This window comes from Rhodococcus sp. 14C212 (genome assembly GCF_011058195.1).
GTDB classification, from domain to species: Bacteria; Actinomycetota; Actinomycetes; order Mycobacteriales; family Mycobacteriaceae; genus Rhodococcus; species Rhodococcus aetherivorans.
Map to the genome: position 1 here is coordinate 1 of NZ_JAALEH010000027.1, position 57201 is coordinate 57201.

General features: G+C 67.4%; 53 protein-coding genes and 3 pseudogenes (1 of these 56 only partly in view). 27 read left to right on the forward strand and 29 right to left on the reverse strand.

The window, feature by feature from the left end:
* Positions 1 to 822: 822 nt before the first annotated feature.
* The 6 genes from G6038_RS14120 to G6038_RS14145 form a co-directional block, all read right to left on the reverse strand.
* Entirely contained in the window at positions 823 to 1593 is a 771-nt protein-coding gene (locus G6038_RS14120) for a dienelactone hydrolase family protein (protein WP_165038489.1), read from the reverse strand.
* Between the two features lie 769 nt (positions 1594 to 2362).
* On the reverse strand, positions 2363 to 3514 hold the full coding sequence (locus G6038_RS14125) for a zinc-binding dehydrogenase (RefSeq protein ID WP_165038490.1): 1152 nt from the start codon (positions 3512 to 3514) through the stop codon (positions 2363 to 2365).
* Positions 3511 to 4341: an N-acyl homoserine lactonase family protein gene (locus G6038_RS14130; RefSeq protein WP_165038491.1), complete on the reverse strand. Its 831-nt coding sequence runs from the start codon at positions 4339 to 4341 to the stop codon at positions 3511 to 3513. Before G6038_RS14130 ends, G6038_RS14125 begins: the two co-directional genes overlap by 4 nt.
* A gap of 10 nt (positions 4342 to 4351) precedes the next feature.
* Positions 4352 to 5821 carry an aldehyde dehydrogenase family protein gene (locus G6038_RS14135; RefSeq protein ID WP_165038492.1) on the reverse strand — a complete coding sequence of 490 codons (1470 nt, stop codon included), beginning with the start codon at positions 5819 to 5821 and terminating at the stop codon, positions 4352 to 4354.
* 35 nt (positions 5822 to 5856) lie between these two features.
* A complete protein-coding gene (locus G6038_RS14140; protein WP_165038493.1) occupies positions 5857 to 7182 on the reverse strand; it encodes an MFS transporter in 1326 nt (441 codons plus the stop codon).
* A 260-nt stretch (positions 7183 to 7442) separates the two neighbouring features.
* Positions 7443 to 8225 (reverse strand): enoyl-CoA hydratase-related protein, encoded by a 783-nt coding sequence (locus G6038_RS14145; RefSeq protein WP_165038494.1) that lies wholly within the window; start codon positions 8223 to 8225, stop codon positions 7443 to 7445.
* 214 nt (positions 8226 to 8439) lie between these two features.
* Here G6038_RS14145 and G6038_RS14150 point away from each other — a divergent pair, with 214 nt between their 5' ends.
* Entirely contained in the window at positions 8440 to 9180 is a 741-nt protein-coding gene (locus G6038_RS14150; protein WP_165038495.1) for a GntR family transcriptional regulator, read from the forward strand.
* 12 nt (positions 9181 to 9192) lie between these two features.
* On the opposite strand, the gene G6038_RS14155 is transcribed toward G6038_RS14150, so the two are convergent.
* The 4 genes from G6038_RS14155 to G6038_RS14170 form a co-directional block, all read right to left on the reverse strand.
* Positions 9193 to 10245: an MBL fold metallo-hydrolase gene (locus tag G6038_RS14155; RefSeq protein ID WP_165038496.1), complete on the reverse strand. Its 1053-nt coding sequence runs from the start codon at positions 10243 to 10245 to the stop codon at positions 9193 to 9195.
* Positions 10242 to 11429, reverse strand: coding sequence for a CoA transferase (locus tag G6038_RS14160; protein ID WP_100055094.1), 1188 nt, complete (start codon positions 11427 to 11429; stop codon positions 10242 to 10244). Before G6038_RS14160 ends, G6038_RS14155 begins: the two co-directional genes overlap by 4 nt.
* Positions 11430 to 11605: 176 nt before the next feature.
* Positions 11606 to 12835, reverse strand: coding sequence for a CoA transferase (locus G6038_RS14165; RefSeq protein WP_165038497.1), 1230 nt, complete (start codon positions 12833 to 12835; stop codon positions 11606 to 11608).
* A 166-nt stretch (positions 12836 to 13001) separates the two neighbouring features.
* Positions 13002 to 14198 carry a MaoC family dehydratase N-terminal domain-containing protein gene (locus G6038_RS14170; protein WP_165038498.1) on the reverse strand — a complete coding sequence of 399 codons (1197 nt, stop codon included), beginning with the start codon at positions 14196 to 14198 and terminating at the stop codon, positions 13002 to 13004.
* Positions 14199 to 14353: 155 nt separating this feature from the next.
* Between G6038_RS14170 and G6038_RS14175 the strand changes: the two genes are divergently transcribed.
* Complete coding sequence (locus G6038_RS14175) at positions 14354 to 15802, forward strand: MFS transporter (RefSeq protein WP_165038499.1); 1449 nt, start codon at positions 14354 to 14356, stop codon at positions 15800 to 15802.
* A 211-nt stretch (positions 15803 to 16013) separates the two neighbouring features.
* Here G6038_RS14175 and dctP read toward each other — a convergent pair whose 3' ends face one another.
* From dctP to G6038_RS14190, 3 genes are read right to left on the reverse strand one after another with little or no spacing between them, the layout of a single operon-like run.
* Positions 16014 to 17117 carry a TRAP transporter substrate-binding protein DctP gene (dctP, locus tag G6038_RS14180; RefSeq protein WP_165038500.1) on the reverse strand — a complete coding sequence of 368 codons (1104 nt, stop codon included), beginning with the start codon at positions 17115 to 17117 and terminating at the stop codon, positions 16014 to 16016.
* A 39-nt stretch (positions 17118 to 17156) separates the two neighbouring features.
* Positions 17157 to 18449, reverse strand: coding sequence for a TRAP transporter large permease (locus G6038_RS14185; protein WP_165038501.1), 1293 nt, complete (start codon positions 18447 to 18449; stop codon positions 17157 to 17159).
* A complete protein-coding gene (locus G6038_RS14190; RefSeq protein WP_165038502.1) occupies positions 18439 to 18942 on the reverse strand; it encodes a TRAP transporter small permease subunit in 504 nt (167 codons plus the stop codon). The genes G6038_RS14185 and G6038_RS14190 overlap by 11 nt, the downstream gene beginning before the upstream one ends.
* 548 nt (positions 18943 to 19490) lie before the next feature.
* Here G6038_RS14190 and G6038_RS14195 point away from each other — a divergent pair.
* Positions 19491 to 20199, forward strand: a pseudogene (locus G6038_RS14195) (Na+/H+ antiporter NhaA); the annotation flags it as partial.
* Between the two features lie 88 nt (positions 20200 to 20287).
* Here the strand turns inward: G6038_RS14195 and G6038_RS14200 are convergent.
* On the reverse strand, positions 20288 to 21724 hold the full coding sequence (locus G6038_RS14200) for an aldehyde dehydrogenase family protein (protein ID WP_346772818.1): 1437 nt from the start codon (positions 21722 to 21724) through the stop codon (positions 20288 to 20290).
* A 154-nt stretch (positions 21725 to 21878) separates the two neighbouring features.
* Here G6038_RS14200 and G6038_RS14205 point away from each other — a divergent pair, with 154 nt between their 5' ends.
* The gene (locus G6038_RS14205; protein ID WP_100055066.1) at positions 21879 to 23009 is read left to right on the forward strand and encodes a zinc-binding dehydrogenase; all 1131 of its coding nucleotides are present in this window, start codon (positions 21879 to 21881) and stop codon (positions 23007 to 23009) included.
* A gap of 49 nt (positions 23010 to 23058) precedes the next feature.
* On the forward strand, positions 23059 to 24105 hold the full coding sequence (locus G6038_RS14210) for an AbrB family transcriptional regulator (protein ID WP_165038503.1): 1047 nt from the start codon (positions 23059 to 23061) through the stop codon (positions 24103 to 24105).
* Between the two features lie 74 nt (positions 24106 to 24179).
* Here the strand turns inward: G6038_RS14210 and G6038_RS14215 are convergent, their stop codons facing one another.
* Positions 24180 to 25046 carry an N-acyl homoserine lactonase family protein gene (locus tag G6038_RS14215; RefSeq protein ID WP_165038504.1) on the reverse strand — a complete coding sequence of 289 codons (867 nt, stop codon included), beginning with the start codon at positions 25044 to 25046 and terminating at the stop codon, positions 24180 to 24182.
* A gap of 516 nt (positions 25047 to 25562) precedes the next feature.
* On the opposite strand from G6038_RS14215, the gene G6038_RS31870 reads away from it, so the two are divergent.
* From G6038_RS31870 to G6038_RS14225, 3 genes and pseudogenes are all read left to right on the forward strand, one after another.
* Positions 25563 to 25688, forward strand: coding sequence for a hypothetical protein (locus G6038_RS31870; RefSeq protein WP_276613847.1), 126 nt, complete (start codon positions 25563 to 25565; stop codon positions 25686 to 25688).
* 111 nt (positions 25689 to 25799) lie between these two features.
* Positions 25800 to 26057 (forward strand): annotated as a pseudogene (locus tag G6038_RS14220) (acetyl-CoA C-acyltransferase); the annotation flags it as partial.
* 1430 nt (positions 26058 to 27487) lie between these two features.
* A complete protein-coding gene (locus tag G6038_RS14225) occupies positions 27488 to 27826 on the forward strand; it encodes an Lsr2 family protein (protein ID WP_165038505.1) in 339 nt (112 codons plus the stop codon).
* Positions 27827 to 28073: 247 nt separating this feature from the next.
* Here G6038_RS14225 and G6038_RS14230 read toward each other — a convergent pair whose 3' ends face one another.
* Positions 28074 to 29069, reverse strand: a complete 996-nt coding sequence (locus tag G6038_RS14230) for a LacI family DNA-binding transcriptional regulator (RefSeq protein WP_240918487.1) — start codon at positions 29067 to 29069, stop codon at positions 28074 to 28076.
* A 314-nt stretch (positions 29070 to 29383) separates the two neighbouring features.
* Here G6038_RS14230 and G6038_RS14235 point away from each other — a divergent pair, with 314 nt between their 5' ends.
* From G6038_RS14235 to G6038_RS14255, 5 genes are all read left to right on the forward strand, one after another.
* Positions 29384 to 29920, forward strand: coding sequence for a 2,4'-dihydroxyacetophenone dioxygenase family protein (locus G6038_RS14235; protein WP_165038507.1), 537 nt, complete (start codon positions 29384 to 29386; stop codon positions 29918 to 29920).
* Between the two features lie 134 nt (positions 29921 to 30054).
* The gene (locus G6038_RS14240; protein WP_165038508.1) at positions 30055 to 31059 is read left to right on the forward strand and encodes an alcohol dehydrogenase catalytic domain-containing protein; all 1005 of its coding nucleotides are present in this window, start codon (positions 30055 to 30057) and stop codon (positions 31057 to 31059) included.
* 38 nt (positions 31060 to 31097) lie between these two features.
* The gene (locus tag G6038_RS14245; protein WP_165038509.1) at positions 31098 to 32459 is read left to right on the forward strand and encodes an MFS transporter; all 1362 of its coding nucleotides are present in this window, start codon (positions 31098 to 31100) and stop codon (positions 32457 to 32459) included.
* Positions 32460 to 32548: 89 nt separating this feature from the next.
* Entirely contained in the window at positions 32549 to 33337 is a 789-nt protein-coding gene (locus G6038_RS14250) for an SDR family oxidoreductase (RefSeq protein ID WP_206024716.1), read from the forward strand.
* A gap of 27 nt (positions 33338 to 33364) precedes the next feature.
* Positions 33365 to 34204 carry a CoA ester lyase gene (locus tag G6038_RS14255; RefSeq protein WP_165038510.1) on the forward strand — a complete coding sequence of 280 codons (840 nt, stop codon included), beginning with the start codon at positions 33365 to 33367 and terminating at the stop codon, positions 34202 to 34204.
* A 78-nt stretch (positions 34205 to 34282) separates the two neighbouring features.
* On the opposite strand, the gene G6038_RS14260 is transcribed toward G6038_RS14255, so the two are convergent.
* Positions 34283 to 34447 (reverse strand): hypothetical protein, encoded by a 165-nt coding sequence (locus G6038_RS14260; protein ID WP_165038511.1) that lies wholly within the window; start codon positions 34445 to 34447, stop codon positions 34283 to 34285.
* A 264-nt stretch (positions 34448 to 34711) separates the two neighbouring features.
* Between G6038_RS14260 and G6038_RS14265 the strand changes: the two are divergent.
* A pseudogene (locus G6038_RS14265) lies at positions 34712 to 35055 on the forward strand (deaminase); the annotation flags it as partial.
* 274 nt (positions 35056 to 35329) lie between these two features.
* Here the strand turns inward: G6038_RS14265 and G6038_RS14270 are convergent.
* Positions 35330 to 35779, reverse strand: a complete 450-nt coding sequence (locus G6038_RS14270; RefSeq protein ID WP_165038512.1) for a MarR family transcriptional regulator — start codon at positions 35777 to 35779, stop codon at positions 35330 to 35332.
* Positions 35780 to 35894: 115 nt separating this feature from the next.
* Between G6038_RS14270 and couN the strand changes: the two genes are divergently transcribed.
* From couN to couM, 3 genes are read left to right on the forward strand one after another with little or no spacing between them, the layout of a single operon-like run.
* Positions 35895 to 36806 (forward strand): 4-hydroxyphenyl-beta-hydroxyacyl-CoA dehydrogenase, encoded by a 912-nt coding sequence (couN, locus tag G6038_RS14275; protein WP_165038513.1) that lies wholly within the window; start codon positions 35895 to 35897, stop codon positions 36804 to 36806.
* Positions 36803 to 37693, forward strand: coding sequence for a 4-hydroxyphenyl-beta-ketoacyl-CoA hydrolase (gene couO, locus G6038_RS14280; RefSeq protein ID WP_165038514.1), 891 nt, complete (start codon positions 36803 to 36805; stop codon positions 37691 to 37693). Before couN ends, couO begins: the two co-directional genes overlap by 4 nt.
* 29 nt (positions 37694 to 37722) lie before the next feature.
* Positions 37723 to 38202 (forward strand): p-hydroxycinnamoyl-CoA hydratase, encoded by a 480-nt coding sequence (gene couM, locus G6038_RS14285; protein WP_165038515.1) that lies wholly within the window; start codon positions 37723 to 37725, stop codon positions 38200 to 38202.
* An 82-nt stretch (positions 38203 to 38284) separates the two neighbouring features.
* On the opposite strand, the gene G6038_RS14290 is transcribed toward couM, so the two are convergent.
* Positions 38285 to 38842, reverse strand: a complete 558-nt coding sequence (locus G6038_RS14290) for a TetR/AcrR family transcriptional regulator (RefSeq protein WP_165038516.1) — start codon at positions 38840 to 38842, stop codon at positions 38285 to 38287.
* Positions 38843 to 38942: 100 nt separating this feature from the next.
* Between G6038_RS14290 and G6038_RS14295 the strand changes: the two genes are divergently transcribed.
* The gene (locus tag G6038_RS14295) at positions 38943 to 39329 is read left to right on the forward strand and encodes an SPW repeat protein (protein WP_165038517.1); all 387 of its coding nucleotides are present in this window, start codon (positions 38943 to 38945) and stop codon (positions 39327 to 39329) included.
* Between the two features lie 65 nt (positions 39330 to 39394).
* Here G6038_RS14295 and G6038_RS14300 read toward each other — a convergent pair whose 3' ends face one another.
* On the reverse strand, positions 39395 to 40426 hold the full coding sequence (locus G6038_RS14300; protein ID WP_165038518.1) for an aspartate-semialdehyde dehydrogenase: 1032 nt from the start codon (positions 40424 to 40426) through the stop codon (positions 39395 to 39397).
* A gap of 5 nt (positions 40427 to 40431) precedes the next feature.
* Entirely contained in the window at positions 40432 to 41697 is a 1266-nt protein-coding gene (locus G6038_RS14305) for an aspartate kinase (protein ID WP_165038519.1), read from the reverse strand.
* Positions 41698 to 41872: 175 nt separating this feature from the next.
* Between G6038_RS14305 and G6038_RS14310 the strand changes: the two genes are divergently transcribed.
* A complete protein-coding gene (locus G6038_RS14310) occupies positions 41873 to 43075 on the forward strand; it encodes a low temperature requirement protein A (RefSeq protein WP_165038520.1) in 1203 nt (400 codons plus the stop codon).
* A gap of 15 nt (positions 43076 to 43090) precedes the next feature.
* Here the strand turns inward: G6038_RS14310 and G6038_RS14315 are convergent, their stop codons facing one another.
* Positions 43091 to 44308 carry a DUF4185 domain-containing protein gene (locus G6038_RS14315; RefSeq protein WP_165038521.1) on the reverse strand — a complete coding sequence of 406 codons (1218 nt, stop codon included), beginning with the start codon at positions 44306 to 44308 and terminating at the stop codon, positions 43091 to 43093.
* A gap of 354 nt (positions 44309 to 44662) precedes the next feature.
* Here G6038_RS14315 and leuA point away from each other — a divergent pair, with 354 nt between their 5' ends.
* From leuA to G6038_RS14335, 4 genes are all read left to right on the forward strand, one after another.
* Positions 44663 to 46471 carry a 2-isopropylmalate synthase gene (leuA, locus tag G6038_RS14320; protein ID WP_165038522.1) on the forward strand — a complete coding sequence of 603 codons (1809 nt, stop codon included), beginning with the start codon at positions 44663 to 44665 and terminating at the stop codon, positions 46469 to 46471.
* Positions 46472 to 46625: 154 nt separating this feature from the next.
* The gene (locus G6038_RS14325) at positions 46626 to 47000 is read left to right on the forward strand and encodes an SHOCT domain-containing protein (RefSeq protein WP_165038523.1); all 375 of its coding nucleotides are present in this window, start codon (positions 46626 to 46628) and stop codon (positions 46998 to 47000) included.
* A 28-nt stretch (positions 47001 to 47028) separates the two neighbouring features.
* On the forward strand, positions 47029 to 47811 hold the full coding sequence (locus G6038_RS14330; RefSeq protein ID WP_165038524.1) for a crotonase/enoyl-CoA hydratase family protein: 783 nt from the start codon (positions 47029 to 47031) through the stop codon (positions 47809 to 47811).
* A gap of 306 nt (positions 47812 to 48117) precedes the next feature.
* Positions 48118 to 48408 carry a hypothetical protein gene (locus tag G6038_RS14335; protein WP_029547150.1) on the forward strand — a complete coding sequence of 97 codons (291 nt, stop codon included), beginning with the start codon at positions 48118 to 48120 and terminating at the stop codon, positions 48406 to 48408.
* 35 nt (positions 48409 to 48443) lie between these two features.
* Here the strand turns inward: G6038_RS14335 and G6038_RS32095 are convergent, their stop codons facing one another.
* The gene (locus G6038_RS32095) at positions 48444 to 49817 is read right to left on the reverse strand and encodes an NAD(P)-binding protein (protein ID WP_165038525.1); all 1374 of its coding nucleotides are present in this window, start codon (positions 49815 to 49817) and stop codon (positions 48444 to 48446) included.
* 155 nt (positions 49818 to 49972) lie between these two features.
* Between G6038_RS32095 and G6038_RS14345 the strand changes: the two genes are divergently transcribed.
* Positions 49973 to 51226, forward strand: coding sequence for a MurT ligase domain-containing protein (locus G6038_RS14345; protein WP_165038526.1), 1254 nt, complete (start codon positions 49973 to 49975; stop codon positions 51224 to 51226).
* Positions 51219 to 51926: a glutamine amidotransferase gene (locus tag G6038_RS14350; RefSeq protein ID WP_165038527.1), complete on the forward strand. Its 708-nt coding sequence runs from the start codon at positions 51219 to 51221 to the stop codon at positions 51924 to 51926. Before G6038_RS14345 ends, G6038_RS14350 begins: the two co-directional genes overlap by 8 nt.
* Positions 51927 to 52100: 174 nt before the next feature.
* On the opposite strand, the gene G6038_RS14355 is transcribed toward G6038_RS14350, so the two are convergent.
* The gene (locus G6038_RS14355) at positions 52101 to 52817 is read right to left on the reverse strand and encodes a GAF and ANTAR domain-containing protein (protein ID WP_165038528.1); all 717 of its coding nucleotides are present in this window, start codon (positions 52815 to 52817) and stop codon (positions 52101 to 52103) included.
* Between the two features lie 256 nt (positions 52818 to 53073).
* On the opposite strand from G6038_RS14355, the gene G6038_RS14360 reads away from it, so the two are divergent.
* Together G6038_RS14360 and G6038_RS14365 are read left to right on the forward strand one after the other, a co-directional pair.
* Positions 53074 to 53307, forward strand: a complete 234-nt coding sequence (locus G6038_RS14360) for a hypothetical protein (RefSeq protein ID WP_165038488.1) — start codon at positions 53074 to 53076, stop codon at positions 53305 to 53307.
* 216 nt (positions 53308 to 53523) lie between these two features.
* Positions 53524 to 53664, forward strand: coding sequence for a hypothetical protein (locus G6038_RS14365; protein WP_165038529.1), 141 nt, complete (start codon positions 53524 to 53526; stop codon positions 53662 to 53664).
* Positions 53665 to 53709: 45 nt separating this feature from the next.
* Here G6038_RS14365 and G6038_RS14370 read toward each other — a convergent pair whose 3' ends face one another.
* From G6038_RS14370 to G6038_RS14390, 5 genes are all read right to left on the reverse strand, one after another.
* Positions 53710 to 54123, reverse strand: coding sequence for a hypothetical protein (locus G6038_RS14370; RefSeq protein ID WP_240918488.1), 414 nt, complete (start codon positions 54121 to 54123; stop codon positions 53710 to 53712).
* 73 nt (positions 54124 to 54196) lie between these two features.
* Positions 54197 to 54736 carry a hypothetical protein gene (locus G6038_RS14375; protein WP_165038530.1) on the reverse strand — a complete coding sequence of 180 codons (540 nt, stop codon included), beginning with the start codon at positions 54734 to 54736 and terminating at the stop codon, positions 54197 to 54199.
* Positions 54736 to 55947, reverse strand: a complete 1212-nt coding sequence (locus tag G6038_RS14380) for an MlaD family protein (protein WP_165038531.1) — start codon at positions 55945 to 55947, stop codon at positions 54736 to 54738. The genes G6038_RS14375 and G6038_RS14380 overlap by 1 nt, the downstream gene beginning before the upstream one ends.
* Positions 55944 to 56996 carry an MCE family protein gene (locus G6038_RS14385; protein ID WP_165038532.1) on the reverse strand — a complete coding sequence of 351 codons (1053 nt, stop codon included), beginning with the start codon at positions 56994 to 56996 and terminating at the stop codon, positions 55944 to 55946. The genes G6038_RS14380 and G6038_RS14385 overlap by 4 nt, the downstream gene beginning before the upstream one ends.
* Positions 56993 to 57201, reverse strand: the 3' end of a protein-coding gene (locus tag G6038_RS14390) for an MCE family protein (protein ID WP_165038533.1). It continues 916 nt past the right edge of the window; 209 of the gene's 1125 nt are visible here — the last part of the coding sequence; the start codon falls outside the window, past its right edge; it ends in the stop codon at positions 56993 to 56995. Before G6038_RS14390 ends, G6038_RS14385 begins: the two co-directional genes overlap by 4 nt.

The following is a 57201-nucleotide window of genomic DNA, read 5'->3' on the forward strand; positions in this document are numbered from 1 at the left end:
CGTTGCTTGACTTTCCGGGCATCGGACTCCTCCCCGGAACCGGTCTTCTTCCCTGCCATTCGTCAATGATCAAGCAGCACGGCGCGAATCACGTGCAACGACACGCCCTATTACCGAAAGATCTTTATCATCAACCTCGTCGTTGTTGTCCGCGACTACCGCTGGAAGCGCAAGGACCGACTTCGACTCAGCACAGGCAGTGCCCGGTCGGTCTCGCTGCGCGTGAAAGCGCGACGCCGCCGACACCGCTTTCGAGTACGACGTGCACAACGAGGGCGCCGAACCGATTTTCGATGTCGTACTGTGGTCGTTCGCCCCGGACGGATCGCGGCAGACGTTCGCCGTGAACGGCGGTGTCGATCATCGGACCTGGCACGTCATTCCTGCCCACCAGTCGAAGAAGGCCGACGCCACGAGCGGCGCCACGAGCGTCGACGACCCCGCGATCAGTTCCCTTGTCTCCGCCTCTTGCGCGATTCGGGCGGTCAGCATTGGGGCCGCATCGGTCGGCGCGAACCGTTCCGGATCGAGGCACCCGCATCCCGACTACCGGGACCCACAGCGCCGCTCCTACCGACTCGGCGCAGCCACCCTGCGCCCGAACGGATAACCGCCCGAGAGCCCCCAACCCGGGCGACCCCGTCACAGCCGCTACCCGGTCGCCCGCAGGGGAACTCGGTCAACTCCGCGTCCGCCCAGGACGCGGCCGTACCCGATCCGCAGGTACGAGACCGGGCGGTGACGGGCAGATCAGGACGACGACGCTACTGTGACGATCACGCACCGCCCATCGAGTTCGATACCGCTCTACTCCCCGCGCGCTCAACCCGCAGTTGCCAGAAAATCCAGAACCCGCCGCCACGCATCATCACACTCGTTCACGAACTCCCCATGCCGGCGGTCGAAGAAGGAGTGTGGCGTACCGGGATACGTGACGAATTCGTGGTCGACGCCGTGGCGCGACAACGCCGCGTCGAAGCGGTCGATCATCTCAGGTGTGATACTCGGATCCGCTCCGCCGAACAGAGCAAGAATCGGCCCGGACATGTCGGCTGCTCGGTCCTCCGGCGACGGAAAAACTCCGAGACGAGTGCCGTCCAGCCCACCGTAGAACGCCACTGCACCGTCGATCGCCAACTGTGGAGTCGCCGTGCCGAGGTACGACTGCGACCCGCCAAAACAGAATCCGACAGTGACCACGCGGCGAGCACCCAGCGTCGACCTCAGATGGTCGACGGCCGCCGCGACATCCGTCTGGACCTGTTCGGGTGTGGTGCGCCCGATGTGACTCATGAAATCGAAGTCCTCGCCGCGCTCCCCCGTACCCGCGGTCCTACCGAAGTAGTCGATGGCGACAGCGTGGTGCCCGACCGAGGCGAACCGAACCGTCAATTGCCGGTAGTACTCGAACAGTCCTCGGACATCCGGCAGCACCACGACCGCGGTCTCGACCGCCGACTGTGCACGGGATACGAATGCGCGGAAGCGTCCGTCGCCTTCGCCCAGAATCAGATCGTAGGACTCGACATCAGAGATACCGGACGTAACGCCGTCGGGGATGGCCGGAGGAATCGCGGTAGGATCGAAACACATAAGACACTATTATATATAGATAGGAGCGAGGCGGCAGCATTGACCAGGCTCATCGAAAGTGGATCTGGCGCGCATTTCGCGGTTCTGTTGTGAGGCTTCGTCATACGGTGTGGATGACGCGTTTACGGAACAGCGAAGGAGCCAAGACGGTTCGCCGTCGCGGCTGACGGCGCTCATCCAGGCGGCGCGGTCACCTCCACGGCGATCGGTCATGACCTCGGCGGAGTCCCGGACCAAGCCTCCAGTGGCAGCCGGGGCGGGACTGCGTTCCCGAGCCCGTCTGGGGCGATTTCCATGGTAAGACGGGCGGCGTCGGTGCACCCGGCATTCAGACGTTCGTGATGAGAGGGTGTGAACTCGTCCGGCGAGACTGACACGGGATCGTGTCTTGCTCAGCAGATCCTCGACCTCGGTGGCCCGGGCGAACCGACGCACCACTCTGAGGTCGAGCGAGAGTGCGCCCGATCGCCGACAAGGACACTGTGTGCGCCCGCAAGTGCTGCCCCGCGGAATACCGTTCGCGGGTGCGCATCACGAGAGGCAGTTCGGATCCCACCTCAGGCTCGGGTGGTTGCAAGGCGGGGGTCTCGAGGTCGGTGTCGGCGGCGGGCGGGCATTCCGGATGAGCGCCATCAGCTTCGCGGTGACCTACAAGCACCAGGTAGTGCCCCACATTGCGCCCGTTGCCCTTGCACCACCAAGCGCCGCCACGCCCAGCAGCAGGAGTATTCGTGGAGCGAACGCTCCGACGTTCAAACGGATACCACTGTCATCCGTCGAGCCCTGCGATCCCGCTCCCATTGGGGAGGATTACCGGCTTTATCTCGGTCAGACCCTGCATCCCCCGGAGAGCATCGGTGACCTTTTCGAGTCCGAATCGATTGGACAGCATGCGATCGAAATCGAACTTGTCCTGGGTTGCACTCATGAACTGAAGCGCACGCCAGTATTCTGCCTCCGATGCCGAGAATGACCCGATGACATTGATATTGCCGCGGGTGATTGCGGTCGGCTCGAACTCCACGGTGTGGGGTCCGACCTGGCCGGCGACGAGAAATCGTCCACCTCGACGCGTCATTGCCAACCCCTCACCGAATGCGGTCCGGGCACCGGAGAACTCCATCACGACCTCTGCCCCGGCACCCTCGGTGAGCTCCTTGATCGCCTCTACCCGCGCCTCGGGGTCGGGGTGCCCCGAAACGGAGATGGTGTCCGTCGCTCCCCATGCTCGCGCCAGCTCCAGCCGATCGGCGGGATCTCCGATCACGATGACCCGGGTAGCGCCCAGATGCGAGGCCACCGCAGTCGCGAACAGGCCGAGCGGACCGGCGCCTTGGATCACCACGGTCTGCCAGGACTGCAGCGGACCGAGCTGATCGAATGCCTTGATCACCGTGCGGAGCGCGCAGCTCGACGCCGACGCCCATTCGGACTTCACATTTGCCGGGATCTTGATCTTGCGCGAGGTGGGATAGACGTAGCAGTAGTCTGCGAATCCCCCGACGAGGTAGGGGAACCTCTCGCAGTTGACTCCATAATTGCTGCGGTTTGGACACAGGTTCGGCTGGTTTGCGACGGTACAGTGATAGCAGCTGCCGCACCGTCCCTGGGTGAACACGATCCGGTCACCCGGCACAAGTGGGGCTCCGACAACGTCGGTGGTGCCATCCGGGCCCAGCGCCACCACGGTGCCGGCCATCTCGTGGCCCGGAATGATCGGCAGTTCCAGTGGCCGGATCGCAGACAGCGAGCCGTCCCACAGGTGAACGTCGCTGCCGCACACCGTTGCCGCGTCGATCCTGACCAATACTGCTCCGGCTTCGAGTTCGGGGACGGCGACCTCCCGCACCTCGAGTGGTTCGTTGAAGGCCGTCACCACTGCGGCCCGTGCGGTCCGGGGAACCTCGAGGTTCGTCGTCATCGCGCTGCCCCTTCCAGATTGTCGTGTTCCACCGGATGCGCGATCACGGCGGTGAGGTCGAAGCAGTCCTTCTCAACCTCGGCGAAGGTCTGGCTCACCCGGGGGTCGTGGCCGGGGATCACCACCGTTCCCTTGCGGCCGTTCAGGTTCCGAATCTGCTCGTAACCGGCGAACATGTCCTCGAGATTGTGGAACATGGCGAACGGACGGTCGGTCTCGTACTCCTCGGCGAAGTGGGCGGCGTCCGAAGCCAGCACCACCTTCCCCGAGGTCGCCGATATCTCGACGAGCATCTGCCCGGGGGTGTGCCCGCCGATCGTCCACGCCTCGATGCCCGGCAACACTTCAGTGCGGGTGTCGACGAAGTGGAATCGTCCGTCCCGAGCGAAGTTCTGGATCATCGTACGTTCCTCTTCCTCGACCACCCAGCAGGTCGGGAACCGGTTCGCGTAGGGCCCGGTTATCCAGTCGAACTCCGTACGAGCAAGGGTGAACTCGGCGTTCGGAAAGAGGCCGATGTTCCCGACGTGGTCGTAATGGGCGTGCGAGATCACGACGTGGTCGACCTCGCCCGCGGCGACACCCATCCGGGAGAGCAGCGCGAGGGGATTGGTACCGACGTACCGACCCTTCCGCGCGGCGCGGTCGGTGTCGTACCCGCAGTCGACAAGAACGGTCTTGTTGCCGCTCTTCAGCAGCCAGAAGGACCAGTCCACGTGCTGTTCGGAATCCGGCTGCCCGGACAGGTGGTGGCCGTAGAAGTACGAGGAACGCTTGCCGACGCTCCGGGCGTAGCGAAGCGCGTGAACCGAATACTGGTCGGACATGGCTACCTCCCTACTTGACCGGCCACTGGATGTGGACCGGCTCGAGGAACTCTCGGATTCCCGCCTCGCCGAACTCCCGCCCGATGCCGCTGTTCTTCCAGCCACCGTTCGGGGCGTCCGGCCGCTTCGGACCGCCGCCGTTGATCGACACCTGCCCGACGTCGAGCCGCGGCGCCAGCTCCATCGCCTCGTCGTGGGGTCCCCACACGGTGGCATGCAGTCCGAAGGTGGAGTCGTTGGCGATGGCCACCGCCTCGTCGATCGTGTCGTAGGTCTGCACGCTGGCGACCGGACCGAAGATCTCCTCCTGGTTGCAGCGGGCGTCGTTGCCGAGTCCGCCGATCAGGGTGGGCGGTACCCACCAGCCCGCGCCCTGCGGCTCGTGACCGCGGGCCAGCACCGTGCCCCCGTCGCTGAGCGCGTTGTCGATGTGGCCGAGCACGCTCGCGCGATGGCGTTCGCTGATGACCGGTCCGACCAGTGTCCGGGTGTCCCAGGGATCGCCCACCGGAACCGACTCGAAGTAGGCGCGGCTGGCCGCGAGGAAGGCGTCGAGTTGGGCTCGGTGCAGCAGGATTCGCGTCGGCGATGCGCATCCCTGCCCGGCGTTGCGCAGGTATCGGGAGTGGATCGGCTCGACGACGGACTCGGCGTCCGCGGAGGGCAGCACGATCGCAGCGGACTTGCCGCCGAGCTCGAGCACGACGTCCCGCAGACCTTCCGCTGCGGTCGCCATGACCGCCCTACCCGCCGGGACGGAGCCGGTGAAACTGACCTTGGCCACCTCGGGCCGCGAGATCAGGTGCTGCGCGGCGTCGACTCCACCCGCCAGGACGCTCACCGAGGACTCGGGCCAGCCGGCTTCCTGAACGTAGCGGCCGAAATTGAGGATGCCCAGTGGCGCGTTCGGCGACGACAGCAGAATGCTCGGGCACCCGGCTGCGTACGCGGCGCCGACCTTGATCGCGGCGAAGAGCAAGGGATAGTTGTAGGCGGCGATCCCGGCGATGACCCCCGCCGGGCGATAGATCACCTTCGAATCGCTGGCCGGAGGACCGGGGAACACCCCGAGGTGTTCGGTGCGATCGATCAGCGTGGCCTGCGCCATCCACCGCAGCACACTGATGGGGGTGTCCACGTGGAGGCCCTGGGCGGTGGAGACCGGGGTGCCGATTTCGTTCACCGATACTGCGAGGAGCTCGTCGGCGCGCGCTTCGAACACATCCGCCAGTCGGTCCAGCGCGGCCGAGCGCTCCTTGGCGTCACCCATCTCGTCGCGGTCCAGTCCGGCGCGGGCGATCGCCGCGGCACGGTCGATCTGGGCGGGACTCGCCTCCGCCACCTCGGCGACCACCTCCTCGGTGGCCGGGTTGTACACCGGGAAGTCGGGCCCCCGGCCGCGCTCGAAGGTGCCGCCGATTCTCAGGTCGAGTTCCTGGTCGACGCAGGTGGACCGGGCCGGGTGCAACGAGCTGCTCATCTGCCTTTTCCTTTTTGTTGTGTGACTCGCGGGGATCAAGCCGTCGCGGGCACGGATTCGGTGGCGGGTTCGGCCTCTCGCGTGGCCGCCAGCAGGTGCCGGGTGTTCTTCCAGAGGGCAACGGTAAGCACGAAGGAGATCGCGAACAACAGCGATGCTGCGAGGTACATCGTTTTGCCGCTGACCAAGGTGATCGCGTAGCCGGCCACGATCGGAGCGAGGATGGAGCCGAACCGGCTGATGCCGTACATGTAGCCGAGTCCCTTACCTCGTAGCTTCACCGGGTAGAGCTGCGGCGCAGCGGACACATAGGCGGTCATCGAGGCGAATGCCGCGAATCCGAGAACCGTGGCGGCGCCCATCGCGATGCCCCCTTCCATCGTCATCGCGAACACGAGCTGGGAGACGATCGCGATCCCGAGAAAGATCCAGCCGAGTTTGGGGGCAGCGACTCGAATGCCGATGATGCCGAAAGTGATTGCGCCGATCATCGCGCCGACGCTGATCAGGGTGCCGACCGTGGTTCCGACGTCGGCACTGCCGCTCTCGTTGGCGATCAACTGCGGGGTCCAGGATGCGACGAAGTAGTAGGCGGCGGTGAGGATCGCGTAGGCCGACCACAGCAACAGCGAACGCTTGCGGAACACGCTGTCGAGCAACGAGGCCTTCGTCTCGACACTCGTCTCCACCGGGTCGACCGGCGCCTTCGCGTCCGGATCGACATCCTCGAGACCCATGCGATCCGCGATCTTCGCGATGCGCCGCTTCGCATCGGGAGTCCCCTGCGCGACCAGGAAAGACAGCGACTCGGGCATCAGGGCGACGATGTACACCAGGATCACCGCGGTCAGGGCCGCGCCGGCCCAGAAGAACACCTGCCACGCCCCACCGAACGCGTTCACCAGCGACAGTCCAATGATCCCACCCCCGATCGTTCCGATCGAGAAGCCGATCGTGACCAGGCCAGCCGCGAGATTCCGCTTGTCCGCGGCCGCGTACTCCTGAGCGATCAAGATGCTCAGGGTCGCCAACACGCCGACCGCGACCCCGGTGAAGAAGCGAGTCACGAACATCACCTCGACGTTCGGTGCAAGCGCGGTTCCGATCATTGCGACCAGGTTGAGTGCCACGCCTGCGATCAGCAGGGTACGACGGCCGAGCCGGTCGGCCATCGGGGCGACCAAGATGGCGCCGACGGCCATTCCGATCAGCCCGGTGCTGATCAGCCAGCCCTTCACCGCGGACGACGCGAACCCGTCCGGTAGGTGCGGCAACGCGAATCCGACTACAGAGAGGTCATAGCCGTCTGCCAGGTTGCAGAGCAAGGCTCCGAAGATCACCAGGTACTGACGGAATGTCATGCGGCTGTTAGCCACTGCGGACGTGACGTCCATATTCTCGCCCTTCCAGCAGAGAGTCAAAAGTATCGATCGCCCAAGCCTGTGGACACCACCGGAGTGCGATTAGAATATATCCTCTATTGTTTTTCGCGGTGTGTCAAGGCTCACTCTCCTGTCTGGATCAGGTGCACATCACGTGCACCGACGCCGGCGACGTCATGCGGCACCCCCTGCTTCCACCGGGCCCGGAGCTCCGCAGAAGCATGGAGCACGACCGTCGACTACCGGCCGACAAAAACACCCTTGCGCTTCTCCCTGAAGGCCGCCATCGCCTCCACCGAATCCTCGGTGGATTGGATGATCGCCTGATGGGAAGAGATCAGATCCAAGGACGCCGCCAGGGGCAGCGTTTCGCCGTGAACGGTGGCGCGCTTGATCATTCGCATCGCCAGCGGCGGCTGCTCCGCCAGGCGGCAGGCGAGTTCGTCGAGCTTGGCGTCGAACTCACCGTCCGGGTAGACGTGGTTCACCAGACCGATCTCCAGCGCGGTCTCGGCATCGACGAAGTCCCCGGTCCACAGCAACTCCAGGGCCTTTGCCTTACCTACGAGCCGGGGAAGGAAGTGGCATCCACCGTCTCCGGGCAGCAGTCCGACCCTGATGTAGCCCTCCGACATCCGAGCACTCTCCGCCGCGACGCGGATGTCCGCCATCAACGCCATGTCCATTCCGGCGCCCACCGCGACACCCGACACGCCGGCGATGTACGGCTTGTCGAAGCGTTCGACCGCGCGCGCGACGATGTGCACTCGATCGGTCAGCATGGCCTTGTCGGAATACGGGGTGGCACGTTCGGTGGCGAAGTCCTCCAAATCGACTCCCGCGCAGAACGCACCGCCGGCACCGGAGACCGTCACCACACGAACGGCATCGTCGTGCTGTGCATTGTCGAGAATGGACGCCCAGTCCTCGAGCATTCCGAAGGTGAAGGCGTTCTTGCGGTGCGGCCGGTTCAGCAGGATGCGACCTACCCCGCCCTCGACGGTGAACTCGATGTCTGCCATTGGTTCAGCTCCTCCATGTGATTGGATAATCTAGAATATACTATTTATGAGTCCTCGAAAAGGGTGCGGCGGCAACAGACTCGGGCCTGAGCTGGCCCATGCGACCGATAGATTCGGTCAGCGCACGAGGGAACGAACCGTCCGGTTTCCGGACGTTCAGCGCCGGGTCGCGATAGTATAGTATTTAGCCCCACTCCCCGAGAGAGGTACAGCCGTGGCGACCGCAAAGACAGCCGGAGCAGCGAAGGACAACAGGCCGGAGACACTGGTCTCGTTCATCGAGCGCCGCATCGAGACGGCGATCGCCGAGGGCGAGTACGGCAGCGGGGCCCGCTTGTCCCCCTCCGCCCTGGCCAAGGAATTCGAGGTCTCCCACATCCCGGTGCGCGAAGCGCTCAGTTCGCTGGCGGCGAAGGGCTTCATCGACTACCGGCAGGCGCGCGGTTTCTTCACCCGCGACCTGAGCTTCGATGAACTCGACGACATCTACACCTGGCGCACGGTGCTCGAAACCGAGGCGCTCAGGCTGGCGATGCCCAAGATCACCGAGGACGACATCGCGGAAATGCGCGGCATCCTCGAGGAGGAGAGCCACAAGCTCAGCGCCGCGGATCGCCTCGAATACCTCGAGCTGAACCGCAGGTTCCACTTCGTCGCGTTCAACCGGGTCGGGTCTCCGGTGTTGCTGCACCTACTGGGCTATCTGTGGGACATCACCAAGCCGTACACCGCGGCGGAGTTGATCGAGAGCACCCAGGGGCACGAGGACCACCTTCGCCAACTCGAGCTGTTCGAGGCCCGCGACATCGACGGCATGATCGCGGCGATGGACGCGCACCGCGGTTACCGCCGCAACATGCAGCGCGACCGCGAGGCGCGCATGGATGAGCCCGCGCCCGCGAAGAAGGCGCGGGCGAGAAAGCCGGCTGCGCGGAAGTCGACCGCCGGCAAATAACACCCGCGCTGGTCACGCGGTCTCGCGGCGAGGCATTCCGTCCGCGGCGCGGGACCAGCGTTCGGGGACCTCCGCATCGACGGCGAGCCGGCCCTCGTTGCGGAGCCGGTACAGGTGGGCGTGGGTCTCGCCGATCGCCTGTCGGCGCCCGCGCGAGGCCAGCTGCTCGAACGGCCGAGCCCACTTCAATGCCTGGGTCACCTCCCATACCGTCTCCGCGCCCGAGGCAACGACCGCCTCGACCTCCCGGCCGCGTTCGTCCTGGTGATTCTGCAGGAACTGTAGCCGAGGCTCGAGCGTGTCGAAGGCCCATTCGTGACCGGGCAGCACCAACGCATCGGACGCGACCCGCAGGCGTTCGAGGGAGCGGGAGTAGTCCGCCAGTGGGTCGTCGCCGTAGCCCGGCCGCCGGGAGACGTTCGGGGTGACCCGGGGCAGCACGTGATCGCCGGTGAACACCAGGTTCCGTTCGGTGTCGTGGAAGCACAGGTGGCCGGGGGTGTGACCCGGGGTGTGCAGTGCCACCAATGAGCCACGGGTGGCGGGCACCTTGTCCCCGTCGCCCAACAGGATGTCGGGGCGAACCGACGCGAAGCCCGAGGTGAGTTCCGCTTCCTCTCTGTGGATCTCGTCGAGGACATGGGTCGGCACACCGCACCGGGTCAGCCAGACGGTCATGTCCTCGATGCGGGCTCGGATCGACGGCTCGTCCCGGACGACGTGCGGCAGCTCCCCCGGATGCATCGCGATCCAGGCGTCGGTGTGCTTCTGTACCCGGTCGGCCAGGCCGTAGTGGTCGGGGTGGACGTGGGTGACCAGCACACCGAGCAGGGAATCCAACCCCGCTCCGGCGCGCTTGAGGCCGAGCTGGAAGGCTTCCCAGGATTCGTCGGAGTTCCAGCCCAGGTCGACCGCGATCACGCCCCGGTCGACCGCAACGAGGTAGCCGAACGAGTAGGCCAGCGGGCTGGGGAAGGGCAGGGTGGTACCCCACACCCCGCGGGCGAAGGCGGTGCCGGTGACCCCTGCCTTGCGGGCCGGGTCCGCTGTTCCCGCCGCGCTCACAGCACACCGTCCTCGCGGAGCTTGCCGACCTCGTCTGCCGACATTCCCAGTCGAGAGGTGAGCACCTCGTCGGTGTGCTCACCGAGTCCGCCGGCGCGGGCGGGCTCGACGAGGGGCGAATCGGACAGCAGGATCGGGCTGCCGAGCGTGGTCCACTCTCCCCGCTCGTCGACCATCCGGCGGATGATGCCCCGCTCGCGCACGTGTGGATCCTCGAGCAACTCGGGTAGCGTAACGACTGGGGCGCACGGGATCTTGGCTGCCTGGAGAGCCTTGACCAGCTCGTCCTTGGGCCGTTGCTGCGTCCACCGCTCGATCAGAGTGTCGACCTCGACATCGTTGGCGCATCGACCCGCCATGTCGGCGAAGCGCTCGTCAGCGAGGTCCGGGTCGCCGATCAGCGCGCACAGTCGGTCCCAGTGTGCCTGTGTCGGTGCGAGCAGGGTGATCCAGCCGTCGCTCGCCCGGAAGGCGTTGTAGGGCACGACCGCCAGGCCCCCGTGCCGGTTGCCGGTCCGCTCCGGGATGGTGCCCTCGCTGTTGAGCCATCCCGCAATGTTCGAGGTCAGGGCTGGGATGATTGCGTCCTGGAGAGCCACTTCGACGTGCTGGCCACGTCCGGTGACGGTGCGTTGGTAGAGGGCGGCTGTCACGCCGGCTACCAGGTGCGTGCCGGCCATGATGTCGACGACCGACGGGCCGGTGCGGACCGGTGGGCCGTCGTCGAAGCCGGTCGTGCTCATGACAGCGGTACGAGCCTGGATGGTCAGGTCCATTGCCGGCTCGCCTGCATACGGACCGAAGGAGCCGAACCCGCTACCCGAGGCCATGATCAGGCGCGGATTGACCTGGCTCAATTGCTCGTAACCCAGGCCGAAGCGCTCCATCGCGCCCGGAGACAGGTTCTGCACCAGCACATCGGACTCGCGGACGAGCGAACGCAAGATCTCCTGACCGGCGGGATGCTTGAGGTCGAGTCGCACCGTGCATTTGCCCGCGTTCATGAACTGGAACTGCACGGACATGCCTTCGTCGTCGACCGTGGGTAGGCGACGATAGGGATCGCCCTCCGGGGCTTCGATCTTCACGACGTCGGCACCGAGCCGGGCCATCAGCATGGTGGCGTACGGTGCCATGTAGAACTGCCCGAGGCAGATCACCTTCACGCCCTCGAGAGCTGTCACGACGTACTCCTCCAACTAGTTCGATCAGGCGGGGATGCGCCTGTGGTTCGCGGGTTCGACAGTCTTGGAGACCGAGTCCGATTCAGTGGAACGAATGTCCTCGGGCGCGGCTGCCGGCAGCCGCGCCCGAGTGTTCTTCTATGGCCTCCACTCGGCGCCACCGAAGACGCTTGGAGCTACGAGGAGACGTCGACCCGGTCCACTCCCACCGCGCCGGTGGATAGCAGCCGGTCGATCTCTTCCTCGCCCTTGCCGAGCACGTCCTGCAGCACGTCCACCGAGTGTTCACCGATTCTCGGCGGAGTCTGCGATTCGGCGAGCGGCCAGGACGAGGAGCGTACCGGGAATCGTGCTGTGGGACAAGCAATTCCGTCTCGACCGACGTCCTGGACGATCTGGTTGTACTGTGCTTGCTCGCTCGCGACCGCCTCGTGCAGCTCCAGCACCGGGCTGGCCGGTACATCCGCGGCCTTGAGAGTGTCCAGCCACTGCTCGCGGGTGCGGGTGCGGAAGATGTCCTCGAGCATCGGAGCCAGCACGCTCCGGTTCTCCAGCCGCTTGGCGTTGGTTTCGAAGCGGGGATCTTCGGGCCATTCCGGACGATCGACAGCGAGGCACAGTCGCCGCCAGAAGCCCTGGGTGAAGGCACCGACCATGACGTACGCGCCGTCCGAGCACTCGAAAGCCTGGTAGGGCACGATCTGGGCGTGGGTTCGGCCGCAGCGCGGAACGGTCTCGCCGAGGCCGGCGACGGCGGGCAGGTAGTTCGACATCAGCGCGATGCTGCTGTCGAGCATGGCGACCTCGATGTGCTGACCCTCGGGATGTTGGTTCCGCACGTAGAGTGCGCTGAGGATGCCGACGGTCCCGAAGAGTCCGGTGCTGAAGTCGCTGATCGGGGCGCCGACCCGGACCGGGCCGCCGCCGACCTCGCCGGTGATGCCCATCAGACCGGAGACGGCCTGCATGATGATGTCGTTCGCCGGTCGGTCGCTGAGCGGGCCCTCGGGGCCGAAGGCCGACAACGAGCAGTAGACGACACCGGGCCGTCGGGCGGCGATCTGCTCGAATCCGAGTCCGAGACGGTCCATCACGCCCGGCCGGAAGTTCTGGACGACGATGTCGCACTTCTCGGCGAGTTGGAGCGCGACTTCCCGGCCCTGCGGGGTCCCGAGATCGAGGGCGATACCGCGCTTGTTCCGGTTGAGGGCGACGTAGTAGTCACTCTCGAGGGGGCCGAGCATCGGCTTGCCCATGTGGCGCGAGCCGTCTCCTCGTCCCGGCTTCTCCACCTTGATGACCTCGGCTCCGAGGTCGGCCAACATCACGGTGGCGAAGGGGCCGGCCGCCGCGTGGGTGAAGTCGAGAACGCGGATCCCCTTCATGGGGCGCTGAACTGTGGTCATGAGAGAGCTCCTCGATTCCGGAGGCACCGGAACTGGTGATGAATGGTCGCCCGCTGCGGGCACCGGCATCGGCGAGTGTGTCGACAGGCCGCGCCGCGAAGGGTCCGAGACGGCGCGGCCTGCCGTACTGGCTCAGGAACGGTTGTTTCCTGGCCAGCTGCCGGGGTTAAGCCCGGCCGTCTTCCTGGATGTCGATCGGGAACTGGATCGGGCCCGTTTCCTTGCTCGGCAGAGCGAAGATCACGGTGCCCGGCATGACGTCCTGTCCACGCTGGTTGATCGAGGTGAACTTGCCCTTGACGTAGCCGGTGCCGGTCTTGGCACCACGCCACTTGTCGACGATCTCACCCTTGATCCGGTACACGTCGCCGATGAACACCATGTTGCGGTACTGGAAGTCGAGGTCGGCCACCCAGCCCTCGTCGCCCGGGTAGAGGCTGGCCCAGTAGGTGGCGTAGCCGCCACGCTGCGAACCGTAATCGTACGGGGCCGGCATACCGATCTCGGCGGCCATGAAGTCGTCCCAGTGCACTCGCTCGATCGCCTGCGGGATACCCGTCTTCGGATCGGTGACCGCAACCTTGGGGGACTGGCGGCGGTAGTCGAGCCAATACTTGCCGGCGCGCACGTGCGGCGAACCGATGCCCTGCAGCCACGCCACCATCTCCGGCACGGTCAGCGGGCCCTTGACGACCGGATCGATGGCGTCACCGACCTGCACGTCCTCCCAGTAACGGGTCTCGGCACCCCGGGGCTTCTCGGCGTCGAGCTCGGCATCGATCTGCGCAATCTCTTCGGCGGTGTACGTAGCAAGTTCCAGGGTGGCGTTCTTGCCGGTCGACTTGGACTCGCCACGCTCCATGCGGAAGATCGGCATGGTCTGGATGGCGACCAGCTCGTCATGCTGGTTGTAGTAGCGGATCTCGTCGGCCTGCACGAGCATCCTGTTCGCCATCCGGCCTTCCTTGAAGTCGGCCTTGATCAGCTCCTTGGTGGCCCGCAGCACGTCACCGTTACGCACCGGCTGGAAGAACTGCCAGTGATCACCGGAGTGCAGGCCGTGCACTCCGGGCAGGCCCTGCCCGCGGCGCAGATCCCAGCTGCCCCAAGCGACTCCGTAGAAGATGCCGGGAGGTGCGATCACGTCGCCGTGCGGGCCGCTCTTCGCGTACTCCTCGTCGAGGTACAGCGGGTTCTGGTCGCCCACCGCGCGGGCGAAGTGCGTGATGCTGTCCGGGTTGATGTGCCGGATGTACGGCTTCTCGATGGGCATTACCTTGCCCAGGCGGCTGCGCAGCCGGGCGACAGCCTCGTCCGACATGGTGCCGTATTCCGCGCTGACGTCCACGGTTTCGGTAGTCATACCCACTCCTTGGTTCTCCGGGTGCTTCGGTAGCTACAATATATTATAGCTAACCAGGTGACAAGAGCCGCGTTTCACAGGCTGCGAAAGACAGCCCGACCTCGGCTTTCCCGGTGTCGGTGCACCGACCTACGAACACGTGAAGGACGCATCGGATGAGCACATGCACCGCCCGCCCCGCCCTGCTGCCGGTCCTGGTCTACGCCAGCCTGACCAGTGCGGTTGTCAGCTCGCTGGGCATGCTGCTGGTACCGACGATCTCGCGCGACATGGACGTCTCCGTCAGCACTACGCAGTGGATGCTGACCGTCAATCTCCTCGTCGGTGCGGTGGCCACACCGATCATGGGTCGGCTCAGCGACGGCCGACACCAGAAGCGCCTCCTGTTGGTCTCGCTCGCCGTGATCCTCGTCGGGTCGGTCATCGCCGCGGCCGCCCCGAACTTCCCGATCTTCCTTCTGGGACGGGCACTGCAGGGCCTGTCCTACGGGATCGTCCCGGTCACGATCGCACTCGCTCGCCGTTATCTGCCGGAGGAGTCTGTGCGACCTGCCATTTCGAGCCTGTCGATAGCCGTCGCGGCAGGGATGGGCGTGGGCTATCCGCTCACCGGCGTGCTCGCGAGCGAGTTGGGCTTCCGCTCGGCCTTCGGGTTCGCGGCGGTGTTCCTGCTCACCGCGGCAGCCGCGGTGCACCGAGTGGTGCCCGACGGTCCCGACCTGCACGCCCTTCGCGGCACCTTCGATGCGGCAGGGGCCGTCCTGCTCGGTCTCGGGCTCTCGGCGCTGCTGCTGGTGGTCAGCGAAGGCTCGAACTGGGGCTGGACGTCGGGTTGGACGCTCGGCGCCGTACTTGTTGCCGCTGTCCTGCTCGTCGCCTGGACAGTGGTCGAGCTACGAACGGGGGATCCTCTGGTCGACCTGCGGGTGTTCCGCAATGCGGACGTCGTGCTCGAAAACGGCACCGCGATCGGGCTCGGCGCCGCCCTGTATGTCGGCCTGTCGGTCGGTGGGTTGGCCGCACAGGCGCCGACGTCCACCGAGTACGGCGTCGGCCTGCCCCTGTTCTGGGCGGGTTTCGTGATGCTCCCATTGTCAGTGGGAAGTCTCGGCGCCGGTCGACTGGTCCGGATGCTCACCCGGCGGGTTCAGATGACGACGATGCTACCGATCGGCGCCGCTGTGATGACCGCCTCTGCCGTTCGGCTCTGGCAGGTACACGACAACCTCGCCGGGATCCTGGGCGGAATGCTGCTGTTCGGCATCGGACTCGGCACCACGTATGCGGCCATGCCGGCCCTGATCGCGCGGAACGTCGCCGCCGTCCAACTCGGCAGCGCGGTGAGCTTCAACCAAGTGCTTCGCACCGTCGGCGGCGCGTTCGGCAGTGCGGTCTCGGGCGCGGTACTGGCCACCCACCTGGCCTCGGACCACCATCCGACCGAGGCCGGGATCAGTCTGGCCTTTGCGGTCGGAGCTGTCTGCAGTGCCGCGGTACTGACGGCACTCTGCTGCAATTGCATTCGTGACCGTCGAGGGCGGTCGAGGGCCGCCGTATGCTCCGACACACGCGAACCACTCCACGCCGACCGCGATACCGACTGAAACGCAGCGACTGTTGCCTGCTTTCGGTCCGACCCCGTCGGGCCGGATCACCGCTGCCGAAGAGGTGATCCTGGTCGGTTCTGTCCAGCAGGTTCATGTCTCATCGCCGGGTTGTCCCACCCGGCCGCGAAGCCGGTGCCTTCCGTATCGAGGCGGAAGGCACCGGCTTCGGTGCGGCTAAGTCACGGTGGAGCGATCCCTACTACGACTCTCAGGAGCCGCTCGCAGTAGCGTGCCGACGCTCGAGGGCATCCGCCCAGGCCTCCAGCACCTCGCGAGCCGGCTTGCCCGGCCGCTCGCGTTGGGCCACCCACTCCTCCTGGGACTGCTTCATGGCCGGCCCGAGGTCGGCCAACTCCTGCGAGGTGAGCTGATAGAACTCGACGTCCGAAGACATCGACTCGAGATTCTTGGTGTTCTCGTCGGCGTAGAAGGCCGCCAGCGTCGCCAGCGCCACCTCCCGCGCCTCGGCCATCGCGGTCCGGATGTCCTCCGGCAGGTTCTGCCAGGCCTCCTCGCGGATCGCCAGCACGGTCGGTCCGGCGCCGAAGGGAGCGTTGGTCGACGCCGAGCGGGTCACCTCGTCGAGGGCCGCAGCGGGCATGGACTCGAGGGTGTTGATGCCGGCGTCGATCGTTCCGCGCTGCATGGCCTCGTACACCTCGCCCGAACTCATGTGAACGGGGGCGGCACCGAGGTTCTTGACGACGAAGTCGGATGCGCCACCGGCGCTGCGCACCGTCAATCCCCGCCAGTCTTCTCTGGTGCGCACCGATTCACCGGCGCCGAGCAGCTGGTACTTGCCGGCCAGAATCCCCATCACCGGACGAACGTTCTTCGGGAGATAGTCCTTCTCACCGAGGATCCCACTGAGCAGCTCCCAGTAGGCGCCCTGCATCGATTCCAGCGAATCCTCGGCGCCGAAGCCGGGTACCGCAGGGACATCGCTCAACGGCAGCTCCGCTCCGGCGGCGTTCGCCGGCACGAAGTAACCGAGGTCGATCACTCCCGAGCGGATTGCCGAGAAGACATCGTTGGCCTCGATGAGCTGGCCGGCCGGGAAGTACTCGAACTTCACCCGCCCCGCGGTTCGCGTCTCGACCTCGTCCATCCACACCTCGAGCGCGTTCTTGGTGATGGCGTGCCGGGTCGAGAACTGGTGCGCGAAGCGCAGGGTGATCGTGCCGTCGTCGGCAACCTCGCCGCGCTGCACCGCGGAGCTGCAGCCGGACAGCAACAGTGCGCTGGTGAGTACTGCGGCAAGCAGTCCGGCGCCGCCTCCTCGCCTGTTCTTGAGGGATTTGAACGTGATCACGGAAGTGGTGTCCTCTCGTATGGTGCACAGTCGAGCCGGTTACCCGCGCAACGAGGGCAGGAAGGTGACGATGGTCGGGAAGGCGATGATCAGCGCCGCCGTGGCGACAGCGGCAATGTAGAACCGGGTCACACCCCGGAAGGCCACACCTAGATCTCCCCCGGACGCGCCTGAAGCGACGTACACGTTGATCCCTACCGGCGGAGTGATCAATCCCAACTCGATGACCAGAACGACCATGATGCCGAACCAGATCGGGTCGTACCCCAAACCGACGACGAGAGGGAAGAACACCGGCAGGGTCAGCAGCATCATGCCGAGCCCGTCCATGAAGCAGCCGAGGACGGCGTAGACCAGGCACACGAGCACGATGACCAGCAGCGGCGGGATGCCTGATTCCTTGATCGTCTCGGTCAGGCTCTGCGTGACGCCGGTCAGAGTCAGGAACTGGGTGAAGAGCTTGGCGCCGATGACGATGATGAACACCGCCGCGGTGATCTCCGCGGTGCGCCGAAGCGCGGTCAGGATTCCGTTCCACCGCAGTCTGCCGAAGATCATCGCGACGATCAGCGCGCCGAAGGCGCCCACGGCACCGGCCTCGGTGGCGGTGACGATGCCCGAGTACATGCCACCCAGGACGAGCGTGACGAGCAGGATCGCCGGTCCGGTGTGCCGGACCGACTCGAGACGTTCCCGCCAGGTGGTTTCCGGGGTGGGCGGGGCGATCTCCGGACGCATCCGCTGCCACACCACAATCGTGCCCACGAAGAGCAGCCCCAGGATGATGCCCGGAACGATGCCTGCAGTGAACAGGTCGACGATCGACGTCTCGGTGGTGATGCCGTACATCAGCAGCGGCACACTGGGCGGAATCATCACAGCTAGGGTGCCGGACGAGGCGACCGAGGACAGCGACAGGCGGTCGTGATAGCCGCTCTTACGCATCTCGGGAATACAGATTCGCGACAGGCTCGCCGTGGCGGCCACACTCGAGCCGGAAATGGTGCCCATACCGGCGCCGGCTCCCACGCTGGCGATGGCGAGGCCACCCGGTAGCCGCCCGAACCAGGCTCTCGCGGCATCGAACAATCTGCCGACGATCGTGCTCGCGCCGAGGAACTCGGCCATCAGGATGAACATCGGCAACGCGGTCAAGCTGAAGCTTTGCGTCGCACCGTGTGGTCCGGTGGACAGCAGTGCGGCTGGGGTGTCGAAACCGTCGATGGCCCACAGACCGGCGATGCCGGCTCCGGCCATCGCGAATCCGACCGGGGTTCCGAGCGCCAGAAGGACGATCAGCACCAGGACCGGCCCGAGAACCTCAAACAACATCGGCGTGCCTTTCTGCTTCGCGCTCGTCGTCTGCCTCGCGTGCAACGCCGGCGGTGGCGATCTGCCAGAGGCCGCGCACGATTGCGCCGGCGAGGCCGATCGGGACGAACACCCAGGACAGGCCCAGCGGGAGCGGTGGGTAGCCGCCCAGGACCGCCCCCCACGCGCCGCCGAGCTCGTGGAGGGCGCCCTCGAGCATCACCATCATGATCAGGACCACGATCACGTTCACCAGCACCTTGCAGATCAGACGCCCGCGCGTACCCAATCGATCGACGACCAGGGTCGCCGAGATGTGCGCGTCCACCGCCTGCACGCGCGGAAGAGCGAGGAAGACGAGCGCCGGCATGAAGTACAGCAGCGTGACGTTCATGGCCCCGGGAAGGGGACTCTGGAACAGGTAGCGTGCCGCGGCGTTGGCCACGGTCAGCAGCATGACCACGGTGAGGGCACCGAGCGCAAGTGTTTCCAGGACCCAGTCGACGGCCTTCATCGCCCGATCCACCTGCCGTACCGGTTGTGGCCGCTCCCGCATGGTGTCCGCAGGCTCCGTCCTCGGCTCGGCAGTGTCGAGGGCGGTTTCGGCACTCATGGTCGCCTCCGATCCGGTTCGAGAACGCTGCGCGGCCGCTCGCCGGCGGAACGTGGGTGTAGCTGACTCATTGCATATCCCCTTGTCAGACGGATGTGTCGCTCCCGCCAGTCGGAACACCAGTGGCGATTTCCCGGCTCAGCATTGTGAGCCGCAACACAGGTAAATGATATACTGTAGATTAGCTTCGGCGTCAACGGCAGTCGTGATGTGCAACGCCTCCGAAAAGTTTCGACCGTTGCCTCCGATCCGTATCCGAACCCTCGAGTAGGCAATGCACTGCGTCCCAAAGGTGTTCGGCACAGCCACCGCGGCGGGTTGCAGTTTCCGCCGAAGACGCCGCCGCAGGTACCCGATCGGAGGATTGCCCGTGTCCGCTGCACCCGTTCGCCTGCGCGCGATGCCGCTCGCCGGCCGCATCGCGACCATCCTGCGACAGGACACCGTATGGGCTGTTGACCATTTTCTTCTTCGTGGTCGCGGTCGAGCTCAAACGCGAGTTCGTCACAGGCCAGTTGCGTGACCCCCGCCGCGCCGTCCTGCCGATCGCCGCGGCAGTGGGGGCATGTCAGTGCCCGCGGCGATCTACGTGCTGGTCAACCACAGCGACGGCGCGGAGGCACTGGTCGGCTGGGCCGCTCTGACCGCCACCGACATCGCCTTGGCGGTCCTCGGCGCACATCTCCTCGGCCCTGCACACCCTTCTGCTCACCCTCGCCGGGGTGGACGACCTCCTCGCAGTCGGCGCAATCGCCGTCTTCTACAGCGAGGACACCAATGTGCTCGCCTTCGCCGCGGCGGCACTGCCCCTGCTCGCCTCGCCTGGGCCACCGACGCAGCATCGGAAGCGTTTGGCCGCTGGCGCCTTTGCCCGCCGCGACCTGGCTGGCGGTGCACGAATCCGGAGTCCACACCACCATCGCCGGCGTCCTGCTCGGACTGGTCGTTCCCGCGCGGTGTGCCCATCGCAGCGGACTGCGAATGCTCGAACACTTCGAGCACCGCCTGCGGCCGCTCTCGGCCGGGCTCACCGCAACGCTGTTCGCCTTCTTCGCCGCCGGTGTCGCCGTCGGAGGACTCGGTGGCCTGGTGGCCGCCACCACGGATCTGCTCTTTGTCAGCGTCGCCGCCGCCCTCGTGGCCGGCAAGGTGATCGGGCACTGCCGACCTGAGCACCCACCGACCACAGGGGCCCTCCGACCCTCGGTCGGAGGGCCCCTGTCCGCGCGGACGAGGGTCGGGCCGCTCAGCCGTTGAGCACGAAGAGCCGCTCCTCGGTCATCTCTCGAACCGCGAACTTCGGTCCCTCCCTGCCGATACCACTGTCCTTCACACCGCCGTACGGCATCTGGTCCGCGCGCCACCGCGAGGTTCCGTTGACGATCACCCCGCCGGTTCGCACGTTGCGCAGCGTCGCCAGCGCGAGGTCCAGGGAGTTGGTGAAGATCCCGCACTGCAAGCCGTACGGGCTGGCGCTGATCTCTTCGAAGATCGGCTCGATCTGCTCGTAGGGCTGCACCGACAGTACCGGGCCGAAGATCTCGTCCGTCACGATGTCCATCGACGAGTCGACGCGAGTGAGAACGGTGGCGTCCAGTTGCGCTCCGTTGCGGTTGCCGCCGCAGAGCAACTCGGCGCCGCGGTCGAGCGCCCGCGTGACCATGCCCGAGACCCGGATCGCGGCCTGCTCGTCGATCAGGGTGCCGACCTCCGTTGCCTGGTCGAGCGGATCGCCGAACCGGATCGAGCGTGCCTCCCGCACGAGTGCCTCGAGGAACTCCTCATGGCGGTCCCGGTGGACGAACACGTTCTGCACCGATACGCAGCTCTGACCGGCCAGTTGGATTCCGTTGCGCGCGCATGCCGTTGCCGCGGCTGCCAGATCGGCGTCGTGGTGCACGAAGGTCGGTCCCACCCCGCCGAGTTCGAGGGCCACGCGCTTCATCCCGACGTCCCGGCGGATGATCTTGCCGACCGGGATGGACCCGGTGAAGCTGACGAAGTCCACCCGCGGATCCGCCACCAGTTTCGAACCCACGAGATCGCCGTAGACGACGTTGACGGCACCGTCCGGGACCCCCGCCTCCACTACGGCTTCGATCATCATGTGCACGCACAGCGGCGCCTTCGGCGACGGCTTGATCACCACGGCGTTGCCGGCGGCGAGGGCGGGACCGAGTTTGTGAGCGGCGAGGTTGATCGGCGCGTTGAAGGGCGTGATCGCGGCAACGACCCCCACCGGGAACCGCATGACCATCGCGATTTTTCCCGCGCCGGCAACCGAGGCGTCCATCGGGACGTGTTCGCCTTCGATGCGCACAGCCTCCTCGGCCGACAGGCGCAGGGTGTCGACGGCCCGCTCGACCTCCACCACCGCGTCCTGGATCGCCTTGCCGGTCTCGCGCGTCATGACCTCACCGATCTCGCGGGCACGTGCGAGCAGAGTGTCGGCGATCCGGTGCAGCATCTTCGCGCGCTCGTACCCCGGCATCCGGGCCATCGCGGCGCTCGCGGCGTGCGCGGCCGCGAGGGCGTCATCGAGATCCCGCTCCGAGGAGACGGGCATGCGTCCGACCACGTCGCCGCGCCAGGGGTCGTAGACCTCCTGGGCGGTGTCCCCGTCCCGCCATTGCTTCCCGATCAACATCCGGGCGATGACCGGTTGTGAGTTGCTACCCGACACGTTCGTTCTCCTCTGTGTTGCGACGCTGCACCGGTCCGCACTCGGGCGAAGGTACGGGGCGCACCCGAGTGTCCGAGATCACCATAGAGTGTATATTGTTTATCAACTGAAGGACCAGTCACACCAGGAACACCCGGCGCCGAGGAGAGTTGACATGCGGATGAAAGCGGCAGTGATGCACGAGCAGGGCCTGGCCCTGCCCTACTCCGACAGCAGGCCCTTCCGAATCGAAGAGGTCGACCTCGAGGGTCCCCAGGAAGGCGAGGTCCTCGTCGAGGTCCGAGCCGCCGGCGTCTGCCACTCGGATCTGTCCGTCGTCGCCGGCCTGCGCAAGCGCGCGCTGCCCGTCGTCGGCGGCCACGAGGGCGCCGGCATCGTGCGCGAGGTGGGTGCCGGAGTCCAGGGGTTGCGGGCCGGCGACCACGTGGTGATGACGGTGGCCGGCGGCTGCGGCACCTGCGTGTACTGCGTGCAGGGGCGGCCTGTGATCTGCGACAACGTCGGCGTCAGCCGCGCCCAGGGGCTGCTGCCCAATGGTGCACGGCGGCTGAGCCTCGGCGGTGAGCCGGTCTACCACTACAGCGGCATCTCGTGCTTCGCCGAGTACGCCGTGACGGTGCCGAACTCCCTGGTCAAGATCGACTCCTCGATCCCGCTCGAGGTCGCGGCCGTCTTCGGGTGCGCCGTCGTGACCGGGGCGGGCGCGGTGTTCAACACCGCAGGGGTGCGGCCCGGCGACAGCGTCGCCGTCTTCGGGCTCGGCGGTGTCGGCCTGGTCTCCGTGATGGCCGCTCGTCTCGCCGGCGCATCGCAGATCATCGGAATCGACCTGCTGCCGGGCAAGTTCCAGCTCGCCAAGGAACTCGGCTGCACCCACACCGTCGAGGCCGGCGACCCGGACCTCGTCGAGAAGGTCCGGGAGATCTCGCACGGCGGTGTCGACCGGACGTTCGAGATCTCGGGCAGCACCGCCGCGCTGGCACCGGCCTTCGCCGTCACCCGCAAGGGGGGCGAGGTGATCTGTGTCGGCGTCGGCGCAACCGGAGCGGTCCACCAGTACCCGCACACCCAACTGGTTTCCGAGGAGAAGGTCTTGCGCGGATCGTTGCTGGGCAGCGGAATCGCGGACAGGGACATCCCCCGTTTCCTGCGCTTCTACCAGGAAGGACGGTTGCCGGTGGACAGACTGCTGTCGGGAACCATCGATTTCGGCCAGCTGGACGGTGCGCTCGACCGCCTGCACGTCGGCACCGTGATCCGCCAGATACTGCTCCCCCACGCGTGAGACGATGACACGGACGCTCGGGCGCCGGGATACCCACGGGCGCGACAGTATGAGGTTCTGGCTGATCGTCGCCGGGACCTTCGCGGTGACGACGGCAGTGCTCGTCTTCGTCGGGGCACCGTCACCGTATCTGTTTGCCGGAGTACTCGCCGGCGGCCTGTGTGCCCTGAGCGTGCGCTCCCCCCGCAAGATGCCCGACACCTTCCGCGGAGTCACACTCGGCATCATCGGCGTACAGGCCGGCTCGATGATCGACTCTTCGGTCGTCGCCACCCTCGCCGCGCACCCCATCGTCACCCTCGGCAGCGCGATGGCAACCCTCGCGGTCACCCTCGTTTTCGGGCAGCTGCTGCGGATCTCCCCGCACGTGCGCGGATCGACCGCCACCTTCGCTTCCATCGCCGGCGGTGCGTCCGGGCTGACCGCGATGGCGCGGGAACTGAAGGCCGACGAGGCGACCGTCGTATCGGTGCAGTACCTCCGGGTCCTCGTGGTGGTCTTGTCGGTACCCGTGATTGCGCCCCTGCTCGGTGGGGGCGGTACCGGGTCGGGCATTACGGCCGGCCACGACGGGTACTGGAGCGGACTGCCGTTCACCGTCGTGTCACTGCTGGCCGGGCTCGCGCTCGCTCGGGTACTGACGTTCACCGCATCGAAACTGATGTTGCCGATGCTCGTGGCCTTGGCGCTGACCCTGCTCGATGTGTTTCCGTCACACGATGTGCCGGTGCCGATCCTTGCAACGGGGTTCGCCTCGATCGGGCTCATGGTAGGCCTGGACCTCACGCGGGACGTGCTGCGCAAGATCGCGACGATCATGCCTCTCGCACTGGTCTCGTTGCTGCTCAGCCTCGCCGCGTGCGCCGGAATCGGCGCGCTGATGGCCCATGCACTCGGGGTGAGCGTCTTCACCGGGTATCTGGCCACCACCCCCGGTGGTCTACCCGCTGTCACCGCCTTCGCCCTCGAGGCCGGCACCGACGTCGGTCTGATCGTCACCTGCCAGGTGCTGCGTCTGTTCCTCGCACTGGCGATGGGCGTTGCGATGGCGGCCTATATCAAGCGCCGCGGCAGTGGGCCCGGCTCCGCGAACTGACCTGGCATCGCCCATTCGGACACACAGACGAGGGGCGGCAAGTCGTCGACCCGCCGCCGCTCGTCTGTGCTGCCTCAGCAGTGCCGCGGCCGCTGGGCGAGGCGGTGAGCCGCGCCGGCCAGTTCCCTCTCCGAGCGTGTCCGATCGTCCAGGTCCACCGGCTTGGTCAGGTCGATGCACTGGTCGGCGACCACCTCGAACTTCCGGGTGACGTCCGGATCGTGGCCCGGTACGACGAGGGTGTCGGCGCGGGCGTCCAGGTCACGGAACATCTCGTAGCTCCGGTACATCGCGGCGAGATCGTGGAAGGTCGAGAACGGACGGTCCAGATTCATCTCGTCGTAGAAGTGCACGGCGTCCGAGGCGAGGACGAGCCGCCCCCCGTCGGTGTTCACCTCCGCGACGAGCTGCCCCGGGGTGTGGCCCGGCACCTTCGTCAGCACGAGTCCGGGGAACAGCTCATGCGAATTCTCGACCAGCTCCAGGCGCTCCTCACCGGCCAACTGCTGCACCATCCGGATCTCCTCGCTCTCGACCGGCCAGGCGATGGTGGGACGATCGGAGTACGGTCCGGTCCAATACTCGAGTTCCGCGCGCGCGATGCTGAACGTGGCGTTCGGGAACAGGTCGATGTTGCCGATGTGGTCGTAGTGCATGTGCGAGAGCACCACGTGATCGACATCCTCGGCACGAGTTCCCATCCGGGACAGCAACTCCAGCGGACTGGTCTGTTGCAACCGATTCCGTGCCCCGCCGCGTTCGTCGTCGAAACCACAATCGACGAGGACGGTCCGGTCGCCGTTGCGGACCAGCCAGAAGTAGTAATCCAGGTCGCAGGACGAATCCTCCTCCCCGTACACCCCGTAGCAGTGATACGCCTTGCTGTGAGTCCACGGCAGCGTGGCATAACGCAGGGCGAACACCTCATATGTGCTGGTCACAGTCCATCCTCACGTCGGTCCGTAGCATCCCGGCGACAAGCACGGCAGGTAGCTACTTGTAGATTTCACCACCCCATGGTGTGTTATTTATAGTATATCCCCAACGGCGGTCGGCAAAGTCGTTCGAGCCGAAGCTATCCCGATTCAGGCCATGTCCAAGGCCTGTTCGCCTCCAGCGATTACCTGCAGCGCCGACGAGATCACCGCGGTGTCGATCCCGACCGTCGGATGGCGCTCGACGCCGACTACGCCCACGTGCTGACGAGGTAAGCCCGGCGCGGGCGCCTCGACACGGCGATCGAGACAGGTCCGGGCGAGTGAGTTCACCGAACAGTAATGGCGATCGGATCTCGAATGCCGGCATCAGGATCTTGTTGCGGACAAGCAGGATAGATAATATACTCTTAGATGCGGCGCCCAATTACTCGGCCGGGGCGCCACTTCCGCTTCCCGCTCTCGCCTCGAGGGTGCATTCGGCGGATGACCGCGCACCGCAAAGGTTGGAGCCGCACGTTGATGTCCAAACTGTTCGTCACCCCTATGTCCTGGATACTGGCCGTCGCCGTTGTTCTCCTCGACCGGGCCCTTTCCCTGGAACTGCCCGAGAGCCCGGAGTGGCAGGAACTCGGCTCGCCGACATAGAAATGGTGCTTGACCATCTGACCTGCCGGCGAATACTCCCGCCGGGCGACTCCCCTGTAGGAACGCACTCGAGCCTCGCGCGTCCGAAGGGAGGCGAACTTGCTGTACCCCCCGGCCGACATCGACACCATCGAGCTGAACGAGGCGTTCGCCTCGCAGGCCGTCGCGGTGATCCGGGGCGCCAAGCTCGACCCGGCCAGGATCAACCCGCACGGCGGGGCGATCAACCCTCGGCCACGCGGTCGGTGCGACCGGCGGCATCCTGACCCTGCGGGTGGCCAAGGGCCTGGTGCGCCGCGAACTCGGCATCGTCAGCGTGTGCATCGGCGGCGGCCACGCCCTAGCTCCCTGCTGCGCCGCGTGCGCTGACCACCGAACTCCCCTGAGTGCGAACTGGGTGCGCTCGACTGATCCATATGTACTGCCAACCATCCATTGAGCGGAAAGAGGATTCCCATGACCGGACTTCCCGCCAGCGCATGTGCACAACATGAACGCGAAACCGCCTCCGAAGATCTTCTGGCGACAATGTCGTCGGACGCTCTTCTGGTCGCCGCCGACGCTCTCCGCGCATGGGGGGCCGAGAGCGACTCGGAGAGGATCGAAATGTGGGTTGCTCAACGGACGACAGAGCAGCAGCAGGCCCCGTACGAGCCGATTTTCTTGTAACGGACCTGCGCCGTCGACACCAACGAAGTGCACGATGCGGGTGGCCAACGACAGCGTTGCCGGAGGATTCGGCCCAGTTTGCGTACCGCATCCCCTCGCACCGCAACCCGGTGACAGCCCCGCGGTTGTTCGCCGTGCTGCTCGAGGACCTGGAGGATGTGCCGCCGGTCCTGGCCCCGACAAGCTGCGCGGCTTCGGCACCGCCCACCGTCCGTCAGGCCATGCCGCGCATCGACCACCGTAGCTCCACCAGTCCCCATGCCAGAAGAGGTACCAGCGGTCGTGCTGGTCGGCCGATCTTATTTCCCGGCAGTCTGTTTCACGGACAAGCGCGGCTGATCGGCGAGCCGCGCCCCGTCGCCGAGGCAGTCGAATCCGGCACACTCACCCATGTCAGGTGCCGAGACATCTCAACCGGCACTGAACGGGTAGATCTCGTCCCCCGAGTCGTGGTCGACATCGAATACCGGGGACCTGAGATTGTCGAAGTCCGCCTATGAATGCTTGCCGACGAGCCGGTAGTGCATGCCGCATGGGCGCCGGATCCGGAGAGGTAGCGGACAAGTGATACTGCCCCCCGACCCTGCAGAATCGCTCTGCACCGTGCCGGTAGCCTTCTCGATGCCAGTCACGCGTTCACCAACGAGCGACCCCAGGTTTCATTATCCGGACGACGATCGATTCTTCGGCGCGAAACGAGCCAGTGACTTCATTGCGTCGACGGAGACAAATCATCATGCACAAATAATCTTGTAGCACAAGATATTTCAGAACTCGGTCAGCAATGCAGCACCCCACGGGATATGACGGGTCGTGTATCCGCGCGTGCGCCGCCTCGAAACGGTTCGCCCTACCCCCTTCGACTGGGATGGCGGTCCGTGGAATTGCCGAAACCGAGGCGGGAGAAGGCGGCGCGGGCCCACTCGAGGCCGGCGCCGTGAGCCTGTGCGTAATCCAGAGCTTTCGAATGCGATTCTTCTTTGGGTACCGAACGACCAACCGAAGGTGGCAACTACCGGCACCTGGTCACGAGAGTAGATCCCATCGAGCGATACCGGCAGTAAGTCGCCCTTCGCTGGGGATAGAGTACTTTCAGTTGGTTGCGAAGCGCCGAAAGTGGAGGTCCACACGTGGCACGCAGAACAGTCGTCGAGACATTCGACGACATCGATGGAACCCTGCTGGAGACCGAAGGGGAGACGATCAGTTTCGCCCTCGATGGAGTCGAATACACCATCGACCTGAACAAGAAGAACGCCCGGGACTTCCGCAAGAAGATCGACTACTACACCGCACATGCCACCCGCGTCGGAGGACGCAAGCGGCGAGGCGGCACGGCCCGACCGACCAGCTCTGGTTCGCCGAATTCCAAAGAAGTTCGACAATGGGCCATCGAGGCCGGCTACGAGGTTCCTGCCCGCGGTCGACTGCCCCAGTCGCTCGTCGATGAGTACACGGCCGCACACTGAAATCCCGTACCACCCACGGCACGGCCTTCCTGGGTTCGCCCTCGGGGCGCCTGCTCGTGCCGGTGGGTGCGCCATCCGCCCTCCGCGCCGACGACCTCATCCAGCTTCCGCAGATCTCCGACCACATACAAGGGGAGTGTCCATAAGGACACTTCCCGCCCTCGTTCGACCATGCCTGCGCATCGGTTCGCCCATTCGGCGGTGCGAAGCCCTCAGCCGGGATCGCTACGATGCTCCGGTTCGCGGACTATCCGCGGCGGGCGGTCGTATCCCGTACCTGAATGCTGTAGGGCAGTAGCTCGTTTCGTGGGGGACTCTCGTCGCCGGTGATCCGTTGGATGAGCATGCGGGCGGCTCGTTGCCCCATCAGGTCCCGCGGCACCGTCACGGTACTCAGCTGCAAGGGGCCTGCGCTCGAAAAACTCATGTCGTCGAAACCGGTCAGGGCCACATCTTCGGGCACGCGCTTGCCGATTTCTCGGCAGACGTCGAGAACACCGAGGGCGATCAGGTCGTTGCCGCAGACGATCGCATCGGTTTCGGGGTGTTCGGCGAACAGCGCCCGTGCGCGCAGTGCCCCGGATGCGCGGGTGAGTTCGCCCCACACGTCTGGTTCGTTGATCGCCTGCAGGCCTGCTTTGGTGAGGGCGTCGCGGTATCCCGCCATGCGGTTGACGGACACACTGGACGTGTCGGGACCGCCGAGGATCGCGACTTTGCGTCGGCCGGTGGCGACGGCATGGGAAGCCATCTCGAACGAGGCGGAACAGTCGTCGATACCGACCCAGTCGGAGGGCTCGTCCTCGACCTTGCGATAGAGCTGCACCACGGGGATGTTCTCGTGCCGGAGCTTGTCGAGGAGCGGCTTGTCGTCGGCGACGAGCGAGGTGAAGATCAGGCCGCTGCAGTTTCGATCGACCTGGGCCAGTGCGACATCGGCCTGGCGGGAGCCGTCCACGCCGACATGGGAGACGAACACCTCGTAGCCTTCCTCGGCGGCGGCAGCGACCACACCGCCGGCGACCTCGGTGTAGAAGGGGTTGGCGATGTCGGCGAGGAGCAGTCCGATGGCTTTCGTGGTACCGGAGCGAAGCTCCCGGGCGATTCTGCTGGGCCGAAATCCCATCTCTTCGGCAATGGCGAGAATCCGTCGACGTCGCTCCTCGCTCACCCCCGGCGCCCCGCTGAGCGCGTAGGAGACTGCCGCCGAGGACACCCCTGCCTGACGAGCGACATCGCTCATCGTCACCCGGCGAGGACGCCCTCCGCGGCGACGGTCCCCGCTCGGGGGGTGGGAGACATCAGCCATACCGAAAGCTTAGTCGGTTAAGCGCTCCATGCAGGTCAGGACTTCCCGGCACGGCGTGCACTATGTCCGGCTGATTCGGTTAACCACCTTGACTTACAGGCATGGCGGACTCGAGTCACCCTGTACGAGCGCAGTCCCGCGCGCATATCACCAGGTGAACGTGCAATCGCTCCCCGAATCTTTGGGGCTTGTGCGCTGGAACACAGAGATGTACCGTGACTTATGCGATTAAGCGAAAGGAGAGCATCATGAGTTCCACCGTTGAGATGAAGGACGAGGCCGCGGTCGCGTACACGGGACCCAAGCCGTACGGCATGAGTGACGACCTGATCGTTCCGGGTGCCCTGGACCTCGACTGTGACGAGCGGCTGTGGGTCCCACAGTCCCAGGACGTCGAGTTCCGCCCGCTGGTGCTGTCGGCGAGCCAGGGCTACTTCGTGAACATCCTGCGGGTGCGCCGCTCGGGAATCCTGTCCCGCCACCGGCACGCCGGCGCGGTGCACGCGTTCACCCTGCGTGGCCGTTGGCACTACCTCGAATACGACTGGTGGGCCGAAGAGGGCACCTACGCCTTCGAGCCGCCCGGCGACATCCACACCCTCGAGGTCCCCGAAGACGTGACCGAGATGGCCACCCTGTTCCACGTGAGCGGCGCCTACATCTACGTCGACGTCGACGGCAACACCGTCGGCATCGAGGACGTCTTCAGCAAGATCGACAAGGCCCGCGCCCACTACGAGACGGTCGGTCTCGGCGCCGACTACGTCGACCACTTCATCCGCTGACACTGCTCCGGCGGACACCGCCCGACATGGCCCAACCTAAACCGAGTGCTCTACGCACGCGGGGGCGGCGTCCGCCGGCATTTCACCCTCTTTCAGCCCTGAGCCCGCCCGCGGGCGAAAGTACAGGTTTCCCCATGCGAGCTCTCACCAAGAAAAGTGCCACCCCCTGCGACGTCCGCGTGCAGAATCTACCCAAGCCCGAACCGGGCCCGGGACAGGTGCGGGTTCGCACCGAGGCCTGCGGCCTGTGCGGCAGCGACGTGCACGCCTGGCGTCACGACACCGGCTATGAATGGGTCCGCCCCCCGGTAGTGCTCGGACACGAGGCGGTCGGATACGTCGAAGCTCTCGGTGATGGTGTCGACCCGAACTGGCTCGGCAAGCGCGTGGTGCCCGTGGCGATAGACGGCTGTGGGGTATGCACGCTGTGCGAGCGCGGATTCCGCCAGATCTGTCCCCAGCGCACTGTCCTCGGGCTGTCCTTCGACGGCGCCGCCGCCGAGTCGTTCGTCGTTTCCGAGGTCCGCCTGGTCGAGGTCGACCGCGACCTGCCGGCGTCGACACTGGCCCTGACCGAACCGCTCTCGGTCGCCTGCCGCGCTGTCGCGCACATCGAGAACGCCGGTGGGGGCCCCACCCAGGTGGTGGTCTCCGGACCCGGACCGATCGGCACGATGGCTGCTCTCGTCCTCGCGCAGCGAGGCCACGACGTCGTACTTTCAGGAGTCGACAACGACGAGAACGGGCGATTGCCGCTCGCCCGCACACTCGGTCTGCGCACCGTGATCGCCGAACGAGACGACCTGCCGTTCACCCCTACCGCCTGGGTCGACGCCTCCGGTTCGACCGCGGCGCTCGATGCCGCCATCGCTGCCGTCCTCCCCGGCAGCCCCATCTCCGTCGTCGGCCTGTTCGCCCGCACCGGACCGATCGACTTCAATGCCGTCACCCGCAAGGAGATTCGCTTGCAGGGCAGCTACGGATCGACCAAGGCCGACTACCGGGCCGCTGCCACCGCCATGGCCGTCGACCCGACACCGTGGCCGCAGCTGGTGACCGAGATTCCCCTCACCGACGCGGCTTCGGCACTCGAACGTGCCGCGGCCGGCCACGACATGAAGGTCGTGCTCGTCCCATGACCACACCGGACCCCACCCCTGTCCCGAAAGGCCACGCCATGTCCAGTTCCGATGTCGCTGTCGAACCAGCTACTCACGCGGCCGGGCGCACGTCGATCGTCAAGGTCGCCTTCGCCAGCATGATCGGTACAGCCGTCGAATGGTACGACTTCTTCCTCTACGGCTCCGCCGCCGCGCTCGTCTTCGGACCCCTGTTCTTCCCCGACAACGAACCTGCCACGGCCACCCTGCTCGCGTTCGCGACCTTCGCGGTGGGATTCTTCGCTCGACCGCTCGGCGGCATCGTCTTCGGTCACTACGGTGACAAACTCGGCCGCAAGAAGATGCTGGTCGTCAGCCTGCTCATGATGGGCGCCGCGACCTTCGCCATCGGATTGCTGCCGACCTTCGCGAGCATCGGCATCGCCGCACCGATACTGCTCATCGCCTGCCGGCTCCTGCAGGGCTTCGCCGTCGGAGGAGAATGGGGCGGAGCAGTGCTCATGGCCGCCGAACACGGCGACAACGACCGCCGCGGATTCTGGACCTCGTGGACCCAGGCCGGCGTTCCTCTCGGAAACCTCCTCTCCGCGGTGGTGCTCTGGGTGCTGGCGATGGTCCAGAGCGACGAAACCTTCGATTCCTGGGGATGGCGAGTTCCCTTCCTGCTCAGTGCGGTACTGGTCCTGATCGGCCTCTGGATCCGTCTGAGCATCGAGGAATCCCCCGTCTTCGCCGAAAACAAGAGGGCCCTCGAAAACCACAAGAGCGAACACGCCCCCATCATCGAAGTCCTGCGCAAGTACCCGCGCGAGGTGCTCATCGCCATGGGACTGCGACTGGTGGAGAACACCTCGTACTACATCTTCACCGTCGTGGTGATGACATACATGGTCACCTACCTGGACATGCCCAAGAGTGCCGCGATCGCCGGTGTGCTCATCGCCTCCGTCGCCCAATTCTTCCTCACGCCGCTCATCGGCGCCCTGTCCGACCGAGTCGGCCGTCGGCCCCTCTACTTCACCGGCGCACTCGGCGCCGGCATATGGGGATTTGTGTTCTTCCCCCTCATCGACACCGGCAATCAGACCATCATCGCGGCGGCCATCTTCATCGGCCTGATCTTCACCACACTGATGTACGCGCCACAGGCGGCGATGTTCTCCGAACTCTTCGGCACCAGCGTCCGCTACAGCGGCGCCTCCCTCGGCTACCAACTCGCCTCGGTGTTCGCCGGCGGTCTGGCCCCCGTCATCGCAGTCTCACTGCTGGGAACCGTGGAGGAGAAGAACACGATCGCGGTCAGCATCTACCTCGCCGTCCTGGCCGTGATCACCATCATCGCCGTGATCGCCGCGAAGGAAACCGCCCGCACCTCCCTCGTCCACGACCGGGTCCTCGACGAGGCTACCCGGAACTGACAACGCCGCCGGGCCGGTGTGCGGTGCTCATCCGCACACCGGCCCGGCCAAAAGGTTTCGTTTCCGATCCGAGCAGAAAGAGCTCTCGCATGAACGCCCCTGTCCACACCCCGGTCCTGGACCTGTTCCGACTCGACGGCAACGCGGCCATCGTGACCGGGGCATCGCGCGGTTTGGGCCGTGCGCTCGCCATCGCCCTCGCGGAGGCCGGAGCCGACGTCGTCGCCGTCGACATCGGGGAACTCGATCAGGTCGCCAAGGAAGTACGCGCCCGGGGAGTCCACTGCGCGACCCGCACCGCCGACCTGAGCGGCCTGACCCCCGAATCGGCGGCAGACCTCGTCTCCTGGGCGAAGGCCGAGTTCCCGCATCCGACGATCCTGGTCAACAACGCCGGCATCATCCGCCGTGGTCCCGCGACCGAAACCACACCCTCGGACTGGTCGGCGGTGCTCGACCTCAACCTCACCACACCCTTCCTACTCAGCCAGGCCTTCGCGCAGTCCGCCCTGGACGACAACGCCGCCGCCAGCATCATCAACATCGCATCGGTCAACTCGTTCCAGGGCGGGATGGAGGTCCCGTCCTACGCCGCCTCCAAACACGGAATCCTCGGCCTGACACGCGCTTTGGCAAACGAGTGGGCAGCCCACCACATCCGCGTCAACGCGATCGCCCCGGGCTACATGGAAACCGAATTCACCGCCGCCCACCGCGACGACCCCACCCGGGCCGAGAACATGCTGCGCCGCATCCCCACCGGCACCTGGGGACGGCCGGAAGACCTCGCCGGCGCGGTTGTCTTCCTCGCGTCGGCCGCGTCCACCTACGTCACCGGCACCGCCCTGTCCGTCGACGGTGGATGGCTGTCCCGATAACACCGCCGACTACCTGGAGGACCGCCCATGGCACCGAAGCCCCCGAACCGTCCCGTCGTCCCCGCCGCCGATGCCCGATCGTGGTTGCTCGTATCCGCAGCCCACAGCCGGCACCTCGGTGACGTACGCACCGAAGCGGCGGACGCCGTCGTGTACGACCTGGAAGACGGTGTCGTCCCCTCCGCGAGACCCGCGGCACGAGAAGCCCTCTACCTGTGGCTCACTCGCGGCGGCACCGGCTGGGTCCGAATCAACCCCGCCGGAAGCGAGGACTGGAACCGCGACCTCGACGCACTCGAGGGAGCGCCCGGACTGCTGGGCGTGATGCTCGCCAAATGCGAATCGGCAGAACAGGTCACCGAGACCTCCACACGATTACCTGCCGGCACCCCCGTCCTGGCACTCGTCGAGTCGGCACTCGGCATCGAACGCGCCTACGACATCGCGTCCGCAGAACCAACTTTCCGGCTCGCCTTCGGCAGCGGCGACTTCCGCCGCGACACCGGCGCAGCCGACCTCGCACCGGCCCTGTCCTACGCGCGGGGACGACTGGTGGTCGCGAGCCGAGCAGCGGGACTGCCCGGCCCCATCGACGGCCCCACACTCACCACCGCCGAGGACGCGCTCACCGACGCGCTCGCCGTGACCCGCACCATGGGTTTGTCGGGCAAGCTGTGCATGCACCCCGAGCAGGCCCTCGTCATCAACCGCGCCCTGAGCCCTACCCCGACCGACATCGACTGGGCCCGCGACGTCATCGACCAACTCGGCGCGGACGGCACCCACGTCAGAGACGGTAGCGACCTCCCCCGGCTGGCCCGAGCCCGAGCGATCCACCGCCTCGCCTCCGTCTTCGCTCGATCGTGAGGATAATGGGACAGGCGCGACGAGAACCCAGTCGGCAGCACTCAGCGGCGGTGGGTGTCATGACAACGGAGACAGCACTCAGTACCGGCGGACGAGTTCGGGATAGCGAGCTCGCAGATGGAGGCCGCACCGCAGCGCGCAGTCGTCGGCGATCCACGGCCAGGCATTCCAATCCCACTCGGCCGGTTCGGCGAGCGCGCCCGCGACCGTGACCGTGCTGTCCGCGCGTCGGTCCAGGACCACGGTGGGATCGTTCCAGCGCACGTTCGAGGCGCGGAGGAGGATGCGACCAGCACGGCCGTGACCGGCCTCGGTGCGCGATCGGCGGATTCGTCGGTGGCGTCGAGCACCACGGCAACGTCGTCCTCGACGACGGCAATGGGCGCCCCACCGAGACCGGGGTGGTACCGGCTGTGCCGACCTGTGAACCACGTCGGGCTGCGATGGATGCCACAGGAGGGATGGGGGTCGGTTCGGTGAACCTGTGCATCTCATGCCCCCGAGTACCCCCCGTTCCGCACTCCGGTGTTCGTGCTGACCCACCACACGCGCCCGTCGTTCACCCTCTCCGACACCACGTTCCACTTCGTCGACGGCGACCCGGGCACGGTCCTCGAGCGGGCGCGGGCGGTGGCGCGGGGCAAGGATGTCCGGCTCGGTGGTGGGGCTACCATCGTCCGGCAGTTCCTCGAGGCCGACCTCGTCGGCACCGTGCACGTGGCGGTCTCGCAGGTGCAGCTCGGATCCGGAGTACGACTCCGGGAGTCACCCGATGAGCTACTCGACCGGTTCCACCTCGAGGTCGTGCCCAGCCCGAGCGGCGTGACGCACACCTGTTCTGGCGCAGGTGACACCCGCGGCGCTCTGGATTCCAGAGCGCCCCCTCGACACAAGGAGCCAGAGGACGCGCCGGCGAGTTCTCCCGGCCATGTCGTTCGGCGCACCTCTTCGCGCCGGCACGACCACGTCCTTTCTCCTGCCCCCTCGGCAGCGGCCGTCAAGGTTCTCGCTGTCGCTTGCTCCCTTCCGCCCTGCCCTGCTCCTTCCGACGACGAGCCGGAGTGACGCCGTGCCGTGGTCACCGCGCTCGACTCACACGGACGTGGCGAGCCGACCGCGCACGATTCAGGAGACCGAGTTCACCGACTCGGGAAAAACCATGCGGCCGAGCACATTGCGCATTTCGGTGAGAAGAGCCGGGTCCACGCCGGCGAAGTGCCGGTCCGACACCTCCTCGCTGAGCCGGCGCGCCTCGTCGCACAGCTTTCGCCCCTCGTCGGTGGCGACGATGAGTTTGTTGCGCCGGTCTCCCGGATCCGCGGTGCGCGCCACGAGGCCGCGGCTTTCGAGTTCGTCGACGATCGCGACGATCTGGCTGGGGTCGAGTCCCATGTCCGCGGCGATGCGGCGCTGCGCCACCCCGGAGGGTTCGTCGCACGCGAGGGAAAGCACCGTGTAGGGGCGCACCCGCAGCCCGAGCGGGGCGAGAGCCTCGTTCACCGATCGCACCACCATCGCGCTGGCACGCGTCAGCAGAAATCCCAGGTCGTCCTCGAGGACGCGTCGACGTTCCATTCCGACAGCCTTTCGTCGTGACCCTCAGGGTAGCAGTTCCTCAATCGTTGACATTTTCAATAGTAGATGTTCCTATGTGATTGGGAGTACATCAGCTCGAGCAACGGAGGATCTCGTGGACCTCAGCAACAAAGTCGCCGTCGTCACCGGTAGCGGACAGGGCCTCGGCCTCGCCTACGCCACCGAGCTGGCCCGCCACGGCGCCGCGGTCGTGATCAACGACGTCGACCAGGCCACCGCCGATGCCGCCGTCGCGACGATCACCGCCGCGGGCGGACGCGCCGTCGCCGTCGTCGCCCCCGTCGGTCCCACCGAGACGGCTCGGAAGCTCGTCGCCGCCGCGGTCGAGCACTTCGGCCGCCTCGACGTGATGGTGACCAACGCCGGCATCCTGCGTGACAAGGTGCTGTGGAAGATGACCGACGACGACTTCGACGCCGTGATCGACGTGCACCTGCGCGGCACCTTCACGTGCGTGCGCGAGGCCGTGCTGCGCTTCCGCGAACAGGGCGAGGGCGGGCGCATCATCGCCATCGGCTCCCCCGCCGGCCAGCGTGGCAACTTCGGCCAGACCAACTACTCCGGCGCCAAGGCCGCCGTCGTCGGCATGGTCCGCACGTGGGCGATGGAACTGCAGCGCGCCGGCATCACCGCCAACGCCGTGTGCCCCGTTGCCGTCACCGCGATGACCGAGACCGTGCCGATCTTCGCGCCCTACATCGAGCAGATGAGGCAGACCGGCGAACTGCCCGCGGTCATCCGCCGCGAGGTCGGGATGGGCACCCCCGAGGACGTCGCGGGCCTGATCGCCTTCCTCGCCTCCGACGACGCCGCCGACATCACCGGTCAGGCGTTCTCCGTCGGCGGGGATCGCCTCGCACTGTGGTCGCACCCGCAGCTGACCGCCACCGCCTTCCACGACGGCGGCTTCTCCGCCGACGACGTCGCCGCCCAATGGCCCATCGTGTTCGCCGACCGCGTCGAGTCCGTCGGCGAGGAATTCCCCGAGGAGGTGCTCGCCAAGTGAGCCGCTACGAGTACGGCATCGACTTCGACAAGATCGACGCCCTCGATATCCACACCCACGTCGAGGTCGACGGCTGCGGCCATCGCTCGATGGACGACGAACTGATGGCCGCGTCGGAGAAGTACTTCAAGTCCGGCGAGGAGCGCACCCCCACCATCAAGTCCATCGCCGAGCACTACCGCGAGCGGAACATGGCCGCGGTCGTGTTCACCGTCGACGCGCAGTCGGCCACCGGGCACGCCCCGAACTCGGTCGAGGAGATCGCCGAGTTCGCCGCCGAGAACAACGACGTGCTCATCCCGTTCGGCTCCGTCGACCCCCTGCAGGGCAAGGCTGCCGTCAAGCGGTTGCGCCGCCTGGTCGACGAGTACGGCGTCAAGGGCTTCAAGTTCCACCCGAGCATGCAGGGCTTCGAGCCCAACGACCGGCGCTTCTACCCGCTCTACGAGGCCCTCGTCGAGGCACAGGTGCCGGCCCTGTTCCACACCGGGCAGACCGGCATCGGCGCGGGACTGCCCGGCGGGCACGGCATCAAGCTGCGCTATTCCGACCCGATGCTGCTCGACGACGTCGCCGCCGACTTCCCCGACCTGACCATCGTCATGGCCCACCCCGCGGTACCGTGGGTCGACGCGCAGATCTCCATCGCCACCCACAAGGCCAACGTCTACCTCGACCTCTCCGGTTGGTCGCCGAAGTACTTCCCGCCGCAACTGGTCAAGGCCGCGAACACGATGCTGCGCCGCAAGGTGCTGTTCGGATCCGACTTCCCGGTCATCCAAGTGGATCGATGGCGCAACGATTTCGCCACTCTCGACATCAAACCCGACGTAGCCCCGATGATCTTCAAGCAGAACGCGCTGCGCGTTCTCGGCATCGAGCGCTGACGTCGGTACCTGCGAACCGAGGAGTTCCCATGACCATTCCCGCCACCGCCACCACCCACGTCGCCACCCTGGACGATCTCGAGGCACTCGTCGGGCAACCGCTCGGCGTCAGCTCGTGGCTGTCCGTCGAGCAGGACCGCATCCAGACCTTCGCCGACGCCACCGACGACCACCAGTGGATCCACCTCGACGTCGAACGGGCGAAGAAGGAAAGCCCCTTCGGCGGCCCCATCGCCCACGGCTACCTCACGCTCTCGCTGATCATCCCGATGTGGAGCGAGGTACTGAAGGTCGACAGCGTGACCATGGCCGTCAACTACGGCCTGAACAAGGTCCGCTTCACCAACCCCGTTCCGGCCGGCGGCAAGGTCCGCCTCAACGCCACGCTGAAGTCGCTCGAGAAGCTGCCGAAGGGCGGCGTGCAGATCACGATCGACGGCATGATCGAGCTCGAGGGCAGCGAGCGGCCCGCCGTCGTCGTCGAGGCGGTCTACCGCATGTTCGAGTAGCGGCCGCCGCCTGCAGTCGAGCGAATGTACCCTTCTGTCGATCTACGAAGCTGAAGGGTACATTCGCTCGTTTCGGGACGGCTTACGGTTGCACGAACGCGGGCAGCAGTGTCTGCGCGACCCGTTCGTTCCAGTCGGCGTCGATGTCACCGCTTCGGGCCCGTTCCGCGAAGTAGGCGCCGACGATGCAGTCCAGGAACGTTTCGACGTCGAGGTCGGCTCGCACAATTCCCCGCGAGATGTGGTGTCGCACGACCTCTGTCAAGGTACTGCGGTGGCGCACGAGCACCGAGCGGATGAGACCGGTGAACGCGGGATCCGCATCGGTCACCAGCGCAGCGAGGCCGCCGAAGCCGACGCCCCCGTCGACCGAACGCAGGGACTGCTCGGCCAGCCACCTCAGTACTTCGTGCGCCGTGGCGTCCGGATCGGGCGACGAGGGCTGCGCAATCGGCTCCATCACCGCGGTGAGCATCTCGTCCCTGTCGCGGTAGCGGCGATAGATGGTGGTGCGGGCCATGCCCGTGTGTGCGGCCACGGCCTCGATCGTCACCGCCTTGGGTCCCTTGCGACGAAGCAGTTCGAGCACGGCGTCGGCGATGCGTTCCTCCGGCGTGGCAGTCCCCTCACCTGGCCGCATGCGCCACTCCTGTCCGCTGTCTCGACTTACGACGATCCTACAACAGCGCTACACTTGATGTAGCTACGCAACATGTAGCGATTCGAAGAGAGGTGCGCACATGAAGATCTCGAACTCGTCGGCCGGAACGATCGCCCTGATCCTGGGCATCGTCACCATGACCGCATCGGTGTGGTTCGACACCACCCCCGTCGGCTCCGGTGTCACTCTCGGACTGGGTGCCATCGCCGCGATCTACGCCCTGTGGTCGCTGATCGCCCGCGACCCCACCAAGGATCACTGGTCCCTGTCCGTCGTCGGCTTGATCCTGTTCATCTCGCCCTGGATCGGACAGTTCGCCGGCGACGGAGCAGCCTGGACCGCGTGGATCGCGGGCGCGCTCATCATGCTCGTCGGCGGCGCCGCGTACCTCGCCGACGAGTCCGCCGACGTCGCGGCGGCGACCCGGGAAGAGGAACGACGCACCTATGCGTCCACGGCCCACTGAGAACGCCGAAGGGGAGGTTGCCGGCGACGTGTCGCGGCAACCTCCCCTTCGAGGGTCCGAAGAACCTACACCAGCAGCTCGGCGATCTGAATTGCATTGAGGGCAGCGCCCTTCCGCAGGTTGTCACCCGAGACGAACAGCGCCAGACCACGCCCGTCCGGCACACCCGGGTCCTGACGGACCCGGCCCACCAGCGACGGATCCTGGCCCGCGGCCTGCAGCGGTGTCGGAACGTCCACGAGGCGCACGCCGGGGGCGTTCGCGAGCAGTTCCTTCGCGCGCTCCACCGACAGCGGGCGTTCGAACTCGGCGTTGATCGACAGCGAGTGGCCGGTGATCACCGGCACGCGCACGCAGGTACCCGACACCAGCAGGTCCGGCAGTCCGAGGATCTTGCGGGACTCGTTGCGCAGCTTCTGGTCCTCGTCGGTCTCGCCGCTGCCGTCGTCGACGAGCGAACCCGCGAGCGGCAGCACGTTGAACGCGATCGGCGCGACGTACTTGTCCGGAGCCGGGAAGTCGACGGCGCTGCCGTCGTGCACCAGCTTCTCGGCATCGCCGATGACGGCGCGCGCCTGGCCGAGCAGTTCGTCGACGCCGGCGATGCCGCTGCCGGATACGGCCTGGTAGCTCGAGACGATCAGCCGCTGCAGTCCGGCCTCGTCGTGCAGGACCTTGAGCACCGGCATCGCGGCCATGGTGGTGCAGTTCGGGTTGGCGATGATGCCCTTCGGCGGGTTCTTCGCCTCCTGCGGGTTCACCTCGCTCACGACGAGGGGAACCTCGGGATCCTTGCGCCAGGCCGAGGAGTTGTCGACGACGGTCGCGCCGGCGGCGGCGAACCGCGGCGCCTGCGCGCGCGAGAGGGTCGCACCCGCCGAGAACAAGGCGATGTCGATGCCCTTCAGATCCTCGTCGGAGGTCGCCGCTGCGTCCTCCACGACGATCTCCTCACCGCGGAACGGCAGCTTCTTGCCGGCCGAGCGGGCCGACGCGAAGAACCGCACCGTGTCGGCGGGGAAGTTGCGCTCTTCGAGCAGGGCGCGCATGACGATGCCGACCTGTCCGGTGGCACCGACAACAGCGAGAGTGGTCACAGCGATTACCGTCCCGTTCCGGCGTGGACGACGGCTTCTTCCTCGCCGCCGAGTTCGAAGGCGGCGTGCAGGGCGCGCACCGCGTCGTCGAGTTCCGTGTCGTCGACGAGCACCGAGATACGGATCTCCGACGTGGAGATGAGGTCGATGTTGATGCCCGCGTCCGCGAGGGCCTCGCAGAACTTCGCCGTGACGCCCGGGTGGCTCTTCATGCCGGCGCCGACGAGCGAGACCTTGCCGATGTGGTCGTCGAACAGCACCTGGGTGAAGCCGATCTCCTCCTGCTGCTTGCTCAGCAGTTCCACGGCGCGCGGGCCGTCGCTCTTGGGCAGGGTGAAGGTGATGTCGGTCTTGCCCGTCTCCACCTTGGAGATGTTCTGCAACACCATGTCGATGTTGATCTCGGCGTCGGCGACGGCGCGGAACACCTTCGCGGCGTAGCCGGGGGTATCGGGCAGGCCGACGACGGTGACCTTGGCCTCGCCGCGGTCGTGCGCGACGCCGGTGATCAGAGCCTCTTCCACGGGGATGTCCTCCATCGATCCGGACACGATGGTGCCGGGCTTGGTGGTGTACGACGAACGAACGTGCACGGGCACGTTGTAGCGGCGGGCGTACTCGACGCAGCGCAGCATAAGCACCTTCGCGCCGCACGCCGCGAGCTCGAGCATCTCCTCGAACGAGACCTTCTCGAGCCGCTGCGCGTCCTTGACGATGCGCGGGTCGGCGGTGAACACGCCGTCGACGTCGGTGTAGATCTCGCAGACGTCGGCGTTCAGCGCCGCAGCCAGGGCGACGGCGGTGGTGTCGGATCCGCCGCGGCCGAGGGTGGTGATGTCCTTGCTGTCCTGGCTCACGCCCTGGAAGCCGGCGACGAGGACGATACTGCCCTCGTCGAGCGCGGCCCGGACGCGGCCGGGGGTGACGTCGATGATCTTGGCGTTGCCGTGGCTGCTCGTGGTGATCACGCCGGCCTGCGAGCCGGTGAACGACCGCGCCTCGGCGCCGAGCGAGTGGATCGCCATCGCGACCAGGGCGTTGGAGATCCGCTCACCGGAGGTGAGCAGCATGTCCATCTCCCGCGCCGGAGGCGCCGGGCACACCTGCTGGGCGAGGTCGAGGAGCTCGTCGGTGGTGTCGCCCATCGCCGAGACCACGACGACGACGTCGTTGCCCGCCTTCTTGGTCTCGACGATCCGTTCAGCGACGCGCCGGATCCGCTCGGCCGTCGCGACCGAGGATCCTCCGTACTTCTGGACGACGAGTGCCACGCTGGCGAACCTCCGGGGTCTTGGGTGCAAGTCCAGGGGACCAGCTTACCGATGCGGCCTGGAGGGACGGGGCTCGACCTGCCCCGGCGGCCGGCAGCCGACCGACAGCGACCTCCGGCGAGGACCGGAATCGTCGGGCGTGACAGCGGTCTCGGGCGGTGAGAGCATCTCCGGCGTGAGCATCGGCAGACGCCTCCACGTCCGAGCGGTGGACGAACGTTCCTCCGCCTCCCCCATCGAGTTGTTCTTCGATCTCGTGTTCGTCTTCGCCCTGACCCGGGTCACCGATCTCATGGCGGTGGACACGAGTGGCGTCGACGTGCTGCGCGCCGCCCTCGTCATGGCGGTGCTGTGGTGGGTGTGGGTCGGGTACTCGTGGCTGGGCAATCTCGCGCGCGCCGACGAGGGCCTCATGCGAGTGGTGATGTTCGCTGCGATGGGGGCCGTGTTCGTCGTCGCCCTGACGATTCCCGAGGCCTTCGACGACATGCCGGGCGGCCTCGACGGACCGGTGATCTTCGCGGTCGGCTACTTCACCGTGCGCCTGATCCACCTGTCGACGTTCCTCGTCCTGAGCCGGGACGATCCGCAGCTGCGGCGGCAGGTGCTCCGATTCCTTCCGAGCATGCTGGCGGGGACGGCGTTCCTGCTGATCGCGTCGCAGCTGTCCGGACCCGCGCAGACGGTGCTGTGGATCCTCGCCCTGGCCGGCGACTACCTCGGCACCTTGGCCGGAGGCACCGGATGGCGGCTCCGCTCGGTGAGCCACTTCGCGGAGCGGCACGGACTCATGGTGATCGTCGCCCTCGGTGAGTCGATCGTCTCGATCGGGATCGGCGTCGCGGCGCTGCCGATCTCCTGGGCGATCATCGTCGCGTCCCTGCTGGGTCTGTCCGTCTCGGCGCTGCTGTGGTGGGCGTATTTCGACGTCACGTCCCTGGCCGTCGAGAAGGCCTTCGACGCGGCGACGGGGCCCCGGCTGATCCGGATCGCCCAGCGTTGCTACAGCTACGCGCACCTGCCGATGGTGATCGGCATCGTCATGCTCTCGCTGGGCCTGAAGAAGATCCTCGCCTACGTCGGGGACGGGAACCATCATCGGCTCACCGACCCCCTTCAGGGCTGGCCGCTGACCGGCCTGTACGGCGGGGCCGCGCTCTATCTCCTCGCCCTGGTGTTCTTCCGCGCCTACGCGACCGGTCGCGTCGAGGTTCCCCGGGCGACGACGGCGGCCGTCCTGCTCGCACTCGTTCCCGCGGTGGGGCACGTCCCGGCGCTGGCGACCCTCGGCCTCCTGGTGGCGGTACTGCTCGTCCTCATCGGGTACGAGACCGTCCGTTATGCCGAGCCGCGCGAGACGATCCGTCACGGGGGCTGAGCCCGGACGGGCGGCTCATCCCGCGACGGTCGTACGCAGCAGCATGACGTTGTAGTCGCTCCAGCGTGACGCGACGAAATACAGGTCGTTGCCGCTGGACCACGGATGAATGTACGGCGCATACAGGCCGCCGATCTGGGCACTGGTGACGACCGCCCGCGGTGCGCTCCACGGGCCCTCCGGCCGCGCGCTCGTGCGCATCTCGATCTGCCCGCGTTCCTCGTTGCCGTAGAGCATGACGAAGGTGCTGCCCGTCCAGTGCACCGACATCTCGCCGACCGGGGCATCGACGACGGGGACCGCCGCATCGATCCCGCCGAGCACCCAGTGGGTGCCGGTCCAGAACTCGTAGGCGGTGAGGTCGCGGATCTGCGCCTCGGGCACACGCGAGACGTAGGCGGGGCCGAAGCGGCCGTTGGGGGTGCCGAAGTCGTAGACGTAGCCCTCGTGCTTCACGTACGCGTGCTGCTGGAAGTTGCTGTTGCCCGTCGCCAGCTGCTGGACGCCGGGGACCTCGACGGGGGTGTTCACTCGCGCGGCGGCCGGGTCGACGGTCCACGTCTCACCGTTGTCGGTCGAATACGCGAGGGCGGAGGCATTGGTCCACCATTCCCCCGGATCGCTCCAGGCGCGCACCGACATGAAGTTGATGTACTGGGTGCCGGCGACGGAGATGGCGGCGGTGGGCACGACGGTGGTCTCGACCCCGTCGATACCGATGCTGCCGAGGATCTCACGGGCGAAGTTCGGGTCGGAGGCGAGCACCGGTGCGCCGGAATAGCGATCACCGGGGCGGGGGTCGGGCACGGCGATGCCATCCGACAGATCGGTGTCCGCGCTGCGCATGAGGATGTTGCGGCGCCATTCGTCGCCCTCGACCGAGCAGTCGCCGAAGGTGTCGCCGAAGGCCGCGAGCACCTGGCGGCCGGGGCCGGTTTCACCGTTGTCCCACATGATTCCCAGATCGGTACCGGAGACGGAGAACCGGGTGTCGGTCCGGTTCGGGCTGCGCGGCCCGGTGACCCAGGCGACGGTGCGGGTGGGACCGGAGGTGATCGTCGGGAGCGGTCCCTGCGGTGTCCCGGCACCGGGGTTGCTGCTGCCGAAGCCGCTGCTTCCGGGTCCGGAATTCCCGCAGGGTTCGGCGCGGGCGGTGGCGGCGAACGGGACCGCACAGCCGAGCGCCAGCAGCAGCGCCGAGGAGAACGTCGTCGCCGACCGGACCGCGCTCATACCTGTTCCTCCCTGTCGAGTGACCGAAATGCGTCTTTTCTGAAACTCCTGTGACCAATGGTGACTATGTGACGAATGAGGTCAACGTATTGGATCCACGCGGCTCGTGACAGCGCCCTCCGTCTCGATCGGGTCACGGTCGTAGGGCCTGCTCCGCTCGGTCCGGCGGCGGAATTCCCGCATCCCCGGGTGGGCTGCGGCGGGGCCAGCGAGTACACTGCCTGGCATGCAGCGCGCGCTTCTCCTCGGCCGCCGCGGCGGGATCTGACCAGACCGGCTTCCCGTCGCGGGGTGTTGTCGCGCCGGTCGTATCCTCATCCGGACTCACCGGTCCCCATTTTTTGGAGCTACGTCATGTCACCCGCCGACGCATTCACCTCCGGCTCGCGCACGATCACGCCGCCGAGCAAGCCCGCCCCCGCCGATCAGCCGGCGTGGAACACGCAGAAGAACTCCTCGATGCCGACCTACCGGTACCGGCCGTTCGCCGAGGAGGTCGAGCCGGTCACGCTGCCGGAGCGCACCTGGCCGGACAAGGTCATCGACCGGGCGCCCGCCTGGTGCGCCGTGGACCTGCGTGACGGCAACCAGGCGCTCATCGACCCCATGAGCCCCGCCCGCAAGCGGCGCATGTTCGACCTGCTGGTACGCATGGGCTACAAGGAGATCGAGGTCGGCTTCCCGTCGGCGAGCCAGACCGATTTCGACTTCGTCCGAGAGATTATCGAGGACAACGCGATTCCCGACGACGTCACCATCCAGGTGCTGACGCAGGCTCGCCCGGAGCTGATCAAGCGCACCTTCGAGGCATGCGCCGGGGCCCACACGGCCATCGTCCACTTCTACAATTCGACGTCGATCCTGCAGCGCCGCGTGGTGTTCAAGGCGGACAAGGAGACGGTCAAGAAGATCGCCACCGACGCGGCCGAACTGGTACTCGAGGAGGCGAAGAACCACCCCGACACGAACTGGCGGTGGGAGTACTCCCCCGAGTCGTACACCGGCACGGAACTGTCGTACGCCAAGGAGGTGTGCGACGCGGTCGTCGACACCCTGGGCGCGACACCCGAGAACCCCGTGATCATCAACCTGCCGGCGACGGTCGAGATGGCCACGCCGAACGTGTACGCCGACTCGATCGAGTGGATGCACCGCAACCTGGCCAAGCGCGACTCGATCATCCTGTCGCTGCACCCCCACAACGACCGCGGCACCGGCGTCGCGGCGGCCGAGCTGGGCTACCAGGCCGGTGCCGACCGCGTCGAGGGCTGCCTGTTCGGCAACGGCGAGCGCACTGGCAACGTGTGCCTGGTCACCCTGGGCCTGAACATGTTCAGCCGCGGCGTGGACCCGCAGATCGACTTCTCCAACATCGACGAGATCCGCCGCACCGTCGAGTACTGCAACCAGCTGCCCGTGCCCGAGCGGCATCCCTACGGCGGCGACCTGGTCTACACGGCCTTCTCGGGCAGCCACCAGGACGCCATCAACAAGGGCATGGACATGATGAAGGCCGACGCCGACGCGGCGGGCACCGACGTCGACGACCTGACCTGGGCGGTGCCGTACCTGCCGATCGACCCGAAGGACGTCGGCCGCAGCTACGAGGCCGTGATCCGGGTGAACTCGCAGTCCGGCAAGGGCGGCGTGGCGTACATCATGAAGCACGACCACGGCCTGAACCTGCCGCGGCGGCTGCAGATCGAGTTCTCCCAGGCGGTGCAGCGCGTCACCGACGGTGAGGGCGGCGAGGTCAGCCCCAAGGAGATGTGGGACATCTTCCACGAGGAGTACCTGACCCCGATCACCCCGCTCGAGCGGATCCGGCAGAAGGTCGCCGCGGCCGAGACCGACGACGGCACCGACACCGTCACCGCGGTCGTGAAGTATCACGGCAAGGAACAGGAGATCAGCGGGTCCGGCAATGGCCCGCTCGCCGCCTTCGTCGACGCCCTGGAGACCCTGGGCTACCAGGTGGCAGTCCGCGGCTACGCCGAGCACGCCATGTCGGCCGGTGACGACGCCCTCGCCGCCGCGTACGTCGAGGCGGACGTGACCCGGCCCGACGGCGTCTCGGCCCTGGTCTGGGGCGTCGGAATCGCACCGTCCATCACGACGGCGTCGCTGCGCGCGGTGGTCTCGGCGGTGAACCGGGCCCACTGAACCGTCCGGTGCCGCGAGCACCGCGACAAACGGCGCGAATTCGGACGAACGCGGCGGTACTCTTTCGCAGGAGTGCCGCCGCGTGTCCGTTTCGGGCCGGGCGAATCTCGGTTCGGATCCGTCTCCGCACGTGCCCCACGAAAGGGAGCGTCACATGGATTTCTGGGACATCATCTGGTTCATCATCGTCAGCTTCGCGTTCATCGCGTACCTGATGGTGCTCTTCTCGATCATCGGGGACCTGTTCCGCAACCACCAGCAGTCCGGCTGGATCAAGGCGATCTGGATCGTCTTCCTGATCTTCCTGCCGTTCCTGACCGCCCTGGTCTACCTGATCGTCAACGGCAAGGGCATGGCCGAGCGCTCCGCGCGGGAGTACGCCCAGGTCAAGCAGGCTCAGGACAGTTACATCCGCGAGGTCGCCGGCAAGTCGCCCGCAGAGCACATCGCCGACGCCAAGGCCCTGCTGGACGCGGGCACCATCACCGAGGCCGAGTACCAGGCGCTCAAGGCCAAGGCGCTGGCCTGACGGCGTCCCGACCGGAAGAACCACGACGATGACGTCGGATCCGGTTCTGATCAACCGCGACGGCCCGGTCACGACGATCGGGATCAACCGTCCGGGGGTCCGCAACGCCGTCGACCGGGCGACGGCCGAGGCGCTCGCCGACGCCTTCCGCGCCTTCGATTCCGACGACGAGGCTGCGGTCGCCGTCCTGCACGGCGAGGGCGGCACGTTCTGCTCCGGCGCCGACCTGAAGGCGATCAGCGAGGGGCGCGCGAACCGGGTCGCCCCGGACGGTGACGGGCCGATGGGCGTGTCGCGGATGCGGCTGTCCAAGCCCGTCGTCGCCGCGATCTCGGGCCACGCCGTGGCGGGCGGGCTCGAGCTGGCGCTGTGGGCCGATCTGCGCGTCGCCGAGGAGGGGGCGGTGCTGGGCGTGTTCTGCCGCCGCTGGGGCGTGCCGCTGATCGACGGCGGCACGGTGCGGTTGCCGCGGCTCATCGGCGAGAGCCGCGCGATGGATCTCGTCCTCACCGGCCGTCCCGTCGAAGCCGACGAGGCGCTGCGCATCGGGCTGGTCAACCGGCTCGTTCCCGCCGGGCAGGCGCTCGCCGCGGCCCGCACGCTCGCCGCCGAGATCGCCGCCTTCCCGCAAACCTGCCTGCGCCGGGACCGCCTCTCGCTGCTCGAGCAGCACGGTCTCGACGAGGACCAGGCGTTGCTCAACGAGTTCCGGCACGGCACGGTCTCCCTGGCGCACGACACGCTCGAGGGCGCGTCCCGGTTCGCCGCCGGCGCCGGGCGGCACGGCAGCTTCGACGAATCCGGCACCTAGCCGGAGCCGTCCCACACCACATGGCCGTCGGCCCGCACAGTAAGGAAACTCGTGACCGCGGCGACGGCACACGCGCCGCGGCATCAGCGAACATGTCGGGGTGAACGAAGCATCCGGAGCAGAGAACGAACCGATGCCGTCCGAGGCCAAGGACGTCGGCCCCCTCTTCCATGACACGAAGGCTGACCTGCAGCCGGGGGACTTGCTGAAACCGCCCCTCGCGCACTCCAGGCTGTTCGCAGCCGGTTGACGTTCTGTGTCCCGGTTCCCGGACCGAGAGGACCGTATAGGCAGGGGGAATCGCAGATGTACGTCCTACCGCGCACCCAGCTGGGGAAGCGCGCGTTGTGGCTGTTGCTACCCGTGCTGCTCTACCCCCTGTACTGGTCCGTACTGCGCCTGATCCCCGACTCGTGGCGGGCTCTCAGCATTGCGGCAGGCATTGCCATCATCGGGCTCGCTGGCGTCTCGCTGGTCACGGCAGGCCTGGCCATCTTCCGGAAGGGGGAGCGGTCGATTCTCCTTGTCGTGATCGCCTCCCTCACGCTTCTACTCGTCGTCGCCTTCGCTGTTGGCGAGGCCTTCGGCGGTCGCTGACGTCGGGACGGTGCTCTCCGGCATACCACCGACGGCTATCGCAGGCTCGTACCCACGCCCGCAGCCGACGTGTGCCGGCATCCACCCGGCGACGCGATCGGCAGCTCCTCGAACCGGCCGTCCGGGAAGCGCAGGTGCACATGCACCGCACCGGCGACCACCCCCAGCGGCTCGCGCCCCAGCAGGCGCGCGAGCACGTACGTCGCGCTCAGGCTGGTCACGTCGCGGATCACGCCCAGCGGCAGCAGCGAGCCCGTCTCGGCGAGCACCTCGCGCTCCCCGGCGCGCAACACCAGCCGCAGGCCCGGCGCGATGCCCTGGACGGCGAGCGAGACCGCGACGTTGTCCCGGTCGTCGGAGCCGACCGCGGCGAGCGCCGCCGCGCGATGCACCCCGACGCGCTCGAGCAGCCGCCGGTCGCCGCCGTCGCCGACCACGGCGGGGATGTTCAGGTCGCGCACGAGCCGCAGGTTGCGGGCATTGGTGTCCCGCTCGACGCCCACCACCGGAATGCCGAGGTCCCGCAGCTCCCGGCACAGCCGCAGGCCCACCTGCCCGAGGCCCACCACGATCACGTGCCCGGAGCGGGGCAGCGACCGGGGGCCGAGCAGCGCGGTCAGGCGGGGGCCCAGCAGCCGGTCCACCACCCCGGCGGTGAACATCGCGGTGAACACGATCGTCGCCAGCATCGCGGTCGACGCGATCGCGGCGTACGCCTCGTTGCCGTGCGGATCGGCCGCCGGGCCCACCGTCGTGACCACGCGGACCGCCTCGTGGAACGCGTCGATCGCCCCCTTGCCCTCCCCGAAGGTCAGCCAGGCCCAGTCACCGAACAGCACCGCCGCCAGCCCGAGCAGCCCGGCGAGCAGGATGCGGGTGCCGGTCTCGTGGGTGCGCAGCACCGCGGTGAGTTGCCCGGCCCACCGCTGCCACACCATCCGGCGCGGCACCGCGACGGGCACCTCGTCGAGCACGTCGCCGGCCACGCGGATGCCGCGCGGTTCGCGGGTGGAGGTCACGGCCAGCAGGTCGGGTGCCACGCACGGCCCGGCCAGGGAGGCCGCGGCGAGATCCGCCGGCGACGTCACGTCACACTGCGGCAGGAACCGTGCGAGCTGATCGCCGATCGTGCGGTCGAAGATCGTCGCGACCATCGGTGCGTCCGGCTGCAGGTGCGCCGCGGCGAGCGCATACCGCAGCGCGACCACGTCGTCCTGCAGGAGCACCGCGATCCCGGCGACCGGCGGCCGGTCCAGGAGGGCCCGCAGCTCCTCGTCGTCGGGCCGGGGGGCGTGCCGCACCGCGCACCCGAGGTCGACGAGCGAGGCGCAGACCCGGCGCGCGACGGTGGTGTCGCCCACGACGACGTACGTTCCGGTGTTCCCGCTGGTTGTGTCCGCATCCGCCACGGCGACCACCTCCCCGCCTCAGGGGACCACGCAACCTGCGGCGGCGCATCCGGCGGCGCGGTCGCTGTGAGCGATTCCCGCAGCGTAGCGGCGTGTGACCGTGCGGACACGGCCGCGCTGCGGCGACACCGGCGCCGCTGTGGAAAACTCGCGACGTGGGTACAAGCACTCGAATCACCGGGCGCGGGCGGCTGGCGCTGCGCGCGGCGAAGGCCGCCTCGTGGGCGTCGCAGAAGGCGGGGCGCGGCAAGGGGTCGATGATCGGCGGCCTCGTCGCGCTGAAGATCGATCCGCGCCTGATGGAGCAGCTCGGCCGCGGCCGTCGCACCGTCCTGGTCACCGGCACCAACGGCAAGTCCACCACCACCCGGATGACGGCGGCGGCCCTGGAGACGATGGACTCCGTCGCCACGCAGGCCGACGGGGCGAACATGGACGCCGGCATCGTCGCCGCGCTGGTTGCCCACCAGGGGGCGCCGCTCGCCGCGATCGAGGTCGACGAGCTGCACACCCCGCACGTCGCGGACGCACTCGCCCCCGAAGCGATCGTGCTGCTCAACCTCAGCCGCGATCAGCTCGACCGCGTGGGCGAGATCAACATGATCGAACGCAAGCTGCGTGCGGGCCTCGAACGCCACCCGGACGCGGTGGTCGTCGCCAACTGCGACGACGTGCTCGTCACCTCCGTCGCCTACGACCACCCGAACGTGGTGTGGGTGGCGGCCGGTGCCGGCTGGTCGGGTGACTCGGTCAGCTGCCCCCGCACCGGTGAGCCGATCCTCTGGGAGGACGGGCGCTGGCACAGTACGGGATCGGATTTCGCACGGCCCGAACCGGATTGGTGGGTCGACGACGAGAATCTCTATGGGCCGGACGGTCTGGTGCTGCCGATGACGCTGACCCTGCCCGGGCGCGCCAACCGCGGTAACGCCGCTCAGGCGGTGGCTGCGGCGGTCGCCCTCGGTGCCGATCCGGCCGCGGCCGTCGCCGCCGCGGGTGTCGTCGAGGAGGTCGCCGGCCGGTACAAGACCGTGCAGGTGGGTCCGCATTCGGTGCACATGCTGCTGGCGAAGAACCCGGCCGGGTGGCAGGAGGCCCTGTCGATGATCGACCCGACGGTCGACGGTCTCGTCATCGCAGTCAACGGGCAGGTGCCCGACGGGGAGGACCTGTCGTGGCTGTGGGACGTGCGGTTCGAGCACTTCGAGGGCGTGCACGTGGTGGCGTCCGGCGAGCGCGGCACCGACCTGGCCGTGCGGCTGACCTATGCCGGGGTCGAGCACACGTTGGTGGCGGATCCGATCCGGGCCGTCGCGTCGTGCCCGCCGGGACGGGTCGAGGTCCTGGCCAACTACACCGCGTTCCGGGATCTGAACACCGCCCTGGCGAAGGGAGCCGCGCATGTCTGAGTCCACCGTGCGGATCGGGCTCGTGCTGCCCGACGTGATGGGCACCTACGGTGACGGCGGCAACGCGCTGGTCCTGCGGCAGCGCCTGCGGATGCGCGGGCAGGACGCCGAGGTCGTGTCGATCAACCTGACGGATCCCGTGCCCGAGTCCCTGGACCTGTACACCCTCGGCGGGGCCGAGGACTCGGCGCAACGCCTCGCCACCCGGCACCTGCAGCGCCATCCGGGCCTGCAACGGGCGGTCGAACGCGGGGCGCCGGTCCTGGCGATCTGCGCGGCGATCCAGGTGCTCGGCAACTGGTACCAGACGTCGGCGGGCGAGCGCGTCGACGGCGTCGGCCTGCTCGACGTGACCACCGCTCCGCAACAGACCCGGGCCATCGGCGAGGTGGTCACCGCTCCTCTCGTCGAGGGCCTGCGCCTGCCGCTGACCGGATTCGAGAATCACCGCGGCGGAACGACTCTCGGCCCCGCCGCCCGTGCGCTGGGCCGGGTCACCCGAGGCGTCGGCAACGGCGTGGGTGATGGCGTCGAAGGGGTCGTCCAGGGCTCGGTGTTCGGCACGTACATGCACGGACCGGTCCTGGCCCGCAATCCCGAGCTGGCGGATCTGCTGCTGACCCGCGCGCTCGGCATGGACTCGCTGCCGCCGCTGGACCTGCCGGAGGTCGAGCAGCTGCGCCGCGAGCGTCTCGCCTGATCCACCACTCGAACGAAACCGCCCCCGGACAGGGGTTCGGCCCGGGAATCGCTTTCGCAACCTCCGGGCCGGATCTCTGCTTCACGAGCCTCTGTCGTCCTCGGACGTCTGCTCGATTCGCACTATTGATGTTACCTGCATCACACTCCGAAGGCAAGAGGCGAGGTCCAGGGTTCAGCTGCTCCCCTTCGTCGCGCGGCGATGCTGGTCGACGACGGTGCGGGCCAGCTCCGCGACCTTGACGTTGACCTGCTGCGACGTCCGGCGGAGGAGCTCGAACGCCTCGTCGTCGGAGATCTTGTTCAGCGCCATCAGGAGACCGATCGCCTTGCCGATCTCCCGATTGCTCTCGATGCCGTTGCGGAGCGACGCGACGTCCTCGCCGCGGGAGACGGCGGCGACGGAGACGGCCGCGAAGGCAGCCAGGACGCTGCCGGCCGCGGCGGCCGCGAGGTCGAAGGCCCCCGGCGTGTCGGAGAACAGGTTCAGCGACCCGACCTTGCGGTCGTCGACCCGCAACCGGAATCCCATCGCCCCCCGCACGGGCGTCTGTCTCACGACCCCGGGAGCCAGGTGCGGCCACTGCTCGGAGACACTCAGATCCGGCTCGATCTGGGCGGCCTCTTCCTCGATCGCGTCCACGCACGGCCCCTCGCCGGTTGCGCGCTCGAGGTCGTCGACGTGCCGCGCGACGGCGTCGGAGGCGCCGACGGTGACATATGCCCGGCCGTCTCGCAGCATGAGGCTCGCATGATCGCAGCCGGGAACCAGCATCGTGGCGCCCACACAGATCGCCGCGTACGCCTCCGAGGGGTCGGCGCCGTGATAGACGATCTCGGCGAGTGCGGCGAACACCGTCGCCGGATCAGCCGCGGCTTGTCCGTTCTGCATGAGTGCTCCTCGACCTCTTCGCCGCGCCCTCAGTGCGGGGCCTCGGATCGCCATTCAACCAGACACGCCGGAACGCCCTCCGAGCCGCCGGGACAGCGAATTCGCACCCTACATGCGAATTCGGGACGCTCCGGCGGTCCGGCGGCGCGAGTTGGACATCCGTTCGAGTAGCGCCGCGCGCTGTGATGCGGTACAACACATCGGCATTGGTTTTGTGAACCAAGTCACGAATTGTTTGCAGGGGGATAAACCGAATATGACAGGCACGGCAACGCGCCGCCACACCGCACACGACGAGGACGCCCGGAGCACCCCGCTGGTGCTCACGTCCACCACCGGCGCATCGACGTCGGGGTGGCGCTCCGCTCTCGAGCACGCACTCGGCACCGCCGTCTCCGTCAGCGCCGCGGCCCTCATGGTCACCGGCCTGACGGCGATCGGCGCCACCACCACCGTCACGGGTCTCGTGTCCTTCCTCCGGACGAACTGATCGTCCCGGTCGCCCGAGCCCCGTCCCTTCCGACACCACAGACAGGAACAACACCACAGATGCACACCTCCGCTGTCGCCGCGCCCCGTCGCTCCATGAGCACCGAGGAGATCAAGGCCCGCATCGAGGCCATGTTCGCGGAACACGACCAGCAGGAGCACCCGACGGCCGACTGACGCTCGGCAACTCGGGCCACCCGTCGAGAGGAGAACCGAAATGAACGCGAACGTGGTCCAGCTACTGCTACTGCTCGGTGCCGCACTGGGCGGCACCGCGGCCTTCAAGGCCTACCTGGTGCGATCGGATTCCGAGCATCCGCACCTGTCCGACGACCTGGGCCCGGGGCCCCGGTACTGACGAGACAGCACCCGCCCGGGAGACTCCTCTCCCGGGCGGGTCTTCTCAGCCCTGACCCGGACGTCCCAGCCCTCGGAGCACCGTGCGGGCCAGTCCCGACACGTCGCGCCACGGTCCGTGCAGGACCGGCAGTATCTCCGCCGGCAACCGGGTCAGCTGCCGGCGGGTCGCCGTCACCGGGGTGAGCAGCCAATCGGCGGTGTCCACGATCCGCTCGACCTTCCGGAGAGTGAGGTCCACCCGGTCGATCGACGCGCCGAGCCGGTCCACCGCCACAGCGAAGTCCCCGAGCTGCTCGTCGAACCGCCCCAGCACCCGGTCGAAGTTCGCGAGCGAGACGCCGATCCCGTCGGCCACGCGCTCGACCCGGGCGATCGTCACGTCCGCGTTGAGCGCGGCCTGTGTCAGCCTCCTGATCCGTCCCGACGTACCGTCGCCGGGTCCGGTCAGGTCCGCCATGTCACCGCCCCGCGCCGTGTCACCGCCTCGCGCCGTGTCACCGCCCCGCGCCGTGTCACCGCCTCGCGGATCGTCATTTCGCGTCCGCTCCCTGCAGCAGCCACCGGTCGTCCACCCGATCGAGGGTGATCAGGAACCGTGTCGCGTCGACCCGTCCGTCCGGCACCGCGACGTTCTTCACGTCCTGGTCGAGGAACACGAGCACCGTCGCGCGACCCGGGTCGAGTGTCTCGACCGCGGCGTGCGACACGGACGCAACGGACACGCCCTGCCCGTTCTCGACGAGCCCGCGCAGGTCTCCCGCCACCGAGCGGTACTTCTCGGCGAACTCTCCCGTGGAGACGTCGGTGACCGCGGCGAGCGCATCGTCGAAATGCTGGTAATCGTAGGTGCCGAGGGCGATCGCGTACTCCCGCGCCCGGTCCTGCGCGTCGGCGCGCAGGCCCTCGACCTGCTCGGCCTGCCACCACCGGAATCCGCAGAAGCCGGCGGCCGCGGTGAGCAGCACGATCAGTGCAGGCGTCAGCCATCGCCGCACCCGGGAGCGCGGGGCCGGCGGATCCGACGGCACGGTCGCGGAGGCGTGGTCGACGGTGTGGTCCGTGGTCGGCATCAGTTTCCCAGTCCTTCCAACAGCTTCTGCCAGTACTGCAGCACCTCGACTCCGGTCGGGACGAGCAGCGGGTCCTGCGCCATGTCCGGCCCGGCCACCTTTCCCGGGGTGGTCTGGTGTTGCAGCCCGAGGTCGTCGGGCCGTGGCGCGACGCGGGCGCCGCGCTGGGCGAGGTCTTCGCCCGGTGGACAGTAGAGCGACAGGTTCGGCGTGCGGGGGCTTTCGTCGCCGACCATGCGGCGCTGTGTGCCGTAGTAGCAGACCGGACCCTGCGTGGCGACGAGCGAGAAGTCGCCCCGGTCGCCCTTGACCACCGAGGTCAGATCGCCGAGCGCCGCAGGGATGGAGTCGAGGCCGGCCGCCAGCGCCGGGGTCCGCGGGGCGAGCACGTCGCCCACGGTCACCAGGTTCGTCAGCAGCAGCCCGTAGTCGTCGCGGGTCTGGGCGAACAGCTCTTCCGTCTTCGCCAGCGCGTCCGGCGACCGGTCCAGCAGGTACACGAGCGCGTCCCGGCTGCCCACGAGCTGGTCGGAGACGTCCCGGACGGCGCGCATCGCGCCCGGGAAGGTGCCGGCGTCCTCGGCGAGGGTGCTCACCAGATCGACACCCTGGTCGAGGAGCGCCGCCAGGGTCGGCGCCCGTTCGGATGCCATCGTGGAGAGGGCGTCGGCGTTCTCGATCATCGACTGCAGGTCCGCGCCGGTCCCGGCGAGGGCGGTGCCCCACGTCTCGCCGAGCGTGGCGACGGACTGCGGATCGATGCTCTCGACCAGTGCGCTCATCCGGACGAGCATCTGATCCAGGCGCAGTCCCTGCTCGTCCGCCGGGACCTCGACGGTGTCGCCGTCCGTCAGGTAGGGGCCGTCGGCGGTCTGCGGTTCGATGTCGAGGGTGAGGATCCCGATCGCGGTCGCGGTGGCGATCCGTCCGGTGCTGCCCACCGGGATGCGGGTGTCCGGATCCAGCACGAGCACCGCCGTCGAGCCGCGACCGCCGTCGTCGATCGTCACCGATTCGATCTCCCCTACCGCGACCCCGCGGTAGGTCACCGTCGTTCCGGGGCCGATACCGCGTGCGTCGACCAGGTGCGCTCGCACCTCGATGCCGCCACCGAAGCTCTGCGGGCCCAGGACGTAACGGACACCGAAGGCGGTGGCCAGCAGGCCTACCACAACGAACAGCGAAACCTGCACCAGCACCGGACGTTTCATCGCGCACCTCCCCGAAGCAGGTCCCGCAGCCCCGAGGGGACGGTGACCGGCGGCGACTCGCCGAGCATCGGAACGCCGCCGGTGAGCAGCATGTCGATCGCTCCCGGCACGTCCAGAGCCCCGTCGAACAACAGGTAGTCGCCGTGCACGGACCGGGCGAAGCCGTCCATGAAGGCGTTCATGTTGGTCAGCGCCGACCCCACGGTGCTGTTGAAGTCCTTTATCCCGGACAGTATTTCGTCCAGGTCGTCGACCGCTCCGCCGATCCGGCCCGAGTCCGCCAGCACCGTGTCCAGCGAGGTGAGGACGGACGAGGTGCTCGAGACCAGCGACCGGAGGTCCTGCTCCTGAGCGGCGAGCAGGTCCACGACCTCCGCGCTGCTCGCCAGTCCGTCGTCGATCAGCTGTTGCTGCTGCGCCAACCGCGCGGTCACCGCGTCGGTGGCCCGCAGCGCGCGCGAGATGTCGTCGCCGTTCTCGGCGGCCAGCGCCATCGTCCGGTCCGTCCGCTCGAGCAGTTCCCGAACGGTCTGTCCCCGGCCGCCGAAGGCGGCGTTCAGTTCGGTGGTGATCGTGCGGAGCTGATCCAGACCGCTGCCGTTGATCACCTGTCCGAGCATCGCGAACGTGGCCTCGAGTTCCGGCCCCATCTCCGTCCGGTCGACGACGTCGCCGTCGGCGAGCAACTCCGGCGACGGTTGCTCCGGCAGATCGATCTGGACGAACGGGTTGCCCAGCGCGGACGGGAGGCGCAGGGAAGCACCGACATTCGACGGAAGCGCGGCCCATTCGCTCATGCTCAGCTCGAGGAAGGCCCGGCGCCCGTCCGTCGAGATCCCGTGCACCCGGCCGACCACAGCCTGCCCCGCCCGCACCTCGGTGCCGGGATCGATCCGATCGGCTCCGTCGAACACGGCGATCACGCGGTAGGTCTCGCCGGCGCCACTGCGTCCCGTCGGCAACTGATGCAGACCCAGTCCGCAGCCGGTCACCGAGACGGCCACCGCGGTCAGTGCCGCGACAAATCCGGTTCTTCCCCAGCGGCTCACCGGACACCTCCCTCGTTCAGCGCCCGGTCGAGCGACTCCGGCACGAGGTCCTGGAACGGATCGGACAGGTCGAAGGGAACGGTGATCGGGTTGGTGAAGCCGGCGCCCGTGCACAGGGGGAGGCGCTCGCGCTCGCAGAGTTCTTTCGCGCGGGGAAACTGGCCGAGCTGGGTGGAGATGTTCAGTCGGATACGGGCGGTGGTGT

Coding starts and splice junctions, on each gene's coding strand:
- G6038_RS14120 (WP_165038489.1), bottom strand. CDS start 1,593: ATGTGTTTCGATCCTACCGCGATTCCTCCGGCCATCCCCGACGGCGTT.
- G6038_RS14125 (WP_165038490.1), bottom strand. CDS start 3,514: ATGACGACGAACCTCGAGGTTCCCCGGACCGCACGGGCCGCAGTGGTG.
- G6038_RS14130 (WP_165038491.1), bottom strand. CDS start 4,341: ATGTCCGACCAGTATTCGGTTCACGCGCTTCGCTACGCCCGGAGCGTC.
- G6038_RS14135 (WP_165038492.1), bottom strand. CDS start 5,821: ATGAGCAGCTCGTTGCACCCGGCCCGGTCCACCTGCGTCGACCAGGAA.
- G6038_RS14140 (WP_165038493.1), bottom strand. CDS start 7,182: ATGACATTCCGTCAGTACCTGGTGATCTTCGGAGCCTTGCTCTGCAAC.
- G6038_RS14145 (WP_165038494.1), bottom strand. CDS start 8,225: ATGGCAGACATCGAGTTCACCGTCGAGGGCGGGGTAGGTCGCATCCTG.
- G6038_RS14165 (WP_165038497.1), bottom strand. CDS start 12,835: ATGACCACAGTTCAGCGCCCCATGAAGGGGATCCGCGTTCTCGACTTC.
- G6038_RS14170 (WP_165038498.1), bottom strand. CDS start 14,198: ATGACTACCGAAACCGTGGACGTCAGCGCGGAATACGGCACCATGTCG.
- G6038_RS14175 (WP_165038499.1), top strand. CDS start 14,354: ATGAGCACATGCACCGCCCGCCCCGCCCTGCTGCCGGTCCTGGTCTAC.
- G6038_RS14185 (WP_165038501.1), bottom strand. CDS start 18,449: ATGTTGTTTGAGGTTCTCGGGCCGGTCCTGGTGCTGATCGTCCTTCTG.
- G6038_RS14190 (WP_165038502.1), bottom strand. CDS start 18,942: ATGAAGGCCGTCGACTGGGTCCTGGAAACACTTGCGCTCGGTGCCCTC.
- G6038_RS14205 (WP_100055066.1), top strand. CDS start 21,879: ATGCGGATGAAAGCGGCAGTGATGCACGAGCAGGGCCTGGCCCTGCCC.
- G6038_RS14210 (WP_165038503.1), top strand. CDS start 23,059: ATGAGGTTCTGGCTGATCGTCGCCGGGACCTTCGCGGTGACGACGGCA.
- G6038_RS31870 (WP_276613847.1), top strand. CDS start 25,563: ATGTCCAAACTGTTCGTCACCCCTATGTCCTGGATACTGGCCGTCGCC.
- G6038_RS14230 (WP_240918487.1), bottom strand. CDS start 29,069: ATGAGCGATGTCGCTCGTCAGGCAGGGGTGTCCTCGGCGGCAGTCTCC.
- G6038_RS14235 (WP_165038507.1), top strand. CDS start 29,384: ATGAGTTCCACCGTTGAGATGAAGGACGAGGCCGCGGTCGCGTACACG.
- G6038_RS14240 (WP_165038508.1), top strand. CDS start 30,055: ATGCGAGCTCTCACCAAGAAAAGTGCCACCCCCTGCGACGTCCGCGTG.
- G6038_RS14245 (WP_165038509.1), top strand. CDS start 31,098: ATGTCCAGTTCCGATGTCGCTGTCGAACCAGCTACTCACGCGGCCGGG.
- G6038_RS14250 (WP_206024716.1), top strand. CDS start 32,549: ATGAACGCCCCTGTCCACACCCCGGTCCTGGACCTGTTCCGACTCGAC.
- G6038_RS14255 (WP_165038510.1), top strand. CDS start 33,365: ATGGCACCGAAGCCCCCGAACCGTCCCGTCGTCCCCGCCGCCGATGCC.
- G6038_RS14270 (WP_165038512.1), bottom strand. CDS start 35,779: ATGGAACGTCGACGCGTCCTCGAGGACGACCTGGGATTTCTGCTGACG.
- couM (WP_165038515.1), top strand. CDS start 37,723: ATGACCATTCCCGCCACCGCCACCACCCACGTCGCCACCCTGGACGAT.
- G6038_RS14290 (WP_165038516.1), bottom strand. CDS start 38,842: ATGCGGCCAGGTGAGGGGACTGCCACGCCGGAGGAACGCATCGCCGAC.
- G6038_RS14295 (WP_165038517.1), top strand. CDS start 38,943: ATGAAGATCTCGAACTCGTCGGCCGGAACGATCGCCCTGATCCTGGGC.
- G6038_RS14315 (WP_165038521.1), bottom strand. CDS start 44,308: ATGAGCGCGGTCCGGTCGGCGACGACGTTCTCCTCGGCGCTGCTGCTG.
- leuA (WP_165038522.1), top strand. CDS start 44,663: ATGTCACCCGCCGACGCATTCACCTCCGGCTCGCGCACGATCACGCCG.
- G6038_RS14325 (WP_165038523.1), top strand. CDS start 46,626: ATGGATTTCTGGGACATCATCTGGTTCATCATCGTCAGCTTCGCGTTC.
- G6038_RS14330 (WP_165038524.1), top strand. CDS start 47,029: ATGACGTCGGATCCGGTTCTGATCAACCGCGACGGCCCGGTCACGACG.
- G6038_RS14335 (WP_029547150.1), top strand. CDS start 48,118: ATGTACGTCCTACCGCGCACCCAGCTGGGGAAGCGCGCGTTGTGGCTG.
- G6038_RS14350 (WP_165038527.1), top strand. CDS start 51,219: ATGTCTGAGTCCACCGTGCGGATCGGGCTCGTGCTGCCCGACGTGATG.
- G6038_RS14355 (WP_165038528.1), bottom strand. CDS start 52,817: ATGCAGAACGGACAAGCCGCGGCTGATCCGGCGACGGTGTTCGCCGCA.
- G6038_RS14360 (WP_165038488.1), top strand. CDS start 53,074: ATGACAGGCACGGCAACGCGCCGCCACACCGCACACGACGAGGACGCC.
- G6038_RS14365 (WP_165038529.1), top strand. CDS start 53,524: ATGAACGCGAACGTGGTCCAGCTACTGCTACTGCTCGGTGCCGCACTG.
- G6038_RS14370 (WP_240918488.1), bottom strand. CDS start 54,123: ATGGCGGACCTGACCGGACCCGGCGACGGTACGTCGGGACGGATCAGG.
- G6038_RS14375 (WP_165038530.1), bottom strand. CDS start 54,736: ATGCCGACCACGGACCACACCGTCGACCACGCCTCCGCGACCGTGCCG.
- G6038_RS14380 (WP_165038531.1), bottom strand. CDS start 55,947: ATGAAACGTCCGGTGCTGGTGCAGGTTTCGCTGTTCGTTGTGGTAGGC.